Raw genomic sequence first — 40,398 nt, forward strand, 5'->3', positions numbered from 1 at the left:
CAGCACGAGCGCCCGGTGAGCGTGGTACTTCGACACGGGCACGGTGATCTCGCCGAAGATCGGGGTCTCGGACCCACTCACGCACAACTGCACCTGCTCAGACCTCCACAACTTCGGCCGACTCCGGACGCGCGGAGTCGCACAGGCATCGAAAAGGGTTCCCGTCCATAGTGCCATCCCTGCCTTGGCCGGGGGCACCGGGCTTCGCTCCCCACTCACTTTAGGTCGTCGAGCAGGGCCCGTTACGCCGCCCCACGACCCCCGACCCTTGTCGAAAAGCCCACAAGCCCAGAACCCGACGGGGCCAGAAGCAAGGTCTCAGGCCCTGCTCGATGACCCAAGGTGAGCGCGCGAGCGAAGCCCGGCGCCACCGGCAGCATCACAGCTTCGTGCGCACGAGCGGCTGGTCGGTGCCCGCCACGCGGATGTCGACCTCGCGGATGGTGCTCGTGGGGATGCTCGTCGAGGCCGAGAGGTTGCCGGCGCTCGACCCGGCCGCCGTCCAGGTGGCCACCGTGGTCTGGGTGCCGTCGGCATCCGTCACCACCAGGTCGTACGTGGTGGGGCCATCGGAGTAGGGCCCGTCGTCGCGGTAGCTGCAGTTCCAGTCGAAGCGGGTGCCCCAGCCCTTCTCGGTGACGATGAGGTCGGCTTCGAGCCGGCCCGGTTCGACCTGCGACATGGCCGAGGCGACGTTCGCCTCCGGCGGGGCTGCACTGGCCACGGCGCTGCTCGGCACCGTCGCCGAAGGCGTGACGCCCGCGCCCAGGGCCACACCCACCAGCACACCCGCGCCGGCGAGAACAGCGCCGGCTCCGGCGATCACGGCGGCCAGGCGCCGCCGGGTGCGCGTGCGGCGGCGGCGCACGGTGTGCGCCAGCTCTCGCACCAGGGGCGTGCCGTCGCTGAGCTGGCCGAGGTGCGCATCCGCGGCGCTCCGCGCGTCGTCTTCGAGCAGGGCGGTGGCCTCGCTCGCACTCAGTCCGCCCAGGATGCCGGGCAGTCCCGCGAGCTCGCCGACCGCCGCGGTGCAGGCCGGGCAGTCTACGAGATGACGCTCGAACTCCCGTCGCTCCTCGGGCGAGAGCATGCCGAGCACGTACGAGGCGTCCCAGTCGCGGTAGGGGTCGGGCCGTGCGCCGGTGTCGGTGCGAGGTCCGTCGTCGTCGCCGGATCCGGTCATTCGGTCACCCCCCGCTCCTGCAGCGCGAGACGCAGCGCGCGCAGCGCGTAGTGGGTGCGCGAGCGCACGGTGCCCACCGGAACCCCTTCGTCGCGGGCGATCTCGGCGGCCGACTGCCCCAGGTAGTACGAGCGCACAACGGCGCTGCGGTGCTCGAGGCTGAGCGAGAGCAGCGCGTCCGACAGCAGCCAGCGGTCGAGCACCGCGTCGGTCTCGTCGTGCCCGGTGGGGCGCTCCGGAACGTCGTCGGTGGCGAACTCGTGGGCGTGCCGCGCGCTGCGGCGGTCGTCGATCACGAGGTTGCGCGCCACCGTGAACAGCCACGCGCGGGCTTCTTCGTCTCCCTGTTCGAGGATGGCCGGCCGGCGCCAGGCGCGCAGCAGTGCCTCCTGCACCACGTCCTGTGCCAGGGCAGGGTCGCGGGTGAGCCGCAGCACGTAGCGGTACAGCGCCGGCGCGTGCGCGTCGTGCACCGCCCGCAGCAGCTCCGCCTGCTCCTCGCCCATGACACCTCCTCTACCCCGCACAACGGGACAGCCGCCCGTTTCGTTCAATCCTCGTCGTGCCGGCCCGGGGCCCGACTCGTCGCCCCCTCTGCCGCCCGGCACTCAGGGCGTGACGAACACCCCGTCCGCCGCATCCTGAACCGCCCGCTGCTTCATCACGTAGTGCTGCTTCTTGCCGGTGGCCGTGTAGGGCAGCTCGGAGACGAAGGCGTAGCGGCGGGGCCGCTTGAAGCGCGCCAGCGAGACGCTCTCCCGGCAGAACCGGTCGAGCTCGGCCGCCGCATCCGCCACGGAGGCCTCGGCGAACGCCCCGGCGCGCCGCACGACGTAGGCCACGACGAGCTCGCCCCACTCGGCATCCGGAAGGCCCGTCACGATCACGTCGGCCACGCCGGAGTGCCCGGCCAGCGCCTCCTCCACCTGCACCGGATGCACGTTCTCGCCGCCCGAGATGATCATGTCGTCCTTGCGGCCCACGATGGTGACGATCTCGTCCTCGTTCCAGGTCGCGAGGTCGCCCGGGTACATCCAGCCGTCGCGGAACTTCTTCGCCTGCTCCTCGGGGTTGCCGATGTAGGTGTAGCCGCTCTTGACCGAGCGCATGATCACCTCGCCCACCTCGCTGCCGTCCTTCGCGACGGTGTCGCTCGGATCGGCGAACCGGTCGTCGTACACCTTCACCACGGCCACGTCGTCGTCGAGGCAGGCGCGCCCCGCGGCACCGGCGGCATCCGGCAGGTCTTCCGGGCGCAGGTAGGTGTTCCAGAACGCCTCGGTGGTGCCGTAGCCGTTGGCGATCCGCTTGGTGAGCGTCGACTGGTAGCGCAGTGCCGCCGCGCGGTCCAGCGGAGCGCCCATGGTCACGATGCCCGAGAGCGAGGAGAGGTCGCGGGGCGAGGCATCCTGCGCATCCGCGAGCCGTTCCAGGTTGGTGGGCGCGCCGATCACGTAGGTGAGTCCGTGCCGTTCGATCAGGTCGAGCACCAGCCCCGGGTCGAACTGGGGGAGGGTCACGACCTCGGATCCCACGTAGAACGCCGTGTTCGGCCCCGCGCAGTAGTTGCCGCCGCGGTGGAACCAGGGCGACATGTTCATGGTCTTGTCGTTCGGCCCGAGCGGGAAGTGCATGATCGCGTCGTGCGCGCTCAGCACCTCGTTCAGGCTCGTCAGCGGTACCGCCTTCGGCATGCCCGTCGTGCCCGAGGTGTACAGCCGCGAGGTCTCGTCCCACACCGAGGCGCCTTCGGGTGCGCGGAAGCTCGGCGCACCCTCCACCAGCAGTTCCTCGAACCGCAGGGCCCCCGGCAGCAGCTCGCCCTCGCCGACCGCCACCAGGGTCGCCGGCGCGAACGAGCTCAGCCGCAGCGCCGCCTGAACCTCCGACGCCGCGGCGGCCTCGTAGAAGAAGATCACCGGCTTCGTCTGGCTCAGGATGTGCGCCGTCTCCGCCGGCGCCAGGCGGAAGTTCATCGGCGACGACACCGCCCGCAGCCCCTGCGCGGCCACGTAGAGGAAGGCGAACTCGGGCCGGTTCATCAGCTGGTAGCCGACCATCTCGCCCACGCCGACGCCGTGTTCGGCCAGGCCCGCCACGAGGGCTCCGGTCACCTCGCCGAGCTCGCGGTAGGTCCAGGATCGGCCCGTGGTCGAGTCGGTGATCGCGGTCCGGTTCGCGTAGCGATGGATGTTGCGCTCGACTCCCGCCGCCCAGGTGAAGTGCTGCTCGAACACCTGGCGGAACGCCGAGGTGTCGTAGTCGGTGTTCGGTGCGTACGCGCTGCCGGTGCTGGATCCGGTGGGCTCGGTGGCGGTGCTCATGAAGACCTCGTCCTGTCTGTGGTCTGTGGAGGGCCGGCGCGGAGCGAGCCTGGGCGGCATCCGGTCGACGGCATCCTGGGGTATCTCAGGTATACAACCGTCGACCCCGCCCGTGCCATTCCGCCGGGCCGGGATGCCGTCAGCCCAGGACGGCGTCGCGTGCCTGCGGGAGCTCGGTGACGCCGCCGGTCGAGACGAAGTGGCCGGCGCCCGGCACCACCACGGTCGTGGCGCCGAGGCGGCGGGCGAGGGAGTCGGTGGCCGACGCGGGCACGACGGCGTCGTCGTCCGAGCGGATGACGACCCGATTGCGGATGCTCGCGGCAACCCGTTTGGCGTCGACCTCGGCCTCGAGGTAGTCGTCGAGCTCGGGGATCGTGCCGAGGCGTCCGGTGAAGCCGGCCACCACCACGAGACCGCCGAGCGTCCAGGTTCCGGGCAGGGCGGCGAGCACCCGCAGGGTCGTGACGGAGCCGAGCGAGTGCGTCACGACCCAGGTCTGCGCATCCGGGGTCCCGAGCTCCGCGGCCACCGCCGACTCCCAGCCGGCGCGGTCGGGTGCGTGGGAGCGGGGAAGCGACACGATGCTCACGTCCAGACCCTCGGAGTTGAGCTGATCGCGCAGCCACGGGAACCAGTGCGCCTCGGGGGAGGCGTTGAACCCGTGCACGATCACGACTCGGCGCGCGGGCGGCACAGGGCCGGTCCCCGCCCGGACGTCGTGCGTCACGTCGGTCACGTCCGTCACGTCGGTCACACGTCCAGCGAGTCGCCGGGCTGCAGGTCGAGGAACTCGCCCCCGCCCTGCTCGGTCGCCCACTTCAGGCGGTCGGCGGCCATTCGCTTGCCCGCCACCGAGAGAACCATCTCATGGGTGCCGAAGGCGCGCTTCGGGGCCACCTCGAGCACGTAGTCCATGGCCTCCGAGATCTTCAGCCAGGGGGCGGATGCGGGCGCGGCCAGCAGATCCACCTCGATGCCCTCCGGCACCGCGAAGGAGTCGCCCGGGTAGACCAGCTGCTCGTTCACGATCACGCCCACGTTGTCGACCACCGGGATCGAGGAGTGGATGACGGCGTGCCGCCCGCCGAAGAACCGCAGAGCGAAGGGCCCGGCCTGCACCGAGTCGCCCGGGTCGACGCGGGTGATCGGGAAGTCGCCGGCCGCGAGCAGCACGCCCTCGGGTCCGTAGATCACGGCGTCGGGGGAGGCCTCGAGGACGCGGTTGAGCTGCTCGGGCGTCCAGTGGTCGGGATGTTCGTGGGTGATCACGACGGCGATCGTGTTCGCAGCATCCGTGATGGGGGTGGTGAACGATCCCGGATCGATGAACAGCTTCTTCCCCGACTGCTCCAGCAGCAGGGCGGCGTGCTCGAATTTCGTGAGTCTCATGATCCGACTCAACACCTCGCGGCGCCCGCGGCGCAAATGGCGCGCGGCGCCGACCGGCGTGGCCGGATGCGCGCGGATGCGTGCGAGGAACGCGCCCGGATGGCTGCGGGAGACGCACCCGGAGGCCTGCGGGGGACGCGCCCGGATGCATACGGGATAATCGGTGCACATGGGCTCCCCTCAGAAGCGGATCGTCGTGGCGATCAACCCGAACGCCTCCTTCGGCAAGACCCGGCAGGTCGGCCCCGCCGTCGTGGCCGCGTTGCGCGCCCGCGGGCACGAGGTGTTGCCGCTCAGCGCACCCGACTTCGACGGTTTGGTGCGGGTCGCCCGCCGGTCGCTCGGCTCCGACCCCGCGACCGACGCCCTCGTGGTGGTGGGCGGCGACGGCATGGTGAACCTCGGCGTGAACCTGGTGGCCGGTACGGGCATCCCGCTCGGCATCATCCCGGCCGGAACCGGCAACGACTTCGCGACCGGCGTGGGCATCCCCACCCACACGGATGCTGCGACCGCCTTCCTCTGCGACGCCCTGGAACGCGAACCCCGGGTGGTCGACGCCGCCCGGGTGACCGGCCCGGGGCTGGACGTGCCGGCGGACGGCCCGGACTCCTCCGAACCGCACCGCTGGTTCGCCGGCGTTCTCTCGGCGGGTTTCGACGCGGCGGTCAACGAGCGGGCGAACCGCATGCGGCGCCCCAAAGGCGCCTCGCGCTACGTCATTGCGCTGGTGGCCGAGCTGCTCACGCTGAAGACCCGCCGCTACCGCCTCGACATCGACGGCGAACGCGTCGAGGTCGACTCCTGCCTGCTCTCGGTGGCGAACAACACCACGATCGGCGGCGGCATGAAGATCGCCCCCGACGCCCTGCTCGACGACGGCCTGCTCGACGTGTTCATCGTGCAGCCGGTCTCCAAGCTGCGCTTCATCCGCCTGTTCCCGAGGGTGTTCTCCGGCACGCACGCCGGGCTGCCGATCGTGGAGTTCCGCCGGGCGCGCCGTGTGAGCGTCGACGCCCAGGGCATCGCGGGCTACGCCGACGGGGAGCGTTTCGGAGACCTGCCGCTGGAGGTGGAGCTCGTGCCGGGCGCGCTGAGGGTGCTCGTCTGAGCCGGGGCGCGGCCGATTTTGAGTTGCCCTCCGGCGTGTGGCATACTCGATGAGTTGTCACGACGGCCCCATCGTTTAGCGGCCTAGGACGTCGCCCTCTCACGGCGGTAACGCGGGTTCGAATCCCGCTGGGGTCACAACAGAGAAAGCCTCCGGTTCGCCGGGGGCTTTCTGCGTCTCACCCGGGCCGGCCTCGCTGGAGGATTCGGATCAGATCCGACCGGCGGAGACTCCGTCCACTATGCTGATCACCGCTCCTGATCAGGATGCGAAGCGAACTCACGCCGGATGCTGCCCGCCGGTTGGGGGCGATCCTCTCGCCTCAAGGGCATTGACATGACTCACCTGCAGGGGGCTCCGGAGCCCCTCATCCGCACGATCTCCTTGTCCGTCGAACGGAGCGATGTCGCGGTGGACAGACCGACCGTCGCCATCCTGGTAGATGGCGAGAGAATGTTCGAGACGACCGATCGACGCTCGTTCATCGGTTTCGACCCCGACGCGATACTCACGGCAGCCCTGCCGCTACTGCCGGGGCACGACGCGAAGCGCATCGCCGTCCACACGTGTTCGTGCGGCATCGCGGGGTGCGGTGTGATCGCCCCCGTGATCGATCTCGACGACGACGGCAACGTGACCTGGTCGGATTTCCGTGACTACACGGGCGTGTTCACGAGGCCGACCGACGGCGTAGGAGACAGCGTCGGGAAGCCGCTGGCGCTGGAGCCGCTGGTCTTCGACCGGACGCAGTACGAGCGTGAGGTCGAGCGGGCGACCGCCGACCGGTCATGGGAGTCCACGGGCCGGCGCACGGCCCGCTCCCTGGCTGCTCTCGTGTCGGCCGAGACGGGATGGCTCGCCGGCCAGGGTGTCGTCTTCGGGTGGGCGGAATTCGCCTACTGGCAGCGTCCGGACGACACCTGGCGGGTAGAGGTCCACGAGTCGCTGCGCCGCGAGGAGCCCGGAGCGGCGCGCCAGTTCATCGCCGATCTGCGTGTGACGTCCCCGACGGGCGACCCCGAGGCCGACGCGGAGAACCTCTTCCGTCGGCTCCGCGGCACACCCGTCCGGGAGTGGTCTTCTGTGTCTCCGATTCGACGGTAGCGCTGGAGGGGGCGGCGCCGTCAGCGGAGCTCGCTGCGGGCCCGGCTGCGAGCGCGCGCCCGGCTGTAGGCGATCGCGAGCGCGCCCAGCGCGAGCAGCACCGCGGTGAGGGCGACGATGTAGGCGAGCACACTGCCCCAGCCGGCCGTGGCCGGGTCGAGGAACGGGTACGGGTAGATCGCCCCGCCGCTCGCGGCCCCGCGGATGAGCGTGTAGCCGAGCCAGGCCACCGGGTACACGGCCACGACGCTCAGCGTCTTCCAGCGCAGCGGCGGGCGGCCGGGGGAGAACAGCCAGTCCAGCAGCAGCACGATCGGCACGACGACGTGGATCACCTCATTCGGCCAAGCCAGCCCCGGGTATCCGCCGTCGTAGGGCACGTTCCGCAGCAGCAGGTTGTACACGCCGGCGGTGACGATCGCGTACGTGAGCACCGCCATCCGCACCGTCGTGTAAAGGACGGTATCGACCGGCATCCGGAGCGCCAGCATGCCGCCCGCGATGAGCACGACGATGTTCATCAGGCTGGTCTCGATGGTGAAGTAGCTGAAGTACTCCCACGGGTCGAAGGCGTCGTTCACGACCCGGTCGGCGATCTGGACCACGATGGTGCCCAGCAGCCCCACGCCCACCACGAGCCGCACCGCCCCCACCGCTCTGCGACTGTTCATGAGCGGTATTCGTAGCGCACCAGTCTGAGGGTTGCCCCATCCGGCCCCGGTGATGCGATTCCACAGCCTCCCCCCGCGGCCCGTGCCGGGGCCGCACCTCCGTGCTTGACTGAAACCACAGCGGCCGGCATCCGGATCGGCCCAGAAGGAGGACACCGATGACCGGAGACGCCCCCGACCTCAGCGACGTCGAGTACCCCGACAGCGCCGGCTACCCCGACGGAGTGGGCACCCTCGACGACCCGGCCGACGACGCCGTCCCCTCGGGCGTGGACCCCACGGTCGCCGACGAACCCGAGTCCGACTCCCCAACCGCTGACGAAGACGACACCGACCTCGAAGAGAACGACGGCTGACGTCCCAGCACCCCACCCCCCCACCGCTGACTTGCGAGTGCAGGCTCTACTTCCTGCGAAAGAGTGCCAGAACTCGCAAGTCAGGGGAGGGGATCAGCGCAGAACGCCGTTGGTGAAGTTCAGCAGACGCGTCATGAGCCCCTCGGCACGCGGCGCGATCAGCGACTGGGGGTCGGGCAGCATCTCCGACCGGGCGGGCACGATGCGGATGAGGGCCGAGCATCCCAGGTCCGAACAGATGTAGGTACCCACCGTGCTCCCGTCGAGCCCCGCCTGACCGGCGCGCGGCGCGGTGAACAACGTCACCTGACCGCCCGGCAGGGGAGTGCGGCACAGCGTGCACATCGCCGCGATACCGGGACGGGTGTGCGAGCCCGCGGCCTTCAGCATGATCCCCATGGGACGGCCTTCGCGCCAGTACACGATGTAGCCGCGATGGATGGCGTGCGCATCGCGCCAGCCGAGGAACTCGCGGTCTTCCCACACGATCTCGTGCAGCCCCGGCAGCGTCATCCGCTCGAGGTCGTGCTCACTGATGTTCGTGAACGATCCGCGGATCTCCGCTTCGGTGAGTGGCTGCATCCTTACGAGTTTATCGCCGACGGATCGACCGCCGACGACCCGACCGCCGACGCGATCGCGTCCGCCGCCCGCACCAGCGCCAGGTGCGAGAACGCCTGGGGCGTGTTGCCTACCTGCCGCGCTCCCGCCACGTCGTACTCCTCCGAGAGCAGCCCCACGTCGTTGGCGAACGACACCAGCAGGTCCATCAGCTCCATCGCATCGTCCAGCCGCCCGGTGCGGGCGTACTGCTGCACCAGCCAGAACGAGCACGCGAGGAACGGATGCTCGCCCGCAGGCAGCCCGTCCACCCCCGACTCCGTGCGGTAGCGCAGCAGCAGCCCCTCGTGCAGCAGGTCGTGCTCGATCGCGGCGACGGTGCCCAGCATCCGCGGGTCGTCGGGCTCGATGAAACCGATCTGCGCCAGCAGCAACAGCGAGGCGTCGACCTCGGTGCTGCCGTAGTGCTGCACGAAGGTGTTGCGCGAGGCGTCGTAGCCCTTCGTCTCGATCTCGACCCGGATGGCGTCGCGGATCTGCGCCCAGCGATCGGCCGGCCCGTCCAGTCCGTACTCGTGCACGGCCTCGACACCGCAGGCGAACGCCGCCCACACCATCGCGCGCGAGTGCGTGAAAGGCACCTGCGGGCCGCGGATTTCCCAGATCCCGTTGTCGGGCCGCTGCCAGTTCTGCTCGAGGAAGCCCAGCAGCGCCCGCTGCAGTGGCCAGGAGAACTCGTCCTCGTCGACCCCGATGCGGCGGGCCTTCCGCAGCGCGATCATCAGCTCGCCGAAGATGTCGGCCTGGAACTGCCCCGCGGCGTCGTTGCCCACGCGCACGGGGGAGGAACCGTTGTAACCGGGCAGGCTGTTCAACTCCGACTCGGGCAGGCGCCGCTCGCCGGAGAGCCCGTACATGGTCTGGATGTCGGCCGGGTCACCCGCGATGGCCCGCAGCAGCCAGCGCCGCCAGTCGCCCGCCTCGTCTTCGTAGCCGTGCAGCATCAGGGCCGCCAGGGTGAGCGAGGCGTCGCGGATCCAGGTGTAGCGATAGTCCCAGTTGCGCGATCCACCGAACTGCTCGGGCAGGCTCGTGGTGGCCGCGGCCACGATGCCGCCGGTCTCCTGATGGGTGAGGGCACGCAGCACGAGCAGCGAGCGGCGCACCTCGCGCTCGTAGGGGGCGGGCAGGTCGGTCTCGCGCGACCAGGTGCGCCACCAGTCGGCGGTCTCCTTGAGCGAGGCGGCCACGTCGACGGGCGCCGGCGGGCGCAGGTGCGAGGGGAACCAGGTCAGCACGATGTCGACCTCCTCGCCCTCGGCCACCTCGAACAGCGACTCGTGGAAGTGGTTCGACGCCTTCATCGCGGGCCCGCGCACGATCACCGCATCCGGACCCGCCACTCCCACCACCGCGAACCCACCGGGGGCGGCGTGCTCAGGGGCCTGCCGCATCCAGGGCAGCGCATCGGCGTAGTCGAAGCGGATGGCGAGTTCCTGCCGCATCCGCACCCGTCCGCTGACACCCCGGATGCGGCGCACCACCGAGCGCTCACTCGCCTCGGGCAGCATCGCGTCGACCACCTCCACCACGCCCTCGGGGCTCTCCCAGCGCGTGACGAGCAGGAAGGTGTCGTCGAGGTAGCTGCGGCTGGCCCGGGCCTCGGGCGCCGTGGGAGCCAGCAGCCAGCGCCCGTGCTTCTCGGTGCCGAGCAGGGCGCCGAAGGTGCTGGCGGAGTCGAAGCGCGGCAGGCAGAGCCAGTCGATGCTGCCGTCGCGCCCGACCAGGGCCGCCGTGTGACAGTCGCCGATGATCGCGTAGTCCTCGATGGGAAGTGCCATCTGCTGATTCTGCCTCAGGATGCACCGCGTGTTGTGTTGTGGACGGCCGCGATACAGAATGGGCCGGGTGAAATACCAAGGCACGGTACTCGGCGTCGTCGCGATGACGTTCGTGGTCGGTGTCGCGGTCGCCACGTCGGTGCCCGCCGCTTCGCTCGCGGCACCCGACTCCTTCGACAACGTGCAGATCGACGCCTTCGCGGGTGCGGCCCAGTCGTTCGACGCCGGCGACGCCGTCGGAGCATCCGTCGCCCGTGACGGCTACGTCGTGCACACGCCGACCCCGACGCCCACGCCTACGCCCAAGCCCGCGGCTTCCGGCTCCGAGGGCGGCTACGGCGGAGCGCAGTGCCAGGCCGGTGCGGATGCGGTCGCCGAATCCGTCGCCTTCTCGCCCGTCTATCCCGACGGCAACCGGATGTCCGACCTGTTCGGCCCCCGCGCCGAGGGCTTCCACAAGGGCATCGACATGCTGAACAGCCCCGGGGTGCCGGTGCACGCGATCGCCGACGGCGTCGTCATCGCCGCATCCGGCAACGGCGGCACCGGGGGCGTCTACACCTCGATCGCGCACAAGGTCGGCGGCCAGGCCGTCTGCAGCATGTACATGCACTTCCAAGACGGCTCCCTCACGGTCGGTGTCGGTTCGATCGTCACGGCCGGCCAGGTCATCGGCCTCACCGGCCGCACCGGCAACGCCACCACCGAGCACACCCACTTCGAGCTCTACGGCGCCGACGGAGTCCGCTACGACCCCATCCCCTTCATGACCGAACACGGCATCGCGCCGTAGGTGGTTGCCGGGGGCGCCGGGCTTCGCTCGTCGTCCCCGGGTCGCGCCGGTCCCTGCCCGGCGCGACGCGACATGTGAGCGCGCGGTCGAGGGACGCGGCCTGCGGTCGCATCCCTCGGCCACACACTCACCTTGGGTCGGCGGGTACGGCCTGAGACTTTCACTCCCTCCCCATCCGTTGCAGTCCGATCCTGTGAACGCGATATATCTTGACATTCCCGTCAAACGCGATATAACGTGACTCCCATACACGCGATATATCGCGACGAGGGAGATCGAAAATGGTTCTGGAGAAGTGGNCACTCCCTCCCCATCCGTTGCAGTCCGATCCTGTGAACGCGATATATCTTGACATTCCCGTCAAACGCGATATAACGTGACTCCCATACACGCGATATATCGCGACGAGGGAGATCGAAAATGGTTCTGGAGAAGTGGGTCGTCGACGGCCCGAAGGTCATCGACATCGAGCTGGTGCGCTCGGTCAAGGTCGGGCTCATCGGCGGGCAGATCGACATCATCGGCCACGACGAGCCCGGAGCCCGCATCGAGGTGCACTCCGTGACCGGCAAAGACCTCAAGATCTCGATCGACGGCGACCGCCTCGAGATCGACCACCCGCAGCTGCGCTGGGACAACTTCATCGAGGTGTTCAAGTCGTGGCGGGGCAATGCCCGGGCCGACATCAGCATCCTGGTCCCCCGCGACGCGGCGCTGAAGTTCGGCGTGATCACGGCATCAGCCCTCATCTCCGGACTGACGACGGATGCCCGCCTCAGCACGGTCTCCGGTGCGATCGTGATCGACGCGGTCACCGGCGACCTCGAGGTGAACACGGTGAACGGCGAGGTCTCGATCCGCGACCACACCGGGCTCGTGAACGCGAAGACGGTGTCGGGCGACATCACCGCCTCGGGCGCCATCCGCAAGTTCTCGGCCGACGGCGTCTCGGGCGAGGTGTTCGTCGACACGACGGGTACACCCGACGAGATCCAGAACAACACCGTCTCCGGCGACCTCACGGTGCGCTTCGACGACGACGTCTCGGCGCGCTACAGCGTCAACTCCGTCTCGGGCACGCTGCAGCTGGGCGCGAGCACCATCAAGGGCCTGCGCGGCGGCGGCTACAACGGCCACACCGGCACGCTCGACGGCGAGTGGACCGACTTCCGCGCCAACTCCGTCTCGGGCGACATCACCGTGATCTACCGCGACCCGGCTGCGACGGCGGAGTCGGACGGCGACGGCGCCGCATCCGGGACAGTGCCCACCGGCCCGTCGTTCGACGAGGGGGTGTCGGCATGACACCCGTGTTCGGTCACGGCCACCTGCGGCTGTACCTGCTGAGTCTGCTCGACGAGTCGCCGAAGCACGGCTACGAGCTGATCCAGGCGCTGAGTGAGCGTTTCGGCGGCACCTACAGCCCGAGCGCCGGCACCATCTACCCGCGCCTGGCGAAGCTCGAGGAGGAGGGTCTGGTCACCAAGACGGCCGACGGGCGCAAGACCGTCTACGCCATCACGGATGCCGGCCGCGCCGAACTGCAGGCCCGTCGCGGCGAGCTCGACGAGATCGAGGCGCAGCTCTCCGACTCGGTGCGCCGGCTCGCCGACGAGGTGCGCACGGGCGTCGACCAGGCGATGAAGAGTCTCAAGGCGGAGCTGGCCTCCGCGGCCCGTCAGGCGCGCGAGGGCTCGAAGACCGGGAACTCCGGATCGGCCCGCGCCGGCGGGGGAGCCTCCTCGGGGGCCGGCACCGGCAATGCCGCCGACGACGACACGGCCCGCCGTGCCTCGGAGCGGGCGGATGCGGCCACGGCCATGCGCGAGGCGGAGGTGGCGCTGGCCGAGTTCCGGCAGAACCTGCGTGCCGACCTGCGCAAGGCGGCCGGGCGCGGCGAGCTCGATCCCGACCTGGTCGGGCGGCTGAAGCAGCGGCTGAACGGCCTGCGGGCCGACGTGCGCGACGAACTGAGTCGGGCCCGCTCACCGCGCTGAGCCGGGGCCGAGCCCGCAGCCGGGACGAGTGACGATCACGTCACTCGCCCCGGCTGTACTATTGCCGTGAGAAGGGGAGTATCCCAGCTCGCAGACCTCGTCATCACGGGTCCCATCGCCGGGGCCCCGGGGCTGCGGCACGCGTGCGTGCGGGAGAGACTTTCGGGTGTTCGCCGCGCCTGGAATCCGCTCACCGCTCGTCCTGAAAGGTCCCCGTGACCCAACTGCCCCTCGCCTTCGAGATCGTCTCCCTCGTCGTGCTCGTGCTCATCCTGGCCGCCGACCTCACCCTGGCGTTCAAGCGGCCGCACGTGCCCTCGTTCAAAGAGGCGACCCTGTGGGTCGTGTTCTACGTGGGGCTGGCGCTGATCTTCGCCCTGCTGATGCTCGTCTTCGGCGACGGGGAGCACGCGGGGCAGTTCCTGGCCGGCTGGCTGACCGAGTACAGCCTCTCGATCGACAACCTGTTCGTGTTCGTCATCATCATGGCGCGCTTCAACGTGCCCCGGAAATACCAGCAGGAAGCCCTGATGGTGGGCATCATCGTCGCGCTCGTCCTGCGCGGGATCTTCATCCTGATCGGCGCGCAGCTGATCGAGAACCTCAGCTGGATCTTCTACCTCTTCGGCGCCTTCCTGCTCTACACGGCCTGGAAGCAGGCCTTCGGCCACGAAGACGAGGGCGACGGCGAGAACGGTTTCATCCGCCTGCTGCGCAAGCGCATCAGCATCGCGCCCGACTTCGACGGCGCGAAGGTGCGCACCACCTTCGACGGCAAGCGGATGTTCACCCCCATGCTGATCGTGTTCCTCGCGCTCGGCTCCACCGACCTGCTCTTCGCGCTGGACTCGATCCCGGCCATCTTCGGCATCACCGAGTCGCCGTTCATCGTGTTCACGGCCAACGTGTTCGCGCTGATGGGGCTGCGGCAGCTGTACTTCCTGCTCGGCGGCCTGCTCGAGAAGCTCGTCTACCTGCACTACGGAATCGCGTTCATCCTCGCCTTCATCGGCGTGAAGCTGGTCTCGCACGCCCTGCACGAGAACGAGGTCTTCTTCATCAACGGCGGCCACCCCGTCGAGTGGGCCCCCGACATCGGCACCTGGACGAGCCTCATCGTCATCATCGCCTCGATGGCCGTAGCCACCATCGCCTCCCTCCTCAAAATGCGCCACGACGCCCGCCGCGCCCCCACCTCCACCCCCACCCCGTAGCGCCCCGCCCCCGCCCCCTCCGCCGACCCGTCACTCAGTCCCGTTATCCACGTCCCAAAGCGGGACTGAGTGACGGGTCGAGCTGGGGATAACTCCCTCCCGGCACTCGATCCTGTGCAGAACTCCGCTCGGGGGGTGCGGGAGGGGACGATCTACGGATGCGCACACCGTCTCCATTGCCCTCCGCCGTCCGCGACGCGCCCTTCTCCGTGGCACAAGGGGAAGAGGCGGGCCTGAGCCGTAAGCGGATGCTCGCTGCCGACCTGCGGATGCCCTTCCGTGGAACCCGTATCGCGCGCGACGCACAGTGCGATCTGTCCACGCTGTGCCTCGCCTATGCGCTGGTCATGCCACCCGAGCAGTGCTTCAGTCACGCCACGGCGGCTGCGATCTGGGGCATCCCGCTGCCCAGGGAGATCGAGCTCGACGAACGCGTCCACGTCTCGACGCTCGACGGCGGGTGCCGACCCCGGATGCGCGGCGTCGTCGGCCACGAACTCACCTCCGAGCACGCGCGGGTGGTCGTGCGGCACGGGCTCGCGGTCACCGATCCGGTCACGACCTGGTTGCAGCTGGCCGGCACGCTCGGCCCCCGGTGGATGGTGGCCGCCGGCGACCACCTCGTGCTCGACCCGATCGTCGCCGACCCCGAAGACCCCCGTCCCTACGTCGACCTCGAGGAGCTCCGGATGCGCGTGCTCGCCTTCTCGGGACGCAACTGCCTACGGGCCCGGGAGGCGGTCGTGCGGGTGCGCCGGGCGGTCGAGTCTCCGCGGGAGACGTTCCTTCGCCTGGAGCTGGTCGATTCCGGCCTGCCCGAGCCCGAGACGAACGCGAGGATCTACGATCGTTCGGGCTCCCAGATCGCCATCGGAGACCTCGTCTACCGCGAACAGAGAGTCGTGGTCGAGTACGACGGAGAGCAGCACCGAACCGATTCGAAGCAGTACCGACGCGACATCCGTCGCCACGACGACCTGCTCGCCGAGCACTGGACGCACATCCGCCTCGGCAAACACTCACCGCCCGCCGAGGCGGTCGCCCGCACCCGCGCAGCCCTGCACGCGGCCTCCCTCCGCACCCCCGACCTCGCCCACCCGTCACTTTCTCCCGTTATGAGGGCCCCATAGCGGGACTGAGTGACGGGTCGACGAGGAGGTGGGGTCAGGGGGCGCTTCGGCGGCGGCGGGAAGGGAGGAGGAGGGGTGTTCCTGCTGCGAGGGCGGTCGCGGCGGCGAGGGTCAGCACGAGCAGCGTCGAGGGCGGGATGGTGCCGCCGCCCGTGGCGGCGAGGCGGGCCGGGCCACCGGCTCCCGCGGCGTCGGCGGCTCCGCCGTCGGACGGTGCCGGTGCGGGTGCGGGTGCGGGCGTGGGGGTCGGTGCGGGAGTCGGCCCGACCGCTGCGGTGACCTGCAGCGTGGCCGCAGCCCGGTGGCCGGATCCCGCGCCCACCGCGGCGAGTGCGGTGTCGGCGGCGGCGCTGTCGGCCGGGAGTGCGACCGAGGCGCGGAGACTGCCCGACGCATCCGCGATCCCGGTGCCGATGACGAGGCCGGCGAGCTGAACCGTCACGCCCTCGCCCGCGCGGTACCCCTCGGCCGAGACGTCGATCACGCCGCCGGCCGGCGCGGTGCCGGGCGCGGCGAGCAGCACCGGCTGGGCGAGTGCCTCGGCGCAGGCGTCGCCCTGGGTGCCGAGCGGGAGCGTATTGACGTCATCCGTGACCACGGCGCCGGGATCGCGCAGGTGCACCGAAGCGAACGCCTCGCCGGCCACCCCGCCGCCGGTGAGGTAGCCCAGGCCTGTACCGAATGCCGAGCTGCCGCCCGGATCGGGCAGTCGTGCGTCGCTCACGGGCACGGTCACCGCCACGCAGCGCTCCCCGGTCGTCACGGTGAAGTCGCGGGCGAGGAAGTCCTCGGGCGAGGTGTAATCGCTGAGCCAGCCGCGCACGGTCTCGGTGGCGGCCCGGGGCAGCACGATCGGAACCTCGATCGAGGCGGCTCCGGACGCCGTCGCCCCGAGGTCGGCCTGCACGCTGCGCACGCTCGCCTGCGCCCGCGGCACGACGGCCGCCGTGCCCACACTCGCCTCGCCCACGAACGCGAGATCCGACAGCAGCACGCCCCCGGTGCCCGCCCCCGTGAGCTGCACGGCGGAGATGCGGCGCAGATCGATGCCGGGGAAGGCCGAGACCGGGATGCGCAGATCCTGGTACAGCATCTTCGGCAGCGGCGTGCTCTCGCCCGGTAGACGGCTGAGCGCTGAGCCGAAGTCGGCGCCCTCGACGCTCGCGGTGGCTCCGTCGGCATCCCGCACGGTCACCGTGAGAGCGGTCGAGGCGGTCACCGTCTCGTCGGGCATCGCCCGCACGGTCAAGAAGGATGCGCCCGAGGCGTCGACGGTGCCGCCCGGCGCGGCGACCACGAGCGAGGCCGCCTCGGCGCGGCCCTGCGGCTCGGCGGAGTAGCTCAGCCGCAGCGACGGCGTGGCCGGGATGGCGCCGCCGTAGAGCGAGCCGGTGAACTCGCCGGCCTGCTCGGGATACAGGTTTCCCGAGACGCAGAACGGCAGCTCGGTGGCCACGGCGATGTGCTCGGCGCTCTCGCAGTACTCGGCCTGCGCGCTGCCGGTGGTGGTCACGGGTACCGTCGCATGGGCGAAGGTGTTCAGGTCGAGGCGGTCGGAGGCGGGGTAGGTCGCCGTGACGCGCACGTCGGCGCGTCCGGCCGAGGCGGGGCGGGCATCCGACCCGTCGAACTGCCCGACCAGGTCGGTCTCGCCGCCGACGGTGAGCCGGAAGAAACCGGCGACGTACGCGGTGCCCACGGCGTACTGCTCCGTGGCGCTCAGCCGGCCGGCCGCGGCGCTGCCGCAGACCGGGTCGTCGTCGCTCAGCACCGGATTGGCCGCCCAGTCGTCGCTGGCGCCGGCGGGATACAGCTCCGGGGTCCAGACGGTGTTGAAGAAGTTGTGGTTGGCGCCCAGCACGAGCACCGAGGAGCGCAGCACGTCGTCGCCGAAGGCGTAGCGCGAATCGTTGATGTAGTGCTGCCCCTGCAGATCGCTGAGGTCGCCGTCGCAGTAGGGGAGCAGCACCGCCATCGGCACGTCGGGCACCGCGGTGCGGGTGAAGTCGGTGGGGGCGAGGGGGAGCAGCGCCTCGATGCCGAAGGGCGCATCCGCTGCGCCGGCCGGCCCGGTGAGCGTCGACGCGTTCAGCACCGCCGCGCGCACGATGCCGTCGCCACCGCGGGAGTGCCCCATCAGCCCGACCCGGTTCAGGTCGAGGCGGCCGACGAGCGCCGAGCCGATGCCGTCGACCGGCCCCGCATCCGCCCGCCGCAGCAGCTCGAGGTGGTCGAGCACCAGGTGGCCGCGCGCATCCGTTCCCTGGTCGGGCGTGTAGAGGCCGTTCAGGCGGTTGATGGCGTTGGCCGAGATGGACACCACGGCGTAGCCCTGCGAGGCGAGTGCCTCGGCCGGACCGCCGTAACCGAGGTAGCTCGGGATCTCGGTCTCGCCGGCGGCGCACGGCCACACCGGCGGCGCCTTCGGGTCGTCGCTCAGGCAGGCGACGTGCTGCCCGTGCAGGAACACCACCACCGGCAGCTCTCCCACAGCGCCGTCGGGAAGGTACACGGCGGCGCGCATTTCGCCACGTGCGCCCCGGAAGCCGAAGATCGGCTCGGCCTCGTCGCCGAGGTCGTAGTCGGCGCGCAGTACGGAATAGGGTCCGGATGCGCCGGGGTCGACCTCGAGAGGCGGGGCCGCGGCGGCTTGCGTCCCCGGCACGGGGGCGGGATCGTCCGCGGAACCGCGCCCCTCGAAGAGGGAGGCGGACCGGTCGGCGGGGTCACCCTCGCCGCTCCAGCCCACGAGCACCTCGTCGGCCGTCAGCACCCGCTCGTCGCCGGTCGTGGTGGTGAGGGCGGTGCCGTCGGGGGTGCGCACCGCGAAACCGAGCGCCACGCCGTCGGCCCAGAGCACGGGCGCGGCCGAGCGCTCCGGCAGGTTCTGCACGGTCTTGGTCACGAGGTAGCCGCCATCCACCGCCTCGACGGTCCAGTCGGCGCCGGAGTTCAGTTCGGCAGTAGCAGTGGCCGTGGCCGTGGCCGTGGCCGCAGACGAAGCCGCTGCCGGCGTGGCCGCGACGACACCTCCCGCGCAGAGCAGAGCGGCCGTGAGCGCGATCGACGCGCGGATTCGTGGTCTCATCATTCCCCCCGCCGAAAAGGCTACAAGATGCCCGGGGCCGTGCCGGGCTGCGCCCCGCGGCGGGCCGGGCCGGGGTTAGGCCGGGCTAAGGGCGCCACGGGGCGGTGCGGTGGTACGATCGCAGCGTGCTGTTCGGTCGGCTTCTCCTTCGTCGCCGCGACGAGTCCTAAATCCCCAGGCCTCCCTCGTCGCGGAGTTTGTCGATGGCTGACCCCCTACTCTCCGAAGGACACGCGAACACATGAGCGACAACGCCGCGCCCACATCTGAAGCCGCCACCGAGACCGCCGCGACCGAGCGCACCGAGCCTCGACCGCGCACCCTCGCCGAGAAGGTCTGGGACGACCATCTCGTCGTCAAGGGCGAGAACGGCAGCCCCGACCTGCTCTACATCGACCTGCACCTGGTGCACGAGGTCACGAGCCCCCAGGCCTTCGACGGCCTGCGGGCCGAGGGCCGCCCGGTGCGCCGCCCCGACCTCACGATCGCCACCGAAGACCACAACACCCCCACGCTGGCCATCGACAAGCCGATCGCCGACCTCACCAGCCGCCTGCAGATCGACACCCTGCGTAAGAACGCCAAGGAGTTCGGGGTGCGCCTGCACTCGCTCGGCGACGTCGAGCAGGGCATCGTGCACGTGGTCGGCCCGCAGCTCGGACTCACCATGCCGGGCATCACCGTGGTCTGCGGCGACAGCCACACCAGCACCCACGGCGCGTTCGGCGCCATGGCCTTCGGCATCGGCACGAGCGAGGTCGAGCACGTGCTCGCCACCCAGACCCTGCCGCTCAAGCCCTTCAAGACGATGGCCATCACGGTGGAGGGCACCCTGCGCCCCGGCGTCACCGCGAAGGACATCATCCTCGCGGTGATCGCCAAGATCGGCACCGGCGGCGGCCAGGGCTACGTGCTCGAGTACCGCGGCAGCGCCATCCGGAGCCTGTCGATGGACGGCCGGATGACGATCTGCAACATGTCGATCGAGGCGGGCGCGCGCGCCGGCATGGTCGCCCCCGACGAGACGACCTTCGCCTACCTCAAGGGCCGCCCGCACGCGCCCGAGGGCCAGGACTGGGATGACGCCGTGGAGTACTGGCGCACCCTGCAGACGGACGACGACGCCGTGTTCGACGCCGAGGTGTTCCTCGACGGCGACACCCTCGAGCCCTTCGTCACCTGGGGTACGAACCCCGGCCAGGGCGTGTCGCTGAGCGACACCGTGCCGGATCCGTCGACCATCGTCGACCCCAACGAGCGCGCGAGCGCCGAGCGGGCCCTGGAGTACATGGACCTCAAGGCGGGCACCCCGCTGAAGGAGATCCCGGTCGACGCCGTGTTCATGGGCTCCTGCACGAACAGCCGCATCGAAGACCTGCGCGCCTTCGCCAGCGTGATCGAGGGAAAGAAGAAGGCCGACAACGTGCGCGTGATGGTCGTTCCGGGCAGTGCCCGCGTGCGCATCGAGGCCGAGGCCGAGGGCATCGACAAGATCGTCGAGGCGTTCGGCGCCGAGTGGCGCTTCGCCGGATGCTCGATGTGCCTGGGCATGAACCCCGACCAGCTGGCCCCCGGGGAGCGCTGCGCGAGCACTTCGAACCGCAACTTCGAGGGCCGCCAGGGCAAGGGAGGCCGCACCCACCTGGTGTCGCCCCTGGTCGCGGCGGCGACCGCCATCCGCGGCACACTCTCCAGCGTCAGCGACCTGGGCGAACCAGCGGATGCCACCACTCGCGAAACCGTGGAGGTCTGAGCACCATGGACAAGATCGACATCCTCACCGGCGTGGCCGTTCCGCTGAAGCGCGGCAACGTCGACACCGACCAGATCATCCCCGCCGTCTACCTCAAGCGCGTCACCAAGACGGGCTTCGAAGACGCGCTGTTCGCCGGCTGGCGGAACGACCCCGAGTTCGTGCTCAACCAGCCCGCCTACCAGAACGCCCGCGTGCTGATCGCCGGCCCCGACTTCGGCACCGGCTCCAGCCGCGAGCACGCCGTCTGGGCGCTGCGCGACTACGGCTTCACGGCCGTGCTGAGCTCCCGATTCGGCGATATCTTCCGCGGCAACTCGGGCAAGCAGGGGCTGCTCACCGGGCAGGTCGACGAGGCCGACATCGAGAAGCTCTGGGCCGCCATCGAGGCGCAGCCGGGCGTCGAGATCACGGTCGACCTGCTCGAGCGAACCGCCGCCATCGGCGACCTCACAGTCTCTTTCGCCATCGACGATTACACTCGGTGGAGATTGCTCGAAGGTCTAGACGACATCGGGCTCACCCTTCGAGACGAAGCGGCCATCACGGAATTCGAGGGCCGCCGGGAGAGTTGGAGACCGAGAACTCTTCCCGTCAAGTAGCACCGATCACCCCCACAACGGATGATCGGGCGCCACGGATCGTCCAACCAAGACAGTGCAGGTGATGTAAGTGAACAGTCTCGTCCAGGATGCGCGTAAGGCCGCCGAGCGAGTCGGGCTCAAGTCCGACACGATCCTCATCAACGGGGGTCGCCCGCTCCGGGGCACCATCGACGTGCGAGGGGCCAAGAACCTCGTCACCAAGGCGATGGTAGCCTCCCTCCTCGGCGACACCACGAGCACCCTGCGAGACGTCCCCGACATCTCCGACGTGCACGTGGTGGCGAGCCTGCTCGAGATCCACGGGGTGAAGATCACGGGCAGCGCCGCCACCGGCGTGCTGCAGCTCGACCCGTCGAACGTGGCGAGCGCGAAGAGCGCCGAGATCGACGCGCTCTCGGGCTCCAGCCGCATCCCGATCCTGTTCTGCGGCCCGCTGCTGCACCGTCTGGGTCACGCCTTCATCCCCGACCTCGGCGGCTGCCGCATCGGCGACCGGCCGATCGACTTCCACCTGGATGCTCTGCGCGCGTTCGGCGCGGTGGTCGACAAGCTCCCCTCCGGCATCAACATCACGGCCCCCAACGGCCTGCGCGGCGCGAACATCGAGCTGCCCTACCCGAGCGTCGGCGCCACCGAGCAGGTGCTCCTCACGGGTGTGCGTGCCATGGGCACCACCGAGCTCAAGAACGCGGCCATCGAGCCCGAGATCATGGATCTCATCGCCGTGCTGCAGAAGATGGGCGCGATCATCTCGGTCGAGCCCAACCGCACCATCTTCATCGAGGGCGTCGAGAGCCTGCAGGGCTACAACCACCGCGCGCTCTTCGACCGCAACGAGGCCGCCTCCTGGGCCTCCGCCGCCCTCGCGACCGGCGGCTCGATCTTCACCACGGGCGCCAAGCAGTCCGAGATGATGACCTTCCTCAACGTCTTCCGCAAGATCGGCGGCGCCTTCGACATCGAGGAGGAGGGCATCCGCTTCTACCACCCCGGTGGCGAGCTCAAGCCCGTCGTGATCGAGACCGACGTGCACCCCGGCTTCATGACCGACTGGCAGCAGCCGTTGATCGTGGCCCTCACCCAGGCGCAGGGCGTCTCCATCGTGCACGAGACCGTGTACGAGAACCGCTTCGGTTTCACGGATGCCCTGATCAAGATGGGCGCGAACATCGAGGTGCACAAGGAGGGTCTCGCCGACCCGAACCGCCGTGTGCCGCGCCGTGCCCTCGAGCAGGCCGCCGTCATCACCGGTCCCACCAAGCTGCACGGAGCCGAGCTCGAGGTGCCCGACCTGCGCGGCGGCTTCAGCCACCTGATCGCGGCGCTCGTGGCCGAGGGCCGGTCGAGCGTGTCGAACGTGGGCCTGATCGCCCGCGGCTACGGTGACTTCGTGGGCAAGCTGGAGAAGCTCGGAGCAGACTTCTCCTTCGCGGAGTAGGGCGGCGGTGGAGCCGTCCGCCGAGCTGCAGAAGCGGCCCAACCACGAGAAGACCTTCGCCTTCCGCGTGGTCGAGGTGCTCGTCATCCCGTTTCTGAACCTGATCGCCAAGCTCGACCTGCACGGCACCGCCAATCTGCCGGTCACCGGACCGTTCGTGCTCGGCCCGAACCACTACAGCAACTTCGACCCCGTCATCGTGGCGTGGAGTGTGTGGAAGCTGGGCCGGGCACCCCGGTTCCTGGCCAAAGCATCCCTGTTCCGCATCCCCGTGGTGGGTTTCGGGCTGCGCAAGATCGGGCAGATCCCGGTGGAGCGGGTCACCGGCGGCGGGCGGGGCAACGCCCCGATCGTCGCGGCGAGCGACCTGGTGGAGCACCGGCGCGGCGTGATCATCTACCCCGAGGGCACGCTCACCCGCGAGCCCGATCTGTGGCCGATGCGCGGCAAGACCGGGGCGGCGAGGGTCGCGCTGGAGCAGGGTGTGCCCCTCATCCCGGTGGCGCACTGGGGAACGCAAGCGGTGCTCCCGCGCTATTCGAAGAAGCTCAGCCTCTTCCCGCGCAAGCGCATCCAGATCGTGTTCGGCCCGCCGGTCGACCTCGACGACCTGCGTGGCCGCACGCTCGATCAGAAGACCCTCACCGAGGCCACTGATCGCCTGATGACGGCGATCACCGGACTGCTCGAGCAGCTCCGCGGGGAGAAGGCCCCGGCCGAGCGCTGGAACCCCGCCCAGCACAACCAGAGCGAGTTCGGCCGCATCGACGACGGGCGCACGACCTCCACGAAGGACACCGAGTGACCAAGCAGACCGGTCGCGGCCCCGCCCGCGGCGTCCATCCCGCGCGCTCGCGGCCCCGCCCCCGGGTGACCGTGCTCGGCGCCGGCAGCTGGGGCACCACGTTCTCGAAGGTGCTCGCCGACGGCGGAGCCGACGTCACCCTCTGGGCCCGCCGCCCGGAGCTCGCCAAGGAGATCCGCGAGGCCAAGCGCAACAGCGACTACCTGCCCGGTGTGAACCTCCCGGCGGCCGTCACGGCCACCTCGGATGTCGCGGCCGCGCTCTCCGGCGCCGAGTACGTCTTCGTCTCCATCCCGAGCCAGTCGCTGCGCGCCAACCTGCTCGACATCAAGACCCTGATCCCGGATGCCGTGCCCATCACGAGCCTGATGAAGGGCGTCGAGAAGGGCACGGGGATGCGGATGAGCGAGGTGCTCGAGCAGGTGCTCGAGATCGACCGCGAACGGATCGCCGTGGCATCCGGACCCAACCTCGCGCTCGAGATCGCCAAGGAGCAGCCGACGGCCGCCGTGGTGTCCTCGGTGAGCCTGGAGACCGCGGAGGCGGTCGCGAAGATCGCGACGTCGCCGTACTTCCGGTCGTTCGTGAACACCGACGTGATCGGCACCGAGTTCGGCGGCGTGCTGAAGAACCTGATCGCCGTGGCGATCGGCATCGTCGACGGCGTGGGTTACGGCGAGAACACCAAGGCCTCGATCATCACCCGCGGCCTGGTCGAGATGACCGACTTCGCGGTGGCCTACGGCGGGCACCCCGACACCCTCGCGGGTCTCGCGGGCCTCGGCGACCTGATCGCGACCAGCGGATCGTCGCTGTCGCGCAACAACACGGCCGGGCGCCTGCTCGGCCAGGGTTACAGCTTCGCCGACGTCGTGAAGTCGATGCAGCAGACCGCGGAGGGGCTGGCATCCGTCGCCCCCGTCCTCGCCCTCGCGCAGGCCAAGGGCGTGGACATGCCCATCTGCCGTCAGGTGAGCGAAGTGCTGGCCGGTACGCTCGATCCGAAAGACATTGCCCCCCACCTGACCACCGACGACGACTCGGGACCTCAGGGCGAAAGGACTCTCGATGCCAGGCAAGATCACGGTCGTGGTGCTCTTCGGAGGTCGCTCCAGCGAGCATTCGATCAGCTGCGCCACGGCGGGCGGCGTTCTTGAGGCGATCGACCGGTCGCGCTACGAGGTGATCCCGGTGGGGATCACGGCCGAGGGCGCCTTCGTGCTCGAGGCCGACGATCCCTCGCGGTTCGGGCTGGGGCCGGATGCCGCGTCGCTGCCCCGCGTGCACGACAACGGCACGCGCATCCTCTGGCCGGATTCGACGGCCTCGCGGGTGCTCGGCGTGCGTGACGCCGACGGCTCGGTGCGGGAGCTCGGCGAGATCGACGTGGTGTTCCCGATCCTGCACGGGCCGTTCGGGGAGGACGGCACCATCCAGGGGCTGTTCGAGCTGATCGGGCTGCCGTACGTGGGCTCGGGAGTGCTGGCCTCCGCCCTGGGCATGGACAAGCACTACACGAAGACCGTGCTCGCCGCGGCGGGGATCGACGTGGCGCCGTGGCGCACGGTGACCGCCCGCGAGTGGGCCTCGACCCCGGATGCGGTGGTCGCCGATGTCGCGGCGCTCGGCTCGACGCTGTTCGTGAAGCCGGCGCGGGCGGGGTCGTCGGTGGGAGTGAGCAAGGTGTCGTCGTACGATGCGTCGGATGCGGCATCCGCTTCGGCGCTCTCGGCGGCTCTCGAGGTGGCGTTCCGCGAGGATTCGCGGGTGCTGATCGAGGCGGCCGTGGTGGGCCGCGAGGTGGAGTGCGGGGTGCTCTCCGGCCGTGACGGCGCCGCGCCGCGGGTGTCGGTGGCGGGGGAGATCGTGATGACCTCGCGCGAGTTCTACGACTTCGAGGCGAAGTACCTCGACGCGCCCGGAATCGACCTGGTGTGCCCGGCCGTGCTGACGGAGGCGGAGCTCGCCGACATGCAGGACACCGCGGCGCGGGCGTTCACGGCGATCGACGGATCGGGGCTCGCCCGCGTCGACTTCTTCCTGACGCCCACCGGCCTCGTGGTGAACGAGATCAACACGATGCCCGGCTTCACGCCGATCTCCATGTTCCCGAAGTGCTGGATCGCCTCCGGCGTCTCGTACCCGGCCCTCATCGACGAACTCATCGCGCTGGCCCTCGAGCCCTGAGCCCCCGCCCCTCCTCGTGAGGAGGGTGTGGGGGGAGGCTAGGGGGCGTCGGAGGGGATGGGGACCGGGGTGGAGGTGCCGTCGGGGACGTCGTCCACGTTCAGGCAGGCGTCGGTCTGCGGAATGGAGGAGACCGCGATGGCGAGGTCGACGAGGGTGGAGCTGCTCGAGACCTTCTCGGAGTCGAGCGTGACCTCCACCGCCGGATCGCGGCCGAACGTCGTGAAGGTGTAGAGCGGGGCCTGCGAGTCGTCACGGATCCAGTCGACGCCGTTCACGTTGTCGCAGGGCAGCGTGGTGGGGCCGGGCGGGGTGACACCGCAGTGCAGCAGGATCGTCGCCGGGTCGCCCCAGGCGCCCGTCGCCTGGGCATCCGTCTCGCGCTCGGGGGCGTCGGCCACCGTGTCGGGCAGCCGCACGATCACGTCGGCGCAGTTCGGGTTCGTGGCGTCCGCGGCCGGTTGCAGGCCCACCGCGCCCGCACAGCCGCTCAAAAGGGAGGCCGCGAGCACGGCGATCGCGAGCGCACCGGCCGCACGTCGGCGGGTGCGGGGGGAGGGGCGGGCGGCGGCGGTCGTGGCATCCGCGAGCCGGATGGCGCGGGGAGAGCGTGTGGGGGCGGGCATCGCAGTTCAGGCTACCGTTGACGGGTGCCCCCCGACTCCGGTTTTGCTGCGAACGACCCTGCCGCGCCCGCGCCCGGGCCGGCCACTGTGCCCGCCGAGACGCTCGCGCAGGTGGGGGAGGGCGAGACGCTGCGCCGCATCTTCCCGCGGCTGCCGCACGCCGACGCCGAACTGCTCGGGCCGGGCGACGACGCCGCCGTGGTGGCCGCGCCCGACGGGCGGTACGTGGTGACGACCGACATGATGATCCAGGGTCCGGATTTCCGGGCCGCGTGGTCGACGGCCCACGATCTCGGCTGGAAGGCCGCGATGACCAACCTGGCCGATGTGGCGGCCATGGGCGCCCGGCCCACCGCGCTCGTGGTGGGGCTCGCGGCGCCCTTCGAGACCCCGGTGCAGACCCTGCTCGGCATCGCCGACGGGCTCCGGGATGCCTGCGCCGCGGTCGCTCCCGGGTGCGGCGTGGTGGGCGGCGACCTGTCCACGGCCTCGGCGCTGACCATCTCGGTGACGGCCTTCGGCGACCTCGAGGGGCGCGATCCGGTGCGCCGCTCCGGGGCACGGCCGGGCGACGTGGTCGCGGTGGCCGGCGAGCTCGGGCGGGCCGGGTCGGGCATCTGGCTGCTCTTCCGCGACGGGATCGGCGCCGCAGCCGGCGAGGGCACACCGGGTGAGCCCGACGAGCGGGCCGGGCGGGAGGTGCGGTCGCGGCATCCGGACATCGTCGAGGCGCAGCTGGCACCCCGCTCGCCCATCCCGGCCGGCGTCGTGGCGGCCGGGCACGGCGCCACCGCGATGCTCGACGTCTCCGACGGCCTCGTGCTCGACGCCCGCCGTATCGCCGTGGCCAGCGGCTGCACGATCGCGTTCGACCCCGGCGCGATCGCCCGTGAGGCCCGCGAACTGCTCGACCTGGATGCCGTGGTCGGCGACCACGCCGTGCGCTTCGTGCTCGAGGGCGGCGAAGACCATGCCCTTCTGGCCACGTTCCCGCCCGACGCACCGCTGCCCGAGGGCTTCCGCGCGCTCGGCACCGTGCGCCCCGCCTCCGCCTCGGGCCCCGAGGTGCTGGTCGGGGATCGCCCGCACGCCGAGCTCGGCGGCTGGGACCCCTACGCCGACTGGGACGGCCACGCCGGCTGAGCGGTCAGGCGGGGACGGCCCACCAGAGGGTGGTCTCGCCGTACGACTTGCGGCGGTCGAGGGTGATCCCGGCAGGCCAGGCGGGTTCGGGCGAGCGGCTGCTGCGCTCGACGAGAACGGATGCCTCGTCGGCCAGCAGCGGCACGAGCGCCGTGAGGGCCTCGGCCAGTTCGTCCTCGGACTGCTCGTAGGGGGGATCGATGAACACCACGTCGAATCCCGCCCCCGGAACGATCGGCTGGGCACGCAGGTACGGCTGCACCGCCTGCACGGCCACGGTGACCCGTGCCGGGGTCGAACCCCGCCGCGACTTCGCGATCGCCGCCGTCACGGTGCCGGCGTTCTGCCGCGCGATCCGGGCGGCCGCGGCGTTCTTCTCCACCAGTACCGCCTCGACGGCCCCGCGGCTCACCGCCTCGAGCGCGAGCGCCCCCGATCCGGCGTACAGATCGAGCACGCGCAGCCCCTCGAGGCCACCGCGCGCCTCCAGCGCCGAGAAGATCGCCTCGCGCACGCGGTCGCTGGTGGGCCGGGTTCCGGATCGGGGAACGGCCAGAGCGAGCGAGCCGGCGGCGCCGGCGATGATGCGTGTCACGCTCAGCACCCTACCGCCCGGTGACGGCGGCCCCGTTTAGAATCAGGGCATGACCGGTTCACCTGCTGCGGCGCCGTCCCGGGCCGCGTCCGCAGGCCCGGCGCCCCGCAGCACGCCCTCCGCTCTCGATGCGAAGCTCACCGGCGTCATCGGCGGGCGCACCACCACGGCCCTCGAGAAGGCCTTCGGCATCCGCACCTATGCCGACCTGCTGAACCACCTCCCGCGCCGCTACGCCCGGCGCGGCGAACTCACCGCCATCGCGAAGCTGCCGCTGAACGAGAACGTCACGATCGTGGCCGAGGTGCGCGAGGTGCGCGAGCGCGACATGAAGGCCCGGCGCGGCACCATCACCGAGGTGTCGATCACCGACGGCGAGGGCTTCCTGCAGCTCACCTTCTTCAATCAGAAGTACCGTGCGCGCGAACTCCGCCCGGGCTTCCGGGGCATCTTCATGGGCAAGGTCACCGAGTACCGGGGCAGTCTCCAGCTGGCCAACCCCACCTACCAGCTCTTCGACGAGCTGGCCCTCGGGGCCGGTGCGGCCGACGGATCGGGGCTCGACGACGCCGAGGCCCGCCGCCTCGCCGAGATGCCCATCCCGATCTACCCGGCCACCGCCTCCCTCACCAGCGCCACGATCGCGAGCTCGGTCGAGCTGGTGCTCGACGACCTGCGCGGCCGCATCCCCGACCCGGTTCCCGAGGAGGTGCGTGCCGAGCGCGGGCTGCTGACGGCGAAGAACGCCTACGAGGGCATCCACCGGCCCAAGAAGGACGCCGAGTTCATGCGCGCCCGCGAGACGTTGCGTTTTCACGAGGCGCTCATCCTGCAGACCGCCCTCGTCAGCCGGCGCAACGCCGCGCACGCGGTGCGCACCTCGCCGCGCCGGCCGAAGCCGGGCGGCTACCTCGAGCGCTTCGACGCGATGCTGCCGTTCACGCTCACCTCGGATCAGCAGCTGGTGGGCGGCGAGATCGACCGCGACCTCGCGGGCGACTACCCGATGATGCGCCTGCTGCAGGGCGAGGTGGGGTCGGGGAAGACTCTGGTCGCCGTTCGGGCGATGCTCGCCGTCGCCGACTCGGGCGGCCAGTCCGCCCTCCTGGCCCCCACCGAGGTGCTCGCGGCGCAGCACCTGCGCTCGATCGTGAAGATGCTCGGGCCCGACCTCGCGGCCGAGCTGGTGCCCACCCTGCACACCGGCCAGCTGCCCACGGCCCTGCGCAAGAAGGCTCTGCTGCGCATGATCAGCGGCCAGGCCAAGCTCGTGGTCGGCACCCACGCCCTGCTGTCGGACGCCGTGCAGTTCTACGATCTCGGCCTCGTGGTGGTCGACGAGCAGCACCGCTTCGGGGTGGAGCAGCGCGACACCCTGCGGCAGAAGGGCGCCACCCCGCCGCACGTGCTCGTGATGACGGCCACGCCCATCCCGCGAACCGTGGCGATGACGGTGTTCGGCGACCTCGACGTCTCGGTCATCACCCAGCTGCCGGCGGGCCGGCAGCCGATCACGAGCTTCAGCGTGCCGCTGGCCGAGAAGCCGGAGTGGGGCCCGAACATCTGGAAGCGCGTGGCCGACGAGCTGGCGCTCGGCCGGCAGGCCTTCGTGGTGTGCCCGGCGATCGATCCCGCCGACACCACCGGTGACGGGCTCGACGATCCGGATGCCGGCGAACCGGAGCCCGTGCGGCCCCGAGGTGCCGCGGCCGCCGCCGCCACCGCCTCCGCGCCTTCCGCCGTGAAGTTCTCGGTGCTCGACACGCTGAAGCACCTCCGCGAGCTGCCGGTGCTGGCCGGCGCCCGCATCGAGGCGCTGCACGGCCGCCTGCCGAGCGAGGAGAAAGACCGCATCATGCGGGCCTTCGCCGACCACGAGATCGACCTGCTGGTGGCCACCACGGTGATCGAGGTGGGCGTCGACGTGCCCAACGCCTCGGCGATGGTGATCCTCGACGCCGATCGCTTCGGTGTGAGCCAGCTCCACCAGCTCCGCGGCCGGGTGGGCCGAGGGGGAGTCCCCGGCGTCTGCCTGCTCGTCTCACACGCCGAGGAGGGCTCGATCGCGCGCCAGCGGGTCGACGCCGTGGCGGCCACCCTAGACGGCTTCCAGCTGGCCGAGATCGACCTCGAGCTTCGCCGCGAGGGCGACGTGCTCGGCAGCGTGCAGTCGGGCGGGCGCTCCTCGCTGCGGCTGCTGCGCGTGGTGAAAGACGCCGACGTGATCCAGGATGCCCGGGCCGTGGCCTTCGAGATCGTGACGGGCGATCCCACCCTCGCCGAGCATCCGGCGCTGCACGACGCCCTCGAGCGGCGCCTGCGCGAGACCGAGCGGGAGTTCCTCGCGAAGACGTGATCGGGGTCTGGCCTGAGCGGAGCGCGGCCAGAGCGGCGTAGCGTTGAGGGCATGACCGAACTCGCACCCCTGATCACCCTGAACGACGGCCACTCCCTCCCCGCGGTGGGCTTCGGCACCTACCCGCTGCGCGGCGACGAGGGTGCCGAGGCCATCGCCTCCGCCATCCGCACCGGGTACCGCGGGCTGGACACCGCGTTCAACTACGACAACGAGGGCGCCGTCGGCGAAGGCATCCGCCGCGGCGGCGTGCCGCGCGACGACCTGATCGTCACCTCCAAGCTGCCCGGCCGCTATCACGGGCGAGCGGATGCGGCGGCCGCCATCCGCGAGTCGCTCTGGCGCACCGGCCTCGACCACCTCGACCTCTACCTGATCCACTGGCCGAACCCGAGCGTCGGCCGGTACGTCGAGGCCTGGGAGGCTCTCGTACACGCCCGCGAGCAGGGCCTCGTGCGCTCGATCGGCGTCAGCAACTTCACCCCGGGGCAGCTGGAGGAGATCATCGCGGCCACCGGCGTCACGCCCGCCGTGAACCAGATCGAGCTGCACCCGTACTTCCCGCAGGTCGAGCTCCGTGCGACGAACGCGGCTCTCGGCATCGTCACCGAGGCGTGGAGCCCGCTCGGCAAGGGCAACGCGCCCTACGAGGAGGAGCCCGTGGCCGCCGCCGCCCGGGCGCACGGTGTGACGCCGGCGCAGGCGATCCTGCGCTGGCACGTGCAGCTGGGCAGTGTGCCGATCCCGAAGAGCGCGACACCGTCCCGCCAGGCCGAGAACCTCGACGTGTTCGGCTTCGAGCTGAGCGAGGCCGAGGTCGCGGCGATCACCGCTCTGGGCAAGGCCGACGGGCGGCTGTTCGGCGGCGACCCGGAGACGCACGAGGAGCAGTAGCCGGATCCTCCCGCCGGGCGCCGAATCTCCCCGCGGGCCATTGAAAAATGGCCCGCGTGGGAGCACAGTGGAAGCAGCACGCAGCCAGTACCGCAGCAGACGCAGTGGAGACGAGGTCCGGCCATGAAGACGACGAGATCACGACGCGGCACGCCCGAGGGCGCCTTCGCTCACGACATCCTCCCGGTTCTCTCGGCGGGCCGGCATCGATCGCCGCGCTCGGGCGCCTGCTTCATGGAGTTCGCCTCCTACCTGGCGGGGGAGCGCTGGAGCGACCATCCTGCCTGCACGCACGCCGCGCTGGCCCACCTGGCGCGCGCCGTGAACGACCTCACCACGAACGAGGGCCGAGGACGGCTGGCTCCGCTGATCCCCTCGGTGATCGGGCTGACCAGTGACGACCCCCGTCTCGAGCTGCTGCTCGCGGTGAACGCGGTCGCCGCGGCGCTGCCGGAGGCTCCGCTGGACCGGCAGCACGCGCTCGCCGTGGGCGGGCTGGTGTGCCTGGACGCCCTGGAACGGCGAGGCGGCTCCGCATCGGGCGCCGTGGAGACGGCGTTCCGTGCCGCGCTCGGCGAGGCACCCGAGGCCCACCTCTGGGCCGAGCGATTCCTCGAGCACAACGCACGCTGGCGCCGGGCCGAAGTCACGTCGCGGCAGACGCACGCCACGATCGCCATGTCGGTCGACGGCGTCCGCTCGGCCTGCACGCCCTACCCCGACGACCGCCTGAGGGCACTGCTCGCCTCCTCCATCCGGCTCACCCGGGAGTTCGTCTCGGAGGAGCGCGCGGCGGCGGTGCCCGGCGCGCCCGCCCCGGCCACGGCATCCGTCGTCACCCCAGACCCGAACCGGCCCCGTAACCTGACCCGGGCGTAACGCGACCGAAACGGGCGGTTGATAGCCTGGGAGGCATGAGCAGTGTCGCCGTTGTCCCCGGTTCGTTCGACCCCATCACCCTGGGTCACATCGATGTGATCGAACGCGCGACGTCGCTCTTCGACGAAGTGCACGTCGTCGTGGTGCACAATCCCGACAAACACGCCCTCATCCCGATCGCCCACCGCGTGGCCCTGATCGAGCAGTCGCTCGCCGAGCGCGGGCTGCAGGGCGCGGGTGTCGTGATCAACTCCTGGTCGGTCGGCCTGCTCGTCGACTACTGCACGGATGTGGGTGCCAGCGCGATCGTCAAGGGCATTCGTTCGCAGGTCGACGTGGCCTACGAGACGCCGATGGCGATCGTGAACCGCAACCTGGCGGGCGTGGAGACCATCTTCCTGCTGCCGGACCCCGCGCACGCCCACGTGTCGAGTTCGCTGGTGCGCCAGGTCTCGGCTCTCGGCGGCGACGTGGCGCCCTACGTGCCGGCCGTGGTGGCAGAGTTCCTCAAGCACACGACGGACTGACTGCATGCCCGGGATTCAGATCGGCTACGCCGCGCAATTGGAGCAGTTCCACCCGAGCGAGGCGGTGGCGCTCGCGGAGTACGCCGAGAACCACGGATTCGACGGGGTGATGGCCGCCGACCACTTCCAGCCCTGGATCCCCCGGCAGGGGCAGTCCGCTTTCGTCTGGAACGTGCTCGCCGCCGTCGGTGAACGCACCCGCGGCGACTTCGGGCCGGGCGTCACCACGCCGAGCTACCGCTGGCATCCGGCGATGGTGGCCCAGGCCTCGGCCACGCTGGGGGCGATGTACCCGGGCCGGCACTGGCTGGGCATCGGATCGGGCGAGGCGCTCAACGAGCACATCGCCGGTGGCTACTGGCCGGAGGCCCCGGAGCGCATCAACCGGATGTTCGAGGCCGTGGAGATCATCAACAAGCTGTTCACGGCATCCGTCGCCGGGAAGGACGTGAAGCACTCGGGCAGCTTCTTCAAGCTCGAGTCGACGCGCCTGTGGACGATGCCCGAGGTGGCCCCGCCGGTGCTGGTGGCGACCGCCGGGCCCGTCACGGCCAAGCGCGCCGGCCGCACGGTCGACGGACTGATCACGGTGGGCGCGCCGATCGAGAAGATCGCCGGGCTGCTGGCCAAGTTCGACGACGGCGCCCGCGAGGTGGGCAGGGATCCGTCGCGGATGCCGAAGGTGCTGCAGCTGCACCTCTCCTGGGCGCCGACCGACGAGGAGGCCGGGCAGAACGCCGTGACCGAGTGGCCCAACGGCGGGATGCGTTTTCCGAAGGCCGACATCCGCAGCCCGTTCGAGTTCGAGCAGATGGCGCGGATGGTACGGGTGGAAGACTTCGAGGGCCGGATGCTCATCTCCAGCGACCCCGACGTGCACCGCGCGCAGATCCAGCGCTACGCCGACCTCGGTTTCGACCGCATCTACCTGCACAACGTGGGCCGCAACCAACGCGAGTGGATCGACGTGTTCGCCCGCGAGGTGCTGCCGAAGGTGCGCCGGTGAGCGGCGAGAGCGCTGCCGCCCCGAGCATCGCCGAGCTGCGGATCGTGGCCTTCGGCGGTCTGCCCGAGATCGCGGCGGGAGCCGACCTGGCGGCGCTGATCGGCGACGCCCTGGTGGCCGCGGGCCTGGTGCCCGAGCAGGGCGACATCCTCGTGGTGACCAGCAAGATCGTGTCGAAGGCCGAGGGGCGGGTCATCGCCGCGGCCGACCGCGAAGACGCCATCACCGCCGAGACGGTGCGGGTGGTGGCGAGCCGGGAGCATCCGGGCGGGGTCACGCGGATCGTCGAGAACCGGCAGGGGCTCGTGCAGGCTGCGGCAGGAGTCGACGCCAGCAACACGCCCGACGGCACGGTGCTGCTGCTCCCGGTGGATCCGGATGCGTCCGCCCGGGCGCTCGCGGCGGCCCTGCGGGCGCGCTTCGGCGTGCTGCTGGGTGTGATCGTCTCCGACACGCTGGGCCGTCCCTGGCGCGAGGGCCAGATCGATCAGGCCATCGGTGCGGCCGGGGTGAGTGTGCTCGACGACCTGCGCGGCAGCCGCGACAGCTTCGGGCACGAGCTCGTGGTCACCCAGGCGGCGGTCGCCGACGAACTGGCCTCGGCCGGCGACCTGGTGAAGGGCAAGGCGAGCGGGATGCCGGTGGCGCTCGTGCGCGGCTTCGGGCACGCCGTCGTCGAATCCCTGCAGACCCCGGCGCGGGCGCTGACGCGCACCGGGCCGACGGACATGTTCCGGCTCGGCACCGACGAGGCGATCGCTCTCGGCCGTGCCGACGGCTACGACGAGGGCTACCGCGCGGGCCTCGAGGCGGCGCGCGCGGAAGCGTCACGGCGGCACTCGGAGACCACGACTCCCGAGTCGTAGGCCGTGCTGCGCGCCAGGCCGAACGGATGCGCGGCCGCGGCGGGCGCAGACCGGTACCGACGAGGTGGTCGACGCGCTGGTGGCGGCCGTGTTCGGGCCGGCCGGCCGCTCACTGGATGACGCGTCGCACCACCTCGCGCTCGGCCAGCGCCCAGGTGGTGGTGACCACGAGGTAGAGGCTCGCCGCGAGCGGGACGAACGCGGCGACGACCACGGTGATCAGGGGAAGCCAGCTCATCGCCTGAACAACGCTCGCCGGGATCGCCGGGACACCGGGGGTGGCCTGGCCGGGGGAGGTGCCGGCCGTGAGGGGAACGAGGGCGGGTGCTCCGGTCGAGCCGCCCGGCGATGCCGCCGCCGCGGAGAGCGTGCGCCGACGCGAGATCAGGGCGACGGTGGCGATCACCGCGACGACGGCGAAGCCGACGACGACACCGACGGGGTCGTCTCCGCGCGTCACCGCGGTGGCGAGGCTGGTGCCGAGCGGTGCTCCGAACAGGGTCTGCGTGAGCAGGGTGTTCGGATGCCCGTTGATCGTCGGCAGGATGAACACGCCGTAGAGCAGCGACAGGATCGGCGCCTGGATCAGCAGGGGCAGGCAGCCGGCCAGGGGAGATGCGTTCTCATCGGCGTAGAGGGCGGCCGTCTCACGGCGGAGACGTTCGGGGTTCGTGCCGTGACGCCGGTGCAGCTCGGCGAGTCGCGGGGCGAGGCGGCGTCGCATCCGCTGGGCTCGGGCCTGCGACAGGCCCACCGGGATGAGCACGAGCCGCACGAGCAAGGTGATCAGCACCACGGCGAGGGCCGCGGAGTTCGCGCCCGCGAGCGGCTGCAGCACGCTGGTCAGAAACTGCACGATCGCGGCCGCCCCGTCGAGGGCGGCGGCGATCGGAGGGAAGGCGTAGATGTTCAAGGAGGTCTCCTCGTCAGAAGCGAATCCCCGTCGAGAAGCCCCGGATGGCCGCTGTTCCTGCGGAATGCGGGCCACCTGGGACGTCTCGACGGGACGGTCCGTCTGGTCGCGGAGGAGTGTCGCCGGGGCACGGGGTGCCGGGCGATGTGTGGGGGAGGGCTCCTACGCGGCCGCGAGGAACTGCCCGGGGGCGCGGGGGCTGGGCTTGCCGGGCGCGTCGGGCCGGCTCTGCACGATCACGGTCGGCAGTTCTGCGGATTCCGCCGGGGGCGGGGCGACGGATGCGCCCAGCCGGGCGGCGAGCAGGCTGATGAGGGCGCGGGCTCCCGTCGAGACCGCGCCGAGTGCGGTCGCGGCGGTACCGGCGGCGATGAGCGCGGCGACCAGCAGTGCGGACGACGGCGCTCCCGTCGTGTCGGACACGAACCAGACGAGCCCGAGCCCGAGGACGACGCCGAGCACGCGCAACGCGCCGGCGCCGCGTCCGTGCCGAAGTCGTGTGCTCACCCTCCGAGCGTACCCTCCGGTCGGCGGGGGAATTCGGGGTTGATGCGCAAAGAGCGATCACCGAGCCCTCTATGAGCTCGGTGATCGCTCTTTCTGCACGAACCCCGTCGTGCGGGGTGCGGGGGAGGCGGGCGGCTAGGCCGCCTTGCCGTAGCGCGCGTCGGAGACGCGGCTGCCGGCGGCGCCGGCGGAGCCGGGCGCGCCGTCGCGGCGGAGCGCCGCTCCGGCCGGAACCGCGGTGTCGCGGGGCACGTGCACGTCGTCGGAGACGACGGCCCGCGCGCCCACGCGGGAGTGGCTGCCGATGGTGGCGCCGCGGCCGATCACGGCCGCCTCGCCGACGTGCACGTTGGCGCCGACGGCGACTCCCGCGCCGAGCACGGCGCCGGCTTCGATCCAGCTGCCGGCGGCGATGCGCGCTTTCTGCCCGATGCGTGCACCGGTCTCCACGTACGCGGTCGGGTCGACGTAGGCGGACACGTCGACCTCGGAGCCGACGGCGACGTATCCCTTGCCGTTGGGGTGGCGGCGATACCGCGACACCACGCCGCGTTCGCCCTCGATCTCATGGAAAGTTCTGCTCACGTCGGATGCAACGCGGAACACCCCGGAATCATTCCTCAGCTTGGTACCGATCGTTCTCTCTTCGCGATCGCCGCCCCGCCCACGGCCGGCGAGCGGGAGGAAGGCGACGCGGATGCGCGATAATCGTCCGATGGTCGCATCCGAAACCGCTGGGTCGTGGACCGTCGTGGTCCCCGTCAAGGGAACCCCGGCCGGCAAATCGCGCCTCGCCCCCGGTGTCGACGCCGAGACCCGGGTGCGCCTGATGCAGGCCTTCGCGAGCGACGCGGTCGCGTCCCTGCTCGCCGCGCGTCGGGTGGCCCGGGTGATCGTCGTCACCGAACCCGCGAGTGACGCCGCCGCGCTCCTCGGCGACCTCGGCGCGGAGGTCGTCGCCGACCCGCGCGCCGGCTTGAACGCCGCCGTCGCGGCCGGCATCGCCGCGGCCGGCATCGCCGTGGCCGGTGCGCGTGCCCCCGTGGCCGCCCTGCTCGGCGACCTGCCCTGCCTCGGCCCCGACGACATCGACCTGGCCCTGGAGGGTGCGCTGGAGCATCCGCTCGCCTTCGTCCCGGATGCGGCCGGCCTCGGGACGACCCTGATCACCGCGCGGCCCGGCGAGACCCTCGTCCCCCGCTTCGGCGAGGGTTCGGCCGAGCGCCATCGCGCGGCCGGCCACCACGAGCTCGAGCTGCCCGCGGCATCCGGACTCCGCCTCGACGTCGACACCGAGGCCGACCTCGCCCGCGCCGTCGCCCGCGGAGTCGGCCCCGCCACCCTCGCCGCCCTGGCCCGCCGAGCCGCCTGACTGGCGGCCGAGCGCCGCGACTTGGCAGAAGTCGTCAGTTTTCGCGCCGACTTGCCACAAGATATGGCAAGTCGCGAACCCCTCAGGCCTCCAGCAGCGAGTGCGCGGTGGCCTCGTCGATGATGAGGTCGGTCATCACCCCGGCCGCCAGGGCGCCCCGCAGCGCCGGCAGCTTCGAGCGGCCCGACACCACGCACACCCGCCGCGACACCTTCGACAGCAGCGACAGCGACGGCCCCGAGGAGCGGGCGTTCATCGGGATGTCCTCACTCGAGCCGTCGGCCCGGTAGAACACCGTCGCCACGTCGCCCACCACGTCGGAGTGCGCGAGCTGCTCGAAGTCGGCGTCGTCGAGGTACCCGCCCACGTAGACGTGCGAGGGCACCTCGGCGAACGCCGAGCCGAGCCCGAACAGCGCGATGTCCATGTGCTTCTGGATCTCCAGCACGCGCCGGATGCTGCGCTCGCGCCAGAGCACCTCTTTCGTGCGCGGGTCGTCGAAGAACGCCGGCACGGGGAACTGCTGCACGTACGCGCCGTAGGCCTTGCCGAAGCGGCTCATGATCTCGCTGGCGTAGCCGATCCCCGTGGTGCGGGCGTTGGAGGCGCCGTTCAGCTGCACGATCTGCGAGTTGTGCGTCACCTTGTCCTGCAGGTGCCGCGAGACGGCCGAGAGCGTGGAGCCCCAGGCGATGCCCATGGTCATGTTCGAGTCGAAGAAAGGCCCGAGAATCCGTGCAGCGCTCATCGCCACGCGCTCCAGCCGGTCGACCTCGGCGGTCGAGTCGGGCACCGGCACCACGTGCGCCGTGACCCCGTACCGGGCCAGGATGCGCTCCTGCACCGAGGAGACCCGATCCGCCGGCGACTTCACCTGGATCTCCACCAGCCCGGTCTCCCGGGCGAAGCCCAACAGGCGCGAGATGGAGGAGCGGGAGGTGTGCAGCTCGCTGGCGATGGCCTCCATCGTCAGATCCTGCATGTAATAGAGATGGGCGGCGCGCAGGGCGTCGCGGGTCTTGTCGGAGCCGAGGGCCGGGTCACTCGCCATGCGTCGTCGCATCCTTTCGGGTCGATCCTGCACATATGTGCATCTGGCTTGATCATATGTGAAGAACGTCCTAGAACTGTAAGTCGTCACATGGATTGCAGCACGGCAACCCTCACGGAACACGAAGGCGAGTACACAGTGAGTTCCCCCCGATCCGACCGCCCCCAGATCTCGACCCGTCACGACGTCGAGTCCATCCGTTCGAACCCGAAAGCGCAGGTGCTCGTCATCGGCGGCGGCATCAACGGCATCGGCACGTTCCGCGACCTCGCCCTGCAGGGCGTCGAGGTCATCCTCGTCGAGCGCGGTGACTACGCCTCGGGCGCGTCCGCCGCGAGCAGCCACATGATCCACGGTGGCGTCCGCTACCTCGAGAACGGCGAGTTCCGCCTGGTGCGCGAGAGCGTGCAGGAGCGCAACCGCCTGCTCCGCCTCGCCCCGCACTACGTGAAGCCGCTGCCCACCACCATCCCCATCTTCTCCACCTTCTCGGGCATCCTGAGCGCGCCGCTGCGCTTCATCACCCACAAGCAGGGCAAGCCGAAGGAGCGCGGTGCGCTGCTGATCAAGGTCGGCCTGATGGGCTACGACTCCTTCTCGCGCGACGGCGGCAACGTGCCGCGCCACAAGTTCGTGGGCCGCAAGAAGTCGCTCGCCAAGCTGCCGAAGCTGCGCGGCGACGTGAAGTACACCGCCACCTACTACGACGCCGCGGTCGAGAACCCCGAGCGTCTCGCGCTCGACCTGGTTCAGGATGCGCTGGCCACCGGCCCGCACGCCCGCACGGCGAACTACGTGGAGGCCGTCGGCTCGAACGGCGACGCCGTGGTGCTGCGCGACCTCGTCTCCGGCGAGGAGTTCGAGGTGACCGCCGACGTGGTGGTCAACACCTCCGGCCCCTGGACCGACCTCACCAACAAGGCCCTCGGCCAGGCCACCAAGTACATGGGCGGCACCAAGGGATCGCACATCGTGCTCGACAACGACGAGCTCTACGAGGCCTGCGCCGGCGGCGAGGTGTTCTTCGAGAACGACGACGGACGCATCGTGCTGATCTACCCGCTGAACGGCCGCGTGCTGGTCGGCACCACCGACCTCGAGGCCGACCCGTCCGAGCCGAGCGTGTGCACCGAGGAGGAGGTCGACTACTTCTTCGGCCTCGTCAAGCACGTGTTCCCCACCATCGAGGTGAACCGGCCGCAGATCGTCTACCGCTACTCGGGCATCCGCCCGCTGCCCGGGCACGGCGACACCGCCCCCGGCTTCGTGTCGCGCGACTATCGCATCGAGCAGACCTCGTTCGCGAACTCGAAGACGGTCAAGCAGCTCAGCCTGGTCGGCGGCAAGTGGACCACGTTCCGCGCCCTCTCCGAGCACATGACCAACGACACGCTGGCCCTGCTCGGCAAGACCCGCACGGTCAGCACCGTCGATCTCGCGATCGGCGGCGGCGCCGGCTTCCCCCAGACGGCTGCGGCCACCACGATCTGGGTCAAGGCCCACGGCACCGACCTCGGCGAGGCGCGCACCCGCGTGCTGCTGCAGCGCTACGGCACCAACGCCGCCTCGGTGATCGCGCACATCGCGGCCTACGACGAAGACGGGGCGACGGATGCTCCGCTCGTCACCCTGCCCGCCTACAGCACCGGTGAGATCGACCACCTGATGACCCGCGAGCACACGGTGCACCTGGCCGACCTCGTGCTGCGCCGCAGCATCATCGCCTTCGTGGGCTCGCTCGACCAGGCCGTGTTCGACGAGCTGAGCACGCTCGCCGCCGCGGCCCAGGGCTGGGACGAGGCCCGACTGACCGCCGAGCGCGAGCTCGCGGCCGAGAACCTCCGCTTCTTCCACGGCATCGTGGTCGACGCGGCGAGCACGACGGCGACCGCCGGCGTCAACTGAGAAAGGGCGGCGACGTCGCCGTCCCTGAAGAAAGGTCAACGTGGACAATCTCGGAATCGACTTCCTGTCGGAGCTGGTGGGCACAGCCCTCCTGGTTCTGCTCGGCTGCGGTGTGGTCGCCAACGTGGCGCTCATCCGCACCAAGGGATTCAACGGCGGAACGCTCATGGTCAACATCGGCTGGGGCCTCGCGGTCTTCGCCGGT

Annotated in this window: 39 protein-coding genes, 1 tRNA gene and 1 pseudogene (1 of these 41 only partly in view); 25 read left to right on the forward strand and 16 right to left on the reverse strand. The window is 70.8% G+C overall.

The features are described 5' to 3' along the window. The 6 genes from aroA to ACN4JJ_RS04710 form a co-directional block, all read right to left on the reverse strand. Positions 1–81: the 5' end (the start) of a 3-phosphoshikimate 1-carboxyvinyltransferase gene (gene aroA / locus ACN4JJ_RS04685; protein ID WP_440708736.1), read on the reverse strand. The gene continues 1,302 nt to the left of window position 1, outside the view; 81 of the gene's 1,383 nt are visible here — the first part of the coding sequence; the start codon lies at positions 79–81; the stop codon falls past the left edge of the window. Positions 82–379: 298 nt separating this feature from the next. Then, positions 380–1,183, reverse strand: a complete 804-nt coding sequence (locus ACN4JJ_RS04690) for an anti-sigma factor family protein (protein ID WP_440708737.1) — start codon at positions 1,181–1,183, stop codon at positions 380–382. Further along, positions 1,180–1,689: a sigma-70 family RNA polymerase sigma factor gene (locus tag ACN4JJ_RS04695; RefSeq protein WP_440708738.1), complete on the reverse strand. Its 510-nt coding sequence runs from the start codon at positions 1,687–1,689 to the stop codon at positions 1,180–1,182. The genes ACN4JJ_RS04690 and ACN4JJ_RS04695 overlap by 4 nt, the downstream gene beginning before the upstream one ends. Before the next feature lie 102 nt (positions 1,690–1,791). Beyond that, a complete protein-coding gene (locus ACN4JJ_RS04700) occupies positions 1,792–3,507 on the reverse strand; it encodes a class I adenylate-forming enzyme family protein (protein WP_440708739.1) in 1,716 nt (571 codons plus the stop codon). Positions 3,508–3,646: 139 nt separating this feature from the next. Beyond that, complete coding sequence (locus tag ACN4JJ_RS04705) at positions 3,647–4,264, reverse strand: RBBP9/YdeN family alpha/beta hydrolase (protein ID WP_440708740.1); 618 nt, start codon at positions 4,262–4,264, stop codon at positions 3,647–3,649. Next, a complete protein-coding gene (locus tag ACN4JJ_RS04710; RefSeq protein ID WP_440708741.1) occupies positions 4,261–4,899 on the reverse strand; it encodes an MBL fold metallo-hydrolase in 639 nt (212 codons plus the stop codon). The genes ACN4JJ_RS04705 and ACN4JJ_RS04710 overlap by 4 nt, the downstream gene beginning before the upstream one ends. Positions 4,900–5,068: 169 nt before the next feature. Between ACN4JJ_RS04710 and ACN4JJ_RS04715 the strand changes: the two genes are divergently transcribed. From ACN4JJ_RS04715 to ACN4JJ_RS04725, 3 genes are all read left to right on the forward strand, one after another. Beyond that, on the forward strand, positions 5,069–6,010 hold the full coding sequence (locus ACN4JJ_RS04715) for a diacylglycerol/lipid kinase family protein (protein WP_440708742.1): 942 nt from the start codon (positions 5,069–5,071) through the stop codon (positions 6,008–6,010). Positions 6,011–6,074: 64 nt separating this feature from the next. Beyond that, positions 6,075–6,147: transfer RNA gene (locus ACN4JJ_RS04720), tRNA-Glu, on the forward strand. 199 nt (positions 6,148–6,346) lie between these two features. Next, positions 6,347–7,114 carry a hypothetical protein gene (locus ACN4JJ_RS04725; RefSeq protein ID WP_440708743.1) on the forward strand — a complete coding sequence of 256 codons (768 nt, stop codon included), beginning with the start codon at positions 6,347–6,349 and terminating at the stop codon, positions 7,112–7,114. A 20-nt stretch (positions 7,115–7,134) separates the two neighbouring features. Here ACN4JJ_RS04725 and ACN4JJ_RS04730 read toward each other — a convergent pair whose 3' ends face one another. Further along, positions 7,135–7,785 carry a Pr6Pr family membrane protein gene (locus ACN4JJ_RS04730; RefSeq protein WP_440708744.1) on the reverse strand — a complete coding sequence of 217 codons (651 nt, stop codon included), beginning with the start codon at positions 7,783–7,785 and terminating at the stop codon, positions 7,135–7,137. A gap of 158 nt (positions 7,786–7,943) precedes the next feature. Here ACN4JJ_RS04730 and ACN4JJ_RS04735 point away from each other — a divergent pair, with 158 nt between their 5' ends. Then, positions 7,944–8,141 carry a hypothetical protein gene (locus ACN4JJ_RS04735; RefSeq protein ID WP_440708745.1) on the forward strand — a complete coding sequence of 66 codons (198 nt, stop codon included), beginning with the start codon at positions 7,944–7,946 and terminating at the stop codon, positions 8,139–8,141. Between the two features lie 93 nt (positions 8,142–8,234). On the opposite strand, the gene ACN4JJ_RS04740 is transcribed toward ACN4JJ_RS04735, so the two are convergent. Beyond that, a complete protein-coding gene (locus tag ACN4JJ_RS04740; RefSeq protein WP_440708746.1) occupies positions 8,235–8,723 on the reverse strand; it encodes an FBP domain-containing protein in 489 nt (162 codons plus the stop codon). A gap of 2 nt (positions 8,724–8,725) precedes the next feature. Further along, positions 8,726–10,543, reverse strand: coding sequence for a glycoside hydrolase family 15 protein (locus ACN4JJ_RS04745; protein WP_440708747.1), 1,818 nt, complete (start codon positions 10,541–10,543; stop codon positions 8,726–8,728). A gap of 67 nt (positions 10,544–10,610) precedes the next feature. Between ACN4JJ_RS04745 and ACN4JJ_RS04750 the strand changes: the two genes are divergently transcribed. From ACN4JJ_RS04750 to ACN4JJ_RS04770, 5 genes are all read left to right on the forward strand, one after another. After that, positions 10,611–11,336, forward strand: a complete 726-nt coding sequence (locus ACN4JJ_RS04750) for a M23 family metallopeptidase (RefSeq protein WP_440708748.1) — start codon at positions 10,611–10,613, stop codon at positions 11,334–11,336. Positions 11,337–11,756: 420 nt separating this feature from the next. After that, positions 11,757–12,641 carry a DUF4097 family beta strand repeat-containing protein gene (locus ACN4JJ_RS04755; protein WP_440708749.1) on the forward strand — a complete coding sequence of 295 codons (885 nt, stop codon included), beginning with the start codon at positions 11,757–11,759 and terminating at the stop codon, positions 12,639–12,641. Further along, complete coding sequence (locus tag ACN4JJ_RS04760; RefSeq protein WP_440708750.1) at positions 12,638–13,333, forward strand: PadR family transcriptional regulator; 696 nt, start codon at positions 12,638–12,640, stop codon at positions 13,331–13,333. Before ACN4JJ_RS04755 ends, ACN4JJ_RS04760 begins: the two co-directional genes overlap by 4 nt. A gap of 215 nt (positions 13,334–13,548) precedes the next feature. Then, a complete protein-coding gene (locus ACN4JJ_RS04765) occupies positions 13,549–14,547 on the forward strand; it encodes a TerC family protein (RefSeq protein WP_440708751.1) in 999 nt (332 codons plus the stop codon). Between the two features lie 158 nt (positions 14,548–14,705). After that, entirely contained in the window at positions 14,706–15,677 is a 972-nt protein-coding gene (locus ACN4JJ_RS04770) for a putative endonuclease domain-containing protein (protein ID WP_440708752.1), read from the forward strand. A gap of 34 nt (positions 15,678–15,711) precedes the next feature. On the opposite strand, the gene ACN4JJ_RS04775 is transcribed toward ACN4JJ_RS04770, so the two are convergent. Further along, the gene (locus ACN4JJ_RS04775; protein ID WP_440708753.1) at positions 15,712–18,765 is read right to left on the reverse strand and encodes an alpha/beta hydrolase; all 3,054 of its coding nucleotides are present in this window, start codon (positions 18,763–18,765) and stop codon (positions 15,712–15,714) included. 241 nt (positions 18,766–19,006) lie between these two features. Here ACN4JJ_RS04775 and leuC point away from each other — a divergent pair, with 241 nt between their 5' ends. From leuC to ACN4JJ_RS04805, 6 genes are all read left to right on the forward strand, one after another. Next, on the forward strand, positions 19,007–20,518 hold the full coding sequence (leuC, locus tag ACN4JJ_RS04780; protein WP_440708754.1) for a 3-isopropylmalate dehydratase large subunit: 1,512 nt from the start codon (positions 19,007–19,009) through the stop codon (positions 20,516–20,518). Positions 20,519–20,523: 5 nt separating this feature from the next. Beyond that, entirely contained in the window at positions 20,524–21,120 is a 597-nt protein-coding gene (gene leuD, locus ACN4JJ_RS04785; RefSeq protein ID WP_440708755.1) for a 3-isopropylmalate dehydratase small subunit, read from the forward strand. A gap of 70 nt (positions 21,121–21,190) precedes the next feature. Continuing rightward, complete coding sequence (gene murA, locus ACN4JJ_RS04790) at positions 21,191–22,561, forward strand: UDP-N-acetylglucosamine 1-carboxyvinyltransferase (RefSeq protein WP_291057083.1); 1,371 nt, start codon at positions 21,191–21,193, stop codon at positions 22,559–22,561. A gap of 7 nt (positions 22,562–22,568) precedes the next feature. Further along, positions 22,569–23,366, forward strand: coding sequence for a lysophospholipid acyltransferase family protein (locus ACN4JJ_RS04795; protein WP_440708756.1), 798 nt, complete (start codon positions 22,569–22,571; stop codon positions 23,364–23,366). A gap of 71 nt (positions 23,367–23,437) precedes the next feature. Next, a complete protein-coding gene (locus ACN4JJ_RS04800; protein ID WP_440708789.1) occupies positions 23,438–24,523 on the forward strand; it encodes an NAD(P)H-dependent glycerol-3-phosphate dehydrogenase in 1,086 nt (361 codons plus the stop codon). Continuing rightward, positions 24,435–25,553, forward strand: coding sequence for a D-alanine--D-alanine ligase family protein (locus tag ACN4JJ_RS04805; protein ID WP_440708757.1), 1,119 nt, complete (start codon positions 24,435–24,437; stop codon positions 25,551–25,553). The genes ACN4JJ_RS04800 and ACN4JJ_RS04805 overlap by 89 nt, the downstream gene beginning before the upstream one ends. A 38-nt stretch (positions 25,554–25,591) precedes the next feature. On the opposite strand, the gene ACN4JJ_RS04810 is transcribed toward ACN4JJ_RS04805, so the two are convergent. Then, complete coding sequence (locus ACN4JJ_RS04810; protein ID WP_440708758.1) at positions 25,592–26,179, reverse strand: DUF3515 family protein; 588 nt, start codon at positions 26,177–26,179, stop codon at positions 25,592–25,594. An 87-nt stretch (positions 26,180–26,266) separates the two neighbouring features. Between ACN4JJ_RS04810 and ACN4JJ_RS04815 the strand changes: the two genes are divergently transcribed. After that, positions 26,267–27,322, forward strand: coding sequence for a thiamine-phosphate kinase (locus ACN4JJ_RS04815; RefSeq protein ID WP_440708790.1), 1,056 nt, complete (start codon positions 26,267–26,269; stop codon positions 27,320–27,322). A 4-nt stretch (positions 27,323–27,326) separates the two neighbouring features. Here the strand turns inward: ACN4JJ_RS04815 and rsmD are convergent, their stop codons facing one another. Beyond that, the gene (gene rsmD / locus ACN4JJ_RS04820; RefSeq protein ID WP_440708759.1) at positions 27,327–27,917 is read right to left on the reverse strand and encodes a 16S rRNA (guanine(966)-N(2))-methyltransferase RsmD; all 591 of its coding nucleotides are present in this window, start codon (positions 27,915–27,917) and stop codon (positions 27,327–27,329) included. Between the two features lie 49 nt (positions 27,918–27,966). Here rsmD and ACN4JJ_RS04825 point away from each other — a divergent pair, with 49 nt between their 5' ends. From ACN4JJ_RS04825 to ACN4JJ_RS04850, 6 genes are all read left to right on the forward strand, one after another. After that, a complete protein-coding gene (locus tag ACN4JJ_RS04825; protein WP_440708760.1) occupies positions 27,967–30,273 on the forward strand; it encodes an ATP-dependent DNA helicase RecG in 2,307 nt (768 codons plus the stop codon). Positions 30,274–30,324: 51 nt separating this feature from the next. Beyond that, the gene (locus ACN4JJ_RS04830; protein WP_440708761.1) at positions 30,325–31,167 is read left to right on the forward strand and encodes an aldo/keto reductase; all 843 of its coding nucleotides are present in this window, start codon (positions 30,325–30,327) and stop codon (positions 31,165–31,167) included. A gap of 123 nt (positions 31,168–31,290) precedes the next feature. Next, a complete protein-coding gene (locus ACN4JJ_RS04835) occupies positions 31,291–32,046 on the forward strand; it encodes a hypothetical protein (RefSeq protein WP_440708762.1) in 756 nt (251 codons plus the stop codon). A 35-nt stretch (positions 32,047–32,081) separates the two neighbouring features. Continuing rightward, the gene (gene coaD / locus ACN4JJ_RS04840; protein WP_440708763.1) at positions 32,082–32,573 is read left to right on the forward strand and encodes a pantetheine-phosphate adenylyltransferase; all 492 of its coding nucleotides are present in this window, start codon (positions 32,082–32,084) and stop codon (positions 32,571–32,573) included. A gap of 4 nt (positions 32,574–32,577) precedes the next feature. Next, a complete protein-coding gene (locus ACN4JJ_RS04845; protein ID WP_440708764.1) occupies positions 32,578–33,579 on the forward strand; it encodes a TIGR03557 family F420-dependent LLM class oxidoreductase in 1,002 nt (333 codons plus the stop codon). Then, positions 33,576–34,445 carry a coenzyme F420-0:L-glutamate ligase gene (locus ACN4JJ_RS04850; protein WP_440708765.1) on the forward strand — a complete coding sequence of 290 codons (870 nt, stop codon included), beginning with the start codon at positions 33,576–33,578 and terminating at the stop codon, positions 34,443–34,445. The genes ACN4JJ_RS04845 and ACN4JJ_RS04850 overlap by 4 nt, the downstream gene beginning before the upstream one ends. Before the next feature lie 109 nt (positions 34,446–34,554). Here the strand turns inward: ACN4JJ_RS04850 and ACN4JJ_RS04855 are convergent, their stop codons facing one another. The 3 genes from ACN4JJ_RS04855 to ACN4JJ_RS04865 all read right to left on the reverse strand — a co-directional run bounded on the left by ACN4JJ_RS04855 (position 34,555) and on the right by ACN4JJ_RS04865 (position 36,450). Then, positions 34,555–35,358, reverse strand: coding sequence for a YidC/Oxa1 family membrane protein insertase (locus ACN4JJ_RS04855; protein ID WP_440708766.1), 804 nt, complete (start codon positions 35,356–35,358; stop codon positions 34,555–34,557). A 162-nt stretch (positions 35,359–35,520) separates the two neighbouring features. Beyond that, positions 35,521–35,865: a DUF6412 domain-containing protein gene (locus ACN4JJ_RS04860; protein WP_440708767.1), complete on the reverse strand. Its 345-nt coding sequence runs from the start codon at positions 35,863–35,865 to the stop codon at positions 35,521–35,523. A gap of 135 nt (positions 35,866–36,000) precedes the next feature. Next, positions 36,001–36,450, reverse strand: a complete 450-nt coding sequence (locus ACN4JJ_RS04865) for a transferase (protein ID WP_440708768.1) — start codon at positions 36,448–36,450, stop codon at positions 36,001–36,003. 130 nt (positions 36,451–36,580) lie between these two features. On the opposite strand from ACN4JJ_RS04865, the gene cofC reads away from it, so the two are divergent. Further along, positions 36,581–37,237 carry a 2-phospho-L-lactate guanylyltransferase gene (gene cofC / locus ACN4JJ_RS04870; protein ID WP_440708769.1) on the forward strand — a complete coding sequence of 219 codons (657 nt, stop codon included), beginning with the start codon at positions 36,581–36,583 and terminating at the stop codon, positions 37,235–37,237. 82 nt (positions 37,238–37,319) lie between these two features. Here cofC and ACN4JJ_RS04875 read toward each other — a convergent pair whose 3' ends face one another. After that, positions 37,320–38,288, reverse strand: a complete 969-nt coding sequence (locus tag ACN4JJ_RS04875; protein ID WP_440708770.1) for a sugar-binding transcriptional regulator — start codon at positions 38,286–38,288, stop codon at positions 37,320–37,322. A gap of 138 nt (positions 38,289–38,426) precedes the next feature. Between ACN4JJ_RS04875 and ACN4JJ_RS04880 the strand changes: the two genes are divergently transcribed. Beyond that, positions 38,427–40,193 carry a glycerol-3-phosphate dehydrogenase/oxidase gene (locus ACN4JJ_RS04880; RefSeq protein ID WP_440708771.1) on the forward strand — a complete coding sequence of 589 codons (1,767 nt, stop codon included), beginning with the start codon at positions 38,427–38,429 and terminating at the stop codon, positions 40,191–40,193. A gap of 40 nt (positions 40,194–40,233) precedes the next feature. Then, positions 40,234–40,398: pseudogene (locus ACN4JJ_RS04885) on the forward strand (aquaporin family protein); the annotation flags it as partial.

It is taken from the genome of Herbiconiux dendrobii, from assembly GCF_052048175.1.
Classification (GTDB): Bacteria; Actinomycetota; Actinomycetes; order Actinomycetales; family Microbacteriaceae; genus Herbiconiux.

Excerpts from the sequence above, each read along its gene's own strand:
- ACN4JJ_RS04825 (WP_440708760.1), top strand. The coding sequence starts at position 27,967 with ATGACCGGTTCACCTGCTGCGGCGCCGTCCCGGGCCGCGTCCGCAGGC.
- ACN4JJ_RS04845 (WP_440708764.1), top strand. The coding sequence starts at position 32,578 with ATGCCCGGGATTCAGATCGGCTACGCCGCGCAATTGGAGCAGTTCCAC.
- ACN4JJ_RS04835 (WP_440708762.1), top strand. The coding sequence starts at position 31,291 with ATGAAGACGACGAGATCACGACGCGGCACGCCCGAGGGCGCCTTCGCT.
- ACN4JJ_RS04735 (WP_440708745.1), top strand. The coding sequence starts at position 7,944 with ATGACCGGAGACGCCCCCGACCTCAGCGACGTCGAGTACCCCGACAGC.
- ACN4JJ_RS04805 (WP_440708757.1), top strand. The coding sequence starts at position 24,435 with ATGCCAGGCAAGATCACGGTCGTGGTGCTCTTCGGAGGTCGCTCCAGC.
- ACN4JJ_RS04690 (WP_440708737.1), bottom strand. The coding sequence starts at position 1,183 with ATGACCGGATCCGGCGACGACGACGGACCTCGCACCGACACCGGCGCA.
- ACN4JJ_RS04760 (WP_440708750.1), top strand. The coding sequence starts at position 12,638 with ATGACACCCGTGTTCGGTCACGGCCACCTGCGGCTGTACCTGCTGAGT.
- ACN4JJ_RS04810 (WP_440708758.1), bottom strand. The coding sequence starts at position 26,179 with ATGCCCGCCCCCACACGCTCTCCCCGCGCCATCCGGCTCGCGGATGCC.
- ACN4JJ_RS04745 (WP_440708747.1), bottom strand. The coding sequence starts at position 10,543 with ATGGCACTTCCCATCGAGGACTACGCGATCATCGGCGACTGTCACACG.
- leuC (WP_440708754.1), top strand. The coding sequence starts at position 19,007 with ATGAGCGACAACGCCGCGCCCACATCTGAAGCCGCCACCGAGACCGCC.
- cofC (WP_440708769.1), top strand. The coding sequence starts at position 36,581 with ATGGTCGCATCCGAAACCGCTGGGTCGTGGACCGTCGTGGTCCCCGTC.
- ACN4JJ_RS04730 (WP_440708744.1), bottom strand. The coding sequence starts at position 7,785 with ATGAACAGTCGCAGAGCGGTGGGGGCGGTGCGGCTCGTGGTGGGCGTG.
- ACN4JJ_RS04695 (WP_440708738.1), bottom strand. The coding sequence starts at position 1,689 with ATGGGCGAGGAGCAGGCGGAGCTGCTGCGGGCGGTGCACGACGCGCAC.
- ACN4JJ_RS04775 (WP_440708753.1), bottom strand. The coding sequence starts at position 18,765 with ATGAGACCACGAATCCGCGCGTCGATCGCGCTCACGGCCGCTCTGCTC.
- ACN4JJ_RS04700 (WP_440708739.1), bottom strand. The coding sequence starts at position 3,507 with ATGAGCACCGCCACCGAGCCCACCGGATCCAGCACCGGCAGCGCGTAC.
- ACN4JJ_RS04715 (WP_440708742.1), top strand. The coding sequence starts at position 5,069 with ATGGGCTCCCCTCAGAAGCGGATCGTCGTGGCGATCAACCCGAACGCC.
- ACN4JJ_RS04770 (WP_440708752.1), top strand. The coding sequence starts at position 14,706 with ATGCGCACACCGTCTCCATTGCCCTCCGCCGTCCGCGACGCGCCCTTC.
- coaD (WP_440708763.1), top strand. The coding sequence starts at position 32,082 with ATGAGCAGTGTCGCCGTTGTCCCCGGTTCGTTCGACCCCATCACCCTG.
- ACN4JJ_RS04740 (WP_440708746.1), bottom strand. The coding sequence starts at position 8,723 with ATGCAGCCACTCACCGAAGCGGAGATCCGCGGATCGTTCACGAACATC.
- ACN4JJ_RS04755 (WP_440708749.1), top strand. The coding sequence starts at position 11,757 with ATGGTTCTGGAGAAGTGGGTCGTCGACGGCCCGAAGGTCATCGACATC.
- leuD (WP_440708755.1), top strand. The coding sequence starts at position 20,524 with ATGGACAAGATCGACATCCTCACCGGCGTGGCCGTTCCGCTGAAGCGC.
- ACN4JJ_RS04830 (WP_440708761.1), top strand. The coding sequence starts at position 30,325 with ATGACCGAACTCGCACCCCTGATCACCCTGAACGACGGCCACTCCCTC.
- ACN4JJ_RS04875 (WP_440708770.1), bottom strand. The coding sequence starts at position 38,288 with ATGGCGAGTGACCCGGCCCTCGGCTCCGACAAGACCCGCGACGCCCTG.
- ACN4JJ_RS04725 (WP_440708743.1), top strand. The coding sequence starts at position 6,347 with ATGACTCACCTGCAGGGGGCTCCGGAGCCCCTCATCCGCACGATCTCC.
- ACN4JJ_RS04710 (WP_440708741.1), bottom strand. The coding sequence starts at position 4,899 with ATGAGACTCACGAAATTCGAGCACGCCGCCCTGCTGCTGGAGCAGTCG.